This is a genomic window from Flavivirga amylovorans (assembly GCF_030540875.1).
GTDB lineage: Bacteria > Bacteroidota > Bacteroidia > Flavobacteriales > Flavobacteriaceae > Flavivirga > Flavivirga amylovorans.
In genome coordinates, this window is the sequence record NZ_JAUOEM010000001.1 from 691410 (window position 1) to 749080 (window position 57671).

The 57671-nt window shown below is 33.0% G+C and carries 49 protein-coding genes (2 of these 49 cut by a window edge); 25 read left to right on the forward strand and 24 right to left on the reverse strand.

The features are described from left to right. The 3 genes from ccoN to Q4Q39_RS02760 form a co-directional block, all read right to left on the reverse strand. A protein-coding gene (ccoN, locus tag Q4Q39_RS02750) for a cytochrome-c oxidase, cbb3-type subunit I (RefSeq protein WP_303280834.1) crosses the window boundary here: on the reverse strand, positions 1-774 show its beginning. 1419 nt of this gene lie to the left of the window's left edge; only the first 774 of its 2193 coding nucleotides appear in the window; its start codon is at positions 772-774; the stop codon falls past the left edge of the window. A 9-nt stretch (positions 775-783) separates the two neighbouring features. Then, the gene (gene ccoS, locus Q4Q39_RS02755) at positions 784-969 is read right to left on the reverse strand and encodes a cbb3-type cytochrome oxidase assembly protein CcoS (RefSeq protein WP_303280835.1); all 186 of its coding nucleotides are present in this window, start codon (positions 967-969) and stop codon (positions 784-786) included. Positions 970-1046: 77 nt separating this feature from the next. Continuing rightward, positions 1047-3422 (reverse strand): heavy metal translocating P-type ATPase, encoded by a 2376-nt coding sequence (locus Q4Q39_RS02760; RefSeq protein WP_303280836.1) that lies wholly within the window; start codon positions 3420-3422, stop codon positions 1047-1049. A gap of 107 nt (positions 3423-3529) precedes the next feature. On the opposite strand from Q4Q39_RS02760, the gene Q4Q39_RS02765 reads away from it, so the two are divergent. Continuing rightward, positions 3530-4207: a Crp/Fnr family transcriptional regulator gene (locus Q4Q39_RS02765; protein ID WP_303280837.1), complete on the forward strand. Its 678-nt coding sequence runs from the start codon at positions 3530-3532 to the stop codon at positions 4205-4207. Between the two features lie 64 nt (positions 4208-4271). Here the strand turns inward: Q4Q39_RS02765 and Q4Q39_RS02770 are convergent, their stop codons facing one another. Both Q4Q39_RS02770 and Q4Q39_RS02775 read right to left on the reverse strand, forming a co-directional pair. After that, positions 4272-6218 (reverse strand): S9 family peptidase, encoded by a 1947-nt coding sequence (locus Q4Q39_RS02770; RefSeq protein WP_303280838.1) that lies wholly within the window; start codon positions 6216-6218, stop codon positions 4272-4274. Positions 6219-6220: 2 nt separating this feature from the next. Continuing rightward, positions 6221-9436, reverse strand: a complete 3216-nt coding sequence (locus Q4Q39_RS02775) for a VPS10 domain-containing protein (RefSeq protein ID WP_303280839.1) — start codon at positions 9434-9436, stop codon at positions 6221-6223. A gap of 107 nt (positions 9437-9543) precedes the next feature. On the opposite strand from Q4Q39_RS02775, the gene Q4Q39_RS02780 reads away from it, so the two are divergent. From Q4Q39_RS02780 to Q4Q39_RS02795, 4 genes are all read left to right on the forward strand, one after another. Beyond that, positions 9544-10674: a vWA domain-containing protein gene (locus Q4Q39_RS02780; RefSeq protein WP_303280840.1), complete on the forward strand. Its 1131-nt coding sequence runs from the start codon at positions 9544-9546 to the stop codon at positions 10672-10674. A gap of 83 nt (positions 10675-10757) precedes the next feature. Next, positions 10758-11120, forward strand: a complete 363-nt coding sequence (locus Q4Q39_RS02785; protein WP_425555742.1) for an endonuclease domain-containing protein — start codon at positions 10758-10760, stop codon at positions 11118-11120. A gap of 358 nt (positions 11121-11478) precedes the next feature. After that, positions 11479-12945: a magnesium chelatase gene (locus tag Q4Q39_RS02790; protein ID WP_303280842.1), complete on the forward strand. Its 1467-nt coding sequence runs from the start codon at positions 11479-11481 to the stop codon at positions 12943-12945. Between the two features lie 390 nt (positions 12946-13335). Further along, complete coding sequence (locus Q4Q39_RS02795; protein ID WP_303280843.1) at positions 13336-13773, forward strand: T9SS type A sorting domain-containing protein; 438 nt, start codon at positions 13336-13338, stop codon at positions 13771-13773. Positions 13774-13776: 3 nt separating this feature from the next. Here the strand turns inward: Q4Q39_RS02795 and Q4Q39_RS02800 are convergent, their stop codons facing one another. The 9 genes from Q4Q39_RS02800 to Q4Q39_RS02840 form a co-directional block, all read right to left on the reverse strand. Further along, complete coding sequence (locus Q4Q39_RS02800) at positions 13777-14349, reverse strand: YdeI/OmpD-associated family protein (protein ID WP_303280844.1); 573 nt, start codon at positions 14347-14349, stop codon at positions 13777-13779. Between the two features lie 2 nt (positions 14350-14351). Next, positions 14352-15998 (reverse strand): M1 family metallopeptidase, encoded by a 1647-nt coding sequence (locus Q4Q39_RS02805; RefSeq protein WP_303280845.1) that lies wholly within the window; start codon positions 15996-15998, stop codon positions 14352-14354. Positions 15999-16123: 125 nt separating this feature from the next. Next, positions 16124-16606, reverse strand: a complete 483-nt coding sequence (locus tag Q4Q39_RS02810) for a DUF6265 family protein (protein ID WP_303280846.1) — start codon at positions 16604-16606, stop codon at positions 16124-16126. A gap of 174 nt (positions 16607-16780) precedes the next feature. Further along, positions 16781-18592, reverse strand: a complete 1812-nt coding sequence (locus tag Q4Q39_RS02815) for an acyl-CoA dehydrogenase FadE (protein ID WP_303280847.1) — start codon at positions 18590-18592, stop codon at positions 16781-16783. 54 nt (positions 18593-18646) lie between these two features. Further along, positions 18647-19009: a four helix bundle protein gene (locus Q4Q39_RS02820; protein WP_135876959.1), complete on the reverse strand. Its 363-nt coding sequence runs from the start codon at positions 19007-19009 to the stop codon at positions 18647-18649. Positions 19010-19062: 53 nt separating this feature from the next. After that, positions 19063-20253 (reverse strand): acetyl-CoA C-acyltransferase, encoded by a 1191-nt coding sequence (locus Q4Q39_RS02825; protein ID WP_303280848.1) that lies wholly within the window; start codon positions 20251-20253, stop codon positions 19063-19065. Between the two features lie 113 nt (positions 20254-20366). After that, entirely contained in the window at positions 20367-22775 is a 2409-nt protein-coding gene (locus Q4Q39_RS02830; RefSeq protein WP_303280849.1) for a 3-hydroxyacyl-CoA dehydrogenase/enoyl-CoA hydratase family protein, read from the reverse strand. Between the two features lie 9 nt (positions 22776-22784). After that, complete coding sequence (locus Q4Q39_RS02835; RefSeq protein ID WP_303280850.1) at positions 22785-23228, reverse strand: MarR family winged helix-turn-helix transcriptional regulator; 444 nt, start codon at positions 23226-23228, stop codon at positions 22785-22787. A gap of 118 nt (positions 23229-23346) precedes the next feature. Next, a complete protein-coding gene (locus Q4Q39_RS02840; protein ID WP_303280851.1) occupies positions 23347-25116 on the reverse strand; it encodes an AMP-dependent synthetase/ligase in 1770 nt (589 codons plus the stop codon). Positions 25117-25563: 447 nt separating this feature from the next. Here Q4Q39_RS02840 and pflB point away from each other — a divergent pair, with 447 nt between their 5' ends. From pflB to Q4Q39_RS02855, 3 genes are read left to right on the forward strand one after another with little or no spacing between them, the layout of a single operon-like run. Next, positions 25564-27789, forward strand: coding sequence for a formate C-acetyltransferase (gene pflB / locus Q4Q39_RS02845; RefSeq protein WP_303280852.1), 2226 nt, complete (start codon positions 25564-25566; stop codon positions 27787-27789). Between the two features lie 47 nt (positions 27790-27836). After that, positions 27837-28616, forward strand: coding sequence for a pyruvate formate-lyase-activating protein (gene pflA / locus Q4Q39_RS02850; protein WP_303280853.1), 780 nt, complete (start codon positions 27837-27839; stop codon positions 28614-28616). 37 nt (positions 28617-28653) lie between these two features. Next, positions 28654-29910 (forward strand): L-lactate MFS transporter, encoded by a 1257-nt coding sequence (locus Q4Q39_RS02855; protein ID WP_303280854.1) that lies wholly within the window; start codon positions 28654-28656, stop codon positions 29908-29910. 93 nt (positions 29911-30003) lie between these two features. Here Q4Q39_RS02855 and Q4Q39_RS02860 read toward each other — a convergent pair whose 3' ends face one another. Continuing rightward, entirely contained in the window at positions 30004-30660 is a 657-nt protein-coding gene (locus Q4Q39_RS02860) for a DinB family protein (RefSeq protein ID WP_303280855.1), read from the reverse strand. Between the two features lie 296 nt (positions 30661-30956). Here Q4Q39_RS02860 and ppdK point away from each other — a divergent pair, with 296 nt between their 5' ends. After that, the gene (ppdK, locus tag Q4Q39_RS02865; protein WP_303280856.1) at positions 30957-33686 is read left to right on the forward strand and encodes a pyruvate, phosphate dikinase; all 2730 of its coding nucleotides are present in this window, start codon (positions 30957-30959) and stop codon (positions 33684-33686) included. 73 nt (positions 33687-33759) lie between these two features. Here ppdK and purL read toward each other — a convergent pair whose 3' ends face one another. From purL to Q4Q39_RS02885, 4 genes are all read right to left on the reverse strand, one after another. After that, positions 33760-37488, reverse strand: coding sequence for a phosphoribosylformylglycinamidine synthase (gene purL, locus Q4Q39_RS02870; protein WP_303280857.1), 3729 nt, complete (start codon positions 37486-37488; stop codon positions 33760-33762). Positions 37489-37685: 197 nt separating this feature from the next. Continuing rightward, the gene (locus Q4Q39_RS02875; protein ID WP_303280858.1) at positions 37686-37856 is read right to left on the reverse strand and encodes a hypothetical protein; all 171 of its coding nucleotides are present in this window, start codon (positions 37854-37856) and stop codon (positions 37686-37688) included. Positions 37857-37882: 26 nt separating this feature from the next. Continuing rightward, on the reverse strand, positions 37883-38425 hold the full coding sequence (locus Q4Q39_RS02880) for a DUF6934 family protein (protein ID WP_303280859.1): 543 nt from the start codon (positions 38423-38425) through the stop codon (positions 37883-37885). Between the two features lie 322 nt (positions 38426-38747). Then, complete coding sequence (locus Q4Q39_RS02885) at positions 38748-41228, reverse strand: TonB-dependent receptor (RefSeq protein ID WP_303280860.1); 2481 nt, start codon at positions 41226-41228, stop codon at positions 38748-38750. A gap of 100 nt (positions 41229-41328) precedes the next feature. Between Q4Q39_RS02885 and Q4Q39_RS02890 the strand changes: the two genes are divergently transcribed. Further along, positions 41329-41691, forward strand: coding sequence for a CoA-binding protein (locus tag Q4Q39_RS02890; protein WP_303280861.1), 363 nt, complete (start codon positions 41329-41331; stop codon positions 41689-41691). Here Q4Q39_RS02890 and Q4Q39_RS02895 read toward each other — a convergent pair. After that, positions 41668-43125, reverse strand: coding sequence for a sodium:solute symporter (locus Q4Q39_RS02895; RefSeq protein WP_303280862.1), 1458 nt, complete (start codon positions 43123-43125; stop codon positions 41668-41670). The genes Q4Q39_RS02890 and Q4Q39_RS02895 overlap by 24 nt on opposite strands. 122 nt (positions 43126-43247) lie before the next feature. On the opposite strand from Q4Q39_RS02895, the gene recR reads away from it, so the two are divergent. The 13 genes from recR (at position 43248) to Q4Q39_RS02960 (ending at position 51809) form a co-directional block, all read left to right on the forward strand. Further along, a complete protein-coding gene (gene recR, locus Q4Q39_RS02900; protein WP_303280863.1) occupies positions 43248-43865 on the forward strand; it encodes a recombination mediator RecR in 618 nt (205 codons plus the stop codon). After that, positions 43866-44471, forward strand: coding sequence for a phosphoribosyltransferase (locus Q4Q39_RS02905; protein ID WP_303280864.1), 606 nt, complete (start codon positions 43866-43868; stop codon positions 44469-44471). Continuing rightward, complete coding sequence (locus tag Q4Q39_RS02910) at positions 44446-45054, forward strand: haloacid dehalogenase-like hydrolase (protein ID WP_303280865.1); 609 nt, start codon at positions 44446-44448, stop codon at positions 45052-45054. The genes Q4Q39_RS02905 and Q4Q39_RS02910 overlap by 26 nt, the downstream gene beginning before the upstream one ends. Before the next feature lie 134 nt (positions 45055-45188). Beyond that, positions 45189-46514, forward strand: coding sequence for a dihydrolipoamide acetyltransferase family protein (locus tag Q4Q39_RS02915; RefSeq protein WP_303280866.1), 1326 nt, complete (start codon positions 45189-45191; stop codon positions 46512-46514). 104 nt (positions 46515-46618) lie between these two features. Beyond that, on the forward strand, positions 46619-47392 hold the full coding sequence (locus Q4Q39_RS02920) for a 3'-5' exonuclease (RefSeq protein WP_303280867.1): 774 nt from the start codon (positions 46619-46621) through the stop codon (positions 47390-47392). Between the two features lie 93 nt (positions 47393-47485). Continuing rightward, complete coding sequence (locus Q4Q39_RS02925; protein WP_303281300.1) at positions 47486-48097, forward strand: fumarylacetoacetate hydrolase family protein; 612 nt, start codon at positions 47486-47488, stop codon at positions 48095-48097. Further along, the gene (locus Q4Q39_RS02930; protein WP_303280868.1) at positions 48098-48439 is read left to right on the forward strand and encodes an Hpt domain-containing protein; all 342 of its coding nucleotides are present in this window, start codon (positions 48098-48100) and stop codon (positions 48437-48439) included. Continuing rightward, positions 48439-49689 (forward strand): competence/damage-inducible protein A, encoded by a 1251-nt coding sequence (locus Q4Q39_RS02935; protein WP_303280869.1) that lies wholly within the window; start codon positions 48439-48441, stop codon positions 49687-49689. The genes Q4Q39_RS02930 and Q4Q39_RS02935 overlap by 1 nt, the downstream gene beginning before the upstream one ends. 82 nt (positions 49690-49771) lie before the next feature. Further along, positions 49772-50008: a 50S ribosomal protein L28 gene (gene rpmB, locus Q4Q39_RS02940; protein ID WP_303280870.1), complete on the forward strand. Its 237-nt coding sequence runs from the start codon at positions 49772-49774 to the stop codon at positions 50006-50008. Positions 50009-50032: 24 nt separating this feature from the next. Continuing rightward, entirely contained in the window at positions 50033-50215 is a 183-nt protein-coding gene (rpmG, locus tag Q4Q39_RS02945; protein WP_033959164.1) for a 50S ribosomal protein L33, read from the forward strand. A 6-nt stretch (positions 50216-50221) separates the two neighbouring features. After that, a complete protein-coding gene (locus Q4Q39_RS02950; RefSeq protein WP_303280871.1) occupies positions 50222-50374 on the forward strand; it encodes a DUF4295 domain-containing protein in 153 nt (50 codons plus the stop codon). 194 nt (positions 50375-50568) lie between these two features. Then, complete coding sequence (gene ftsY / locus Q4Q39_RS02955; protein ID WP_303280872.1) at positions 50569-51522, forward strand: signal recognition particle-docking protein FtsY; 954 nt, start codon at positions 50569-50571, stop codon at positions 51520-51522. A gap of 47 nt (positions 51523-51569) precedes the next feature. Next, positions 51570-51809 carry a hypothetical protein gene (locus Q4Q39_RS02960; protein WP_303280873.1) on the forward strand — a complete coding sequence of 80 codons (240 nt, stop codon included), beginning with the start codon at positions 51570-51572 and terminating at the stop codon, positions 51807-51809. On the opposite strand, the gene Q4Q39_RS02965 is transcribed toward Q4Q39_RS02960, so the two are convergent. Beyond that, on the reverse strand, positions 51802-52866 hold the full coding sequence (locus Q4Q39_RS02965) for a serine hydrolase domain-containing protein (protein WP_425555741.1): 1065 nt from the start codon (positions 52864-52866) through the stop codon (positions 51802-51804). The genes Q4Q39_RS02960 and Q4Q39_RS02965 overlap by 8 nt on opposite strands. A 132-nt stretch (positions 52867-52998) precedes the next feature. Here Q4Q39_RS02965 and rimO point away from each other — a divergent pair, with 132 nt between their 5' ends. Further along, positions 52999-54303 carry a 30S ribosomal protein S12 methylthiotransferase RimO gene (gene rimO, locus Q4Q39_RS02970; protein ID WP_303280875.1) on the forward strand — a complete coding sequence of 435 codons (1305 nt, stop codon included), beginning with the start codon at positions 52999-53001 and terminating at the stop codon, positions 54301-54303. 142 nt (positions 54304-54445) lie between these two features. Next, on the forward strand, positions 54446-55135 hold the full coding sequence (locus Q4Q39_RS02975) for a peptidoglycan DD-metalloendopeptidase family protein (protein ID WP_303280876.1): 690 nt from the start codon (positions 54446-54448) through the stop codon (positions 55133-55135). A gap of 307 nt (positions 55136-55442) precedes the next feature. On the opposite strand, the gene Q4Q39_RS02980 is transcribed toward Q4Q39_RS02975, so the two are convergent. The 3 genes from Q4Q39_RS02980 to secA form a co-directional block, all read right to left on the reverse strand. Beyond that, positions 55443-55784, reverse strand: coding sequence for a P-II family nitrogen regulator (locus tag Q4Q39_RS02980; RefSeq protein WP_303280877.1), 342 nt, complete (start codon positions 55782-55784; stop codon positions 55443-55445). Positions 55785-55817: 33 nt separating this feature from the next. Then, a complete protein-coding gene (locus tag Q4Q39_RS02985) occupies positions 55818-57071 on the reverse strand; it encodes an ammonium transporter (RefSeq protein WP_303280878.1) in 1254 nt (417 codons plus the stop codon). A gap of 257 nt (positions 57072-57328) precedes the next feature. Then, on the reverse strand, positions 57329-57671 hold the 3' end of the coding sequence (gene secA / locus Q4Q39_RS02990; protein WP_303280879.1) for a preprotein translocase subunit SecA. It continues 3008 nt past the right edge of the window; only the last 343 of its 3351 coding nucleotides appear in the window; the start codon falls outside the window, past its right edge; the stop codon is at positions 57329-57331.

The window sequence follows — 57671 nt, forward strand, 5'->3', positions numbered from 1 at the left end:
TAGGTGATGCGGTCCTGCCCAGATGTATATAAAGATTAATGACCAGAAGTGAACAATAGATAATCTATATGAGTATACAGGTCGGTTAGCCGCTTTAGGTATAAAGTAATACATTAAACCTAAAAAAGGTGTGGTTAAAAAGAATGCCACTGCATTATGTCCATACCACCATTGTACCAGAGCATCTTGTACACCTGCATATACCGAGTAGCTTTTTAAAGCACTCACGGGTAATTCTAAACTGTTAAAAATATGAAGTACAGCAACAGTCACAAAAGTTGCTATGTAAAACCAGATAGCAACATACAAGTGGCGTTGTCTTCTTTTTAGAATGGTACCAATTAAATTCCATCCAAAAACAACCCAAATAACAGCAATAGCAATATCAAACGGCCACTCTAACTCGGCATATTCTTTAGATGTTGTATAACCTAAAGGTAATGTGATTGCTGCACCTACTATAATAAGTTGCCAGCCCCAGAAATTTATTTTACTTAAGGTATCATTAAACATTCTGGCTTTTAATAGACGTTGCGTAGAGTAATAAACGCCCGCGAAAATAGCATTACCAACAAAAGCAAAAATTACGGCATTGGTGTGCAATGGTCTTAATCGACCAAAACTAAGCCATGAAATACCATCGGTAAGATTAGGGAATAAAAACATAAATGCTAGTAGCAAGCCTACCAACATACCCACTACGCCCCAAAGCATGGTGGCGTATATGAAATTTTTAACGATCTTATTATCGTAATGAAATTGCTGCATTTCCATAATTATAGTTTAATCTTTTTTGGTTAGTATTGTTTTATCGGAATTGTCTTTAACGAGTTCGTCTTCAAATAGCATTCTTACTGAAGGCGTATAACTATCGTCATACTGTCCTTTTTTTACAGCTACAATAAAGGCTATAAAGAAACCAACAGCTACAATGATGCTTATAGCTAATAAAATATAAATAACACTCATACCTACTTGAAGTTATGGTTCAAAATTACTGTCATACCTATTGTTAAAAAATGACTTTTGTCATGTTCTATATCTTATTAATTTAGTTTCCTTCCTGAAATATTTGTTGCTATGGTTGTAAAAGCGACTATACTAATAGAACTAAGCGGCATTAATATCGCTGCTACAACTGGAGCCAACTGACCCGTTACCGCAAAATAGAGTCCGATACTATTATATATGAATGATAGTAAAAAGCTCCATTTTATAATTTTTATAGCTGATTTAGATAGTTTTATATAATTAAATAATTGGTTGAATTTTGAAGCGTCTAAAATGGCATCGCAGGCAGGGGAAAACACGTTTACATTTTCTGAAATAGCTATCCCAACATTACTTTGTGCCAAAGCACCAGCATCGTTTAATCCATCACCTATCATTAAGACATTAGCGCCTTCGTTTTGATGGTATTTAATGTATTCTAATTTGTCTTCTGGTTTCTGATTGAAAAGTAACTTTGTTTTAGTAGGGAGTAACTTGGTTAAGTTCTCTTTTTCACCTGCATTATCGCCAGATAGAATGACTAGATCATACTCTTTTTTAAGCGTATTAAACAGTTGTGAGATGCCTTTTCTATAGGCATTGTAGAATGTAAACTTGCCTTTGTATTGATTGTTAGTGCTTACATGCACTGTGGTATTTAATGTTGCTGTATCACTTGTATGACCAACAAAAGAAGCAGATCCTATTTTTATGTTATCATCTTTGTGTTTTGCTTCAATGCCTTTTCCTAAAAATTCTTCATAGGTGTCTAAAGTGAGAATATCATGCTTATTCAAGATATTATATAAGGATCTGCTTAATGGATGATTAGATCCTCGTAATGTACTTTTTAATAAGGTTTCTTCATCTAAAGAAAGCTCAGAACCTTCATAATTTATAGACGTTTCTTTGTTTGCTGTTATTGTGCCAGTTTTATCAAAAATGATGGTGTTTATTTTTGCCAATTGTTCAATGACGCTGGCATTTTTCAAATAGAATTTTTTCTTGCCTAGAATTCGCAATATGTTTCCAAAAGTGAAAGGAGCCGATAGGGCAATGGCACACGGACATGCGATGATTAATACCGAAGTAAATACATTTAGTGCTTTACTAGGGTCTGTTAATAACCAAAATGAAGTGGCGGTTAATGCGATTAGTAAAATAGCAATCGTGAAGCGTTTACTAATACTATTGGTAATGTTTGTAAATGATAGTTCTTTGTCTTTTTTAAATACATCATTACTCCAAAGTTGAGTTAGGTAACTTTGTTCCACCGATTTTAATACATCAACTTCAATACTACCATCTAATTGTTTTCCACCAGCAAACAATTTGTCGCCTGATTGTTTTGAGACTGTTTTAGATTCACCCGTAACAAAGCTATAATCTATACGTGCTGTTCCTTTGATTAAAATACAGTCTACAGGAATAAGTTCCTCATTTCTAATGAGTAATCGATTGCCTTTTTCAATATCGTATACTTGTATGGATTCTTCTGTACCTTCTAATGTTATTTTTGTAATCCCAATAGGAAAATATGATTTGTAATCGCGTTCAAAGGATAAAAAAGTGTATGTTTTTTGTTGGAAAAACTTTCCTAGTAATAAAAAGAAGATAAGCCCAGTTAAGCTATCAAAAAAGCCAGAGCCGGCATCAAAAATAATTTCAGCAGAACTTCTAACAAATAATACTAAAACACCTAGAGCAATGGGGACATCAATATTTAAAATTTTTGACCGAAGTCCTTTAAATGCAGAAATAAAATAATCTTGTGCTGAATAAAAAACAACAGGAAGTGAAAAGAAAAACATCAACCATCTAAAAAGAGGTTTATACTTTTCTATCCAAAATCCATCCACTTGAAAGTACTCTGGAAATGATAAAAACATCACGTTTCCAAAAGCAAATCCAGCAATTCCTAATTTATATATTAAGGATCTATCTACATGTTTTTTACCAACACTATAATCGTCTAAACTTATAAAGGGTTCGTAACCAATGCTACTTAATAATGCTACGAGATTTTTTAATGTAAGTGATTCGCTATTAAAAGTAACTCGCACATTTTTTTTGCCAAAATTTACTACAGATGAGCTAATCGCTGGATTTAGTTTGTTTAAATTCTCCAAAATCCAAATACAAGAACTACAGTGTATATGTGGAATATATAATGTAACGATTTGAGTATCGTCGTTATTAAATTCCAGTAATTGTTCTACAATTTTTGCATTATCTAAAAAATTGTATTTGCCTTCTACATCTTTAGGAGTTGCACCAGGGGCTTGCTGTAAATCGTAGTAACAGGTTAAATCGTTTATAGAGAAGATTTCATAAACCGTCTTACAGCCATTACAACAAAATGACTTATTGTCAAATGTAATTGTAGAGGATGTAGCATCTAACCCACAATGAAAACATGTGTTATTGCTCATTTTTATTTGCTCATTTATACCTAATACAAAGGTTGTGACTTAATGATTGTTTTAATATGATAATTGTCATGTTTTCTTTATTTTTACATACTTAGTTATTAATTATTATGGGCAAGTGCGAACAATGTATTATTAAACAGTTTAATTCTCTTAAGTCTTTGACTAAAGATGAGTTAGTACGTATTTCTAATTGTAAAACCTCTCACATTATAAAAAAGGGGACTGTTATTTTTGAAGAAGGAGATGCTATAAATGGCGTTTATTGCGTTAAAGATGGTATTTGTAAACTTTCTAAATTAAGTGAAAACGGTAAGGATCAAATAGTGAAAATGGTTGTTAAAGGCCAATTACTGGGGCAGCGTTCTCTTATAAGTGACGAGAATTCTAATTTACAAGCAACGGCCTTAAATGATATGGAAGTTTGTTTTATTCCTAAGAGTGAAATCATTGCAGACCTTCAAAAGAATCCGAAGTTTTCATTTGATGTATTGAAAGAAATGGCACATGATTTAAAGGAAGCTGATGATATTATAGTTAATATGGCTCAAAAATCGGTGAGACAACGATTAGCAGAAGCTTTAATATATATACATAATAGTTTTGGAGTGAATCCAGATGGTACACTTAGTGTTTTATTATCTCGTGAAGATTTTGCCAACATTGTTGGTACTGCTACAGAGTCGGCAATACGGGTTTTATCTCAATTTAAAAAGGAAGGACTTATTTCTACTATTGGTAAGCAAATAAAGATTGAAAGTATAGAAGGTTTAAAACGGATAGAATAAAGATGTTCACCATTCTATTAAAATAAAAAAACGCTCTGAAATTTTCAGAGCGTTTTTGCTTTTTTTAGCTTTCAGTTTCTGCTTCTATTTCTTTTACGGGAATTTCACCATCTACAGGAGCATTTTCTTTTTTAAGATACGTGTCTAAAAAGTTGAGTATGCTACTATAAGCTTCAATTTGATTTTCTTTTTTCACAAAACCATGACCTTCATCTTCAAATAAAACGTATTCTACAGGAATACCATTTTTACGAACACCAGCCACAATTTCATCAGATTCTACTTGTAAAACTCTAGGGTCTTTAGCACCTTGTAAAACAATCAAAGGTTTGGTTACTTTATCGGTGTGGAATAGGGGAGATATTTTACGTAATCTTACTGAGTCTGCTGTATGCGGATTACCCAATTCTTTGTAAAGAGCCTCTTTAAAAGATTCCCACCATGGCGGAATGCTTTTAAGTGTGCGTAGCCAGTTTGTAACCCCAAATATATTAACTCCTACAGCAAATTCCTCTGGAGTATAAGTCAATGCAGCCATCGTCATATATCCACCATAAGACCCACCCATAATACCAATTTTACTAGCATCAATTTGTGGCTGTGAGGCTAACCAATTTTTACCTTCTACACAATCTTGTAAATCTTTTTCACCATGATTGAGATCATCCATTTGGAAAAACGTTTTACCGTATCCGCTGCTTCCACGATTATTTACTGCCAAAACTGCATAACCATGATTAACAAGGTATTGTGTTAAAGAATTAAAATTTTGCCTGCTTTGCCCTCCAGGGCCACCATGTACTAGAACTAGAGCAGGAACTTTATCTTCAGCCGAAGCCTGATGTGGTAAATAATAAATCGCAGGAATTTCTACACCATCAAAAGACTTATATCTGATTACTTTAGCTGTTACTAAATGATTGGCATCAATGTCTTTATTGAGTACATCTGTAAGTTGGTGTAATTCTTTAGAGGCAAGGTTGTATATAAACAAATTTGAGGGACTATTGGAACCACCAACATACATACGCATCATGGTTTCGTCTCTAGAAATCCCCACACTGGTTATACTACCATTTTGAAAATCGGGAAGCTCCAAGTTTTTACCAGAAGCCATATCCATTATTTCTATAACGTTTTTAGCATCTTCATTTATAAAACTTACCATGTATTTCTCATTATGAGTAAAATAAATACCGCTTACATCCCAAGATCTTTCTAAAACTTTTTTCCTTTCGCCTGTAGCGATATTATATTTCATAACATATGAAAACTCAGCGCCATCATCTGTAGTATAATAAAGTGTTTTGCTATCTAAAGAGAAATCTTCAGCAGAATTACTACTTTGGTTTTCGTTGACTTTGGTAAGTGATTTATCTGTTCTATTATAGATAAAAATATCACTGTCGTTTGTGTTAATCGTTTTGCTTAAAGCCAAGAGGTTTTTATCACTAGAAATAGCATTAAAGCTATAGCCTTTATCATTTTGATAAATGAGTTTAGAAGACAGATCCTCAACAGTCATTTCATAAACATCCATATAACGCTTGTCTCTTTTATTAGAACCATAAATAAAGCTTTTTCCATCGTGAGACCATCCATAAAAAGAAGCTCTGGCTCCCTCGTCTGGTGTTAGTTCTGTAATAGTGCCGTCAATGTCTCGTAAATAGATATGATAAATTTCATCGCCATTACCATCGGCTCTATATAACATGCGTTCATCATTTGGAAAATAAGAAATACCAAAAACAGATGAAGAATCTGATGTCGTTATAGGCGTAAAGTCACCACCACTAGATGGCACTGTGTACATGTTATAAATTCCAGATCGATTACTGGACACTAATAATTTTGATTTGTCCGGAGAAAAACTTCCTCCACCTACAGCTTCATTATCCATGAACTGTTCAATCGTGTACTCTTTTAAATTAAGAGCGACTTCTTTTGTTTGTTTTTCTTTTTTACAAGAGATAAACAAAACCAAAAGGACTAAAGTTACTAGTTTATTCATATTTAATTGATTTTAAATGATTTTACATCTTTGAAAGGAGAGAGTTTTATGTTTTCAATTGAATTTTTGTAGGATTTCCAGTCTTCATTAAAAAAAGTATTTGTTTTATCAAGCCCAATTTTTAAAGCGTCTTTCGCATGTTTTATAAGTGTAGTTTCAGTTGAGGTTAATCCATTTTGTCTGGATTGAACATAACCATTTGCTGAACTAATACGCTGATTAATATTAACTTCGGGATTACGTGTTATACCTTGCCTTTTATCTTCTTTTCCTAAAAACAAATTAATGATATCGTCAATTTTTTTAACAATATCTTTTGACGCTTTTATTTGATCTTTATATGATTCTGTATCTAATTTTTTTAATTCAGATTGATATTTTTTAGCAATTTGTTTGCTTTCTACTAGTTGTTTTATAGCATCAGTCATAGTTTGTATCATGCTTTCAATATTTTTTGAAGCCTGATAAACCTCGTTGATTGCGTTATCAGATTTATTTAAACGGGGGTCATTCTCGATCGTGATTATTTCTTCGGAAGTTTGATCTCCAAAAGCCAATACTATTTTATAAGTCCCAGGTTTTACTCTAGTGCCTCTTGGTTCATTTTTATTTTTATTAATTTTTCGAGATGGTCTTTGTGGTCCTTTTTCATTCATGTGCCAGATCCATTTATGCAGCCCTGTTTCTTTATGTGCTTTTCGTTTTAATGTTCTTATTAAATGCTCTCCATCATAAATTTTCATAGTTAGGGAATCCCATTTAACCTGAACTTGATTCAGGTGCTCATCCACTGTGTCGTCAGTATCACCAGCATCTTCTTTATTATCTTCATCAGACGATTCTTTTTTATCAATGGTTACATAATAGGAAATTGACGCACCAGATTTTCTGTTTTCTCCATGATACATCGCATCACCTCCAAAACGAGTTCCTGTTGGTTGTTGATAGGCAGCCATGTAAGCCGTGGGTGGCTGAAATAATTCTAATTTCTGATTAAGGATTTGCTGATTCTTAGCAATGGCTCGCAATGGACGTATATCGTCTAAAACCCATGCCGCACGACCAAAAGTTCCAATAATTAAATCGTGTTCGCGAGGGTGAATAATTAAATCTTTTACAGGAACAGTAGGAAAGCCTTGCGTCCATTTTATCCATGTATTCCCGGCATCAAGTGAGATGTATAGACCATCATCTGTTCCTAAAAATAATAGGTTTGGGTTTTCAAGATCTTCTACGATTGATAATGTATAGCTTTTTACATCTTTATCATCTACAATACGTTGCCATGTTTTTCCATAATTCTTTGTCCTATAAGCGTAAGGAGTATAGTTAAAACGCCTATAATCATTGGCTATTAAAAGAGCTTCACCTTTATTTTTATTAGACGCTTTTATTTGAGGAATCCAACTTCCAGAAGGTAAGTCTTTAATATTTTTTGTGACATCTGTATACGTTTGTCCGCCATTTTGAGTAATATGCACGCGACCATCATCTGTACCAATCCAAAGCATATCTTTTTCTAAAGGAGAGGGTTCAATAACTAAAATGGTGCAATGATTCTCTGCCCCAGTGGCATCTAAGGTTAATCCTCCACTTTCGCTTTGCTTTTGTTTTTCGAGATCATTTGTTGTTAAATCTTCAGAAATAACGATCCATGTCAAGCCTTTGTCGGTTGATTTATGAACAAATTGACTTCCAAAATACAAGGTGCTAGAATCAAAAGGATCAATATTAATAGCCGAATTCCAATTAAACCTAAGTTTTACTTTGGCATCAGGATGTGTTGGTTTTACAGTATAATTATTTCCAGTTTCAGAATCGTATCTACTTACATAACCTTGTTGACTCATAGACCAGCCAAAACGTGAATCTTCTTTGTCTGGAACCACATCAAAACCATCACCAAAGCTTATTTCTTGCCAGTAGGAATTTCTAATACCTTGCGAGCGCCACACATATGCAGGGCCTTTCCAAGAACCATTGTCTTGCATACCACCGTATACATTATAAGGAATATCATTATCGACATTTATATGATAAAATTGAGCTACAGGTAAGTTTCCAATGAAACGCCAAGTTTTACCACCGTCTTTAGTGATATTTAATCCGCCATCATTACCATCTATCATAAAATTACCATTGGTAGGGTGTATCCACCAAGCATGATGATCTGGGTGAATACCATTGTCTGTACCATAAGCAGGCATGAGTTGCGAAAAGTTCTTACCACCATCTTGGCTAACATTTACATAGGTATATATACTGAAAATTCGATTTTCATTTTGAGGATCTACATAGATTTCAGAATAATAAAAAGGGCGATTACCAATACCGCTTTTATCATTTACTTTTTTCCATTTAAATCCGCCATCTTCACTTTTATATAACGCATTTTTTTTAGCTTCAACTAGTGCGTAAATAATATTAGGTTTATTTGCAGCAATAGCAATACCTATACGTCCTAAGTTTCCTTTTGGTAAACCATCTTCATCAGTTAGTTTTTTCCAGGTTTCACCACCATCGTGCGTTATATGTAAACCAGAACCTTCACCACCAGAGTTGAAAAACCAAGGATCACGTTTATGTTCCCACATCGCAGCAATGAGTTTATTGGGATTCGTAGGATCCATAACTAAATCTGCAGCTCCAGTTTTATTGTTAACAAATAATATGTTGTTCCAGGTTTTACCACCATCTGTTGTTTTATAAACACCACGTTCTGGATGTATGCCCCAAGGAGAACCAATAGCAGCTACATAAACAATATTTGGATTTGTAGGGTCTATAATAACACGGTGTATATGGCGAGTTTGTTCCAGTCCCATTGATTTCCAATGTTTACCACCGTCTAGCGATTTGTAAATACCATAACCACCATTTAAACTGTTTCTTGGATTACCTTCTCCGGTTCCAGCCCAAATAACACTTGGGTTAGATTGTTGAATGGCAATGGCTCCAATGGAAGCAGTAACTTCTTTATCGAAAATAGGTTCCCATTTAATACCTCCCGAAGTAGATTTCCATATCCCTCCCGAAGCTGTTCCTACATACATGATATCTGGGCTAGTATGTACAACATCAATGGCTGTAACACGACCAGACATACCACCAGGTCCAATATTACGTGGTTGCATGTTTTTTAATAAATCCATTGATAATTCTTGGCTAAATAGAGGTGTCATTACCAGAAAAAGTAACAACAGGGGAAGTTTTTTCATTGTTTAAATTTTACTCGCTCTAAAATAGTGAAAACTTATGACAGCATTAATTAAATAAATGTTAATGCTTTTAACATATAATTTAATTGTAGTATTTTTATAAAGCTATGACAAATGATAAAAATTCAAGAAAAGGATTCATATTTAAACCGTATGAAACACCTTATCAATCTCCTTTTGATAAAATTTTTGAAGTCTTCAAAGAACTCATTACGCATACTTCGGGCGATTTTGATGAAGCTATTGACTGGTTAAGAGAATTAGATAAGGAATATAAACTCACTACTGATGACTATTCTATAGACGATTTTATAGAAGACTTAAAAAAGAAAGGTTACATAAAAGAAGAGATAGAACCTGATGGTAATGGGAGTATGGCGATTACGGCAAAAACAGAACGTGCCATTCGTCAGCAGGCATTAGATCATATTTTCGGGAAGATTAAGCGCAGTGGTCAAGGAAATCATAAAAGCAAAGGGGTAGGCGTTGGAGATGAGCATACAGGAGATTTTAGAAACTATCAATTTGGTGATGCTTTAGATAAAGTATCTATGACCGAAAGTTTAAAAAATGCTCAGATTAATCACGGTATTGGGGACTTTAATTTATCTGAAGAAGATTTAGTAGTTGAAGAAACACTTCATAAATCACAAATGAGTACTGTGTTAATGATTGATATTAGTCACAGTATGATTCTTTATGGAGAAGATCGGATTACGCCTGCTAAAAGAGTCGCTATGGCATTAGCTGAATTGATTACGACCCGCTATCCAAAAGACACTTTAGATATTTTAGTATTTGGAAATGATGCGTGGCAGATTGAAATTAAAGATTTACCTTATTTAAAGGTAGGGCCATATCATACCAATACTGTAGCTGGATTGCAACTTGCAATGGATTTACTCCGAAGAAAAAGAAATACTAATAAACAAATTTTTATGATCACCGATGGAAAACCAAGTTGCTTGCGTTTACCAGATGGTGAGTATTACAAAAATAGTAATGGTTTAGATAAACATATTGTGAATAAGTGTTATGCCATGGCACAACAAGCAAGACGTTTGCATATTCCTATTACAACATTTATGATTGCTCAAGACAATTATTTAATGCAATTTGTAAGAGAGTTTACTTATGCTAACCAAGGGAAAGCATTTTATACAGGATTAAAAGGATTGGGTGAAATGATTTTTGAAGATTATGAAACAAATAGGAAGAAACGTATTAGGGGTAGTTAAAAACACAAATTGAACTTGTTCCTCCCTTATTTTTTAAGGGAGGTGGATTTTCAGAATGAAAATTCGGAGGGTTAAAAAATATTATATTGGAAAACAAAATTCATTCATTAAAATATCTAAAGGAAAAGCGTGCAGAATTAAGGCAGTCTTTAACTCCAGCAGAAGCCTTTTTATGGAAACATTTAAAAGCAAGACAATTTGAGGGGAGAAGGTTTAATAGACAGCATAGCATAAAAAATTATATAGTTGATTTTTATTGTGCAAAAGAAAGATTAATAATAGAACTAGACGGCGAAATTCATAATAATGAAATCGCTCAAGAAAAAGATAGAAAAAGAACAAAAACTTTGGAAGAACTAGGGTATAATGTAATTAGGTTTGAAAATAAAATGGTGTTTGAAAATTTAGCATCTGTTTTTATGGAGATAAAAGCTAATTTTAAATAAAACTCCTCTTTCTTCCGATTTAAAAAAATCGAAATTCATCTCCTCTTTAATTAAAGAGGAGAGTATTATAATTAAACTATAGAGTTAATAAGAAAAGTATATTAGAGGTCGTTAAAAACATAAATTGAACTTGTTCCTACTTTTCAAAAAGAGAGAAGGATTTTTCAAAGAAAATTCGGAAGGTTAATAAACAGGATGCTAAAAATGCACATATAAGTTTTAGTATTAAATAATAAGAATTGGAATAGAAATTAGGCAAAATAATATAAAGGAAGTTAGAATATAGAACATAGAAAGTGGATATAGTAATTTAAGTCTATTTTCTATAATCTAAGATCTCATTTCTAAAAAAATATATATGGAAATAAAAAACATAAAAACACTAGGAGATTTAAAAAAGGCTGAATATCAATCAAAATCTATTAAAGATGAATTGAGAGATAATCTAATTCAGAAAATAAAAAATAAAGAAACAACTTTTGAAGGCGTTCATGGTTATGAAAATACCGTAATTCCTGAGCTAGAACGTGCTATTTTATCACGTCATAATATCAATCTTTTAGGCTTAAGAGGACAGGCAAAAACGCGTTTGGCTCGTTTAATGTTGAATCTATTAGACGAATATATACCTTATGTTACAGGCTCTGAAATTAACGACGATCCGTTGCAACCTATTTCAAGATTTGCAATAGAATTGATAAAAGAAAAAGGAGACGGCACACCAATTTCCTGGTTGCATAGAAGTGAACGTTTTGCAGAAAAATTGGCAACGCCAGATGTTACTGTTGCAGATATTATTGGTGATGTAGACCCTATTAAAGCTGCTAATTTGAAATTAAGTTATGCAGATGATAGAGTGATTCATTATGGGATGATTCCCAGAGCCAATCGTTGCATATTTGTGATTAATGAATTACCTGATTTGCAAGCAAGAATCCAGGTAGCCTTATTTAATATTTTACAAGAAGGAGATATTCAAATTAGAGGCTTTAAATTGCGCTTACCTCTTGATATGCAATTTGTATTCACGGCCAATCCAGAAGATTATACAAATAGAGGAAGTATAGTAACACCTCTAAAAGATAGAATAGGTTCCCAAATTTTGACGCATTATCCTGTAAATATTGAAACAGCCAGATTAATAACGGAACAAGAAGCTAAGTTGGTAGAAGGTCAAAAACATACTGTTTTAGTGCCAGATTTAGCCAGAGATTTATTAGAACAAATTGTTTTTGAAGCTCGGGAAAATGATTTTATTGATGCAAAAAGTGGTGTTAGCGCCCGATTAAGTATTACTGCTTTGGAAAATTTGTTAAGTACTGCCGAACGTAGAGCTTTAATATCGGGAGATAAGATTACCATGTTGCGTTTGAGTGATTTTGTTGGTATTATTCCATCTATTACAGGAAAAGTAGAATTGGTTTATGAAGGTGAGCAGGAAGGAGCAGCAACAGTTGCTTATAATTTGATAGGAGAAGCTGTTAAGAGTTTATTCGATGAATTTTTTCCAAAGATTGAAAAACTAAAAAGACAAGATGACGAAAGCCCTTATGATGATATTATATCTTGGTTTTTTAATCAGAAAGATGGTTTTGAATTGTTAGATGATTTACGTGATAAAGAATATAGAAGTTTGTTGGATTCTATTACGCCTTTAGATGATTTGTTAGGGGAGTATCAACCTAATTTATCGAAACCAGATAGTTATTTCGTAAAGGAGTTTGTACTCTGGGCACTTGCAGAATTTAAGCAATTAAGTAAAAAAAGGTACACCGAAGGAATCCAATTTAAAGATCCTTATGGTAGTTTTATTAGTGGTATTTAGAAACTAGGTTTTATACCAAATAAAAATCTGGTTTGTAGATTCATAACCTATATATTAAGAACTCATTTAGACTTTTTCAATTTGCTACAAAATGGCTGTTTTCAGCTCTGTTTTTGTCTTTTTTTTCTTCCGTAGCTCTGCTATGCAACTCAAAAAAGTCTTCAACATAGGCAAAAACTTCTAATTTTCGCTTAAATCCAAAATTCTAAATGAGTTCTTAATAAAAAAAGGCAGTATCCAAAATTCTGTTTACCCAAAATTTTGGATACTGTCTCATTTAAGTAGTAGTATTTACTTTTAAGGAATCTATTTAAGGATCTTTATTTATTATGAATTAAGATCTGATTAGTAGATCAATAACGTATATAAGATAACGAAAATAGCTCCACCATGAAAAAACGTTATCCTACTACCGTTTGTTTGTTTCTATTACTTGTGAGTTTTTCCAGCGCTCAAATTTCAGAAGTAACCTTTTTAAACAGAGATTCAACATTTACAGGTGCTTATTCGACTATAGGTATGACTTCAAATGCTAAAAATTTTGTAGATAACAGTAATACTTATAATCCAATAAAAAAAACGTCTTTAAGTGTTACTGAATTGGAAGATGTCTCTTTTGATACAGGTATTAATTCAGTTCAATATTACTTGTTTATAAGTTTTAGAGTTAGCGAACATAGAACAATTAATTTATTTTCAATAAACGGTAATAAGGTGTTAAGTAAAACAGTAAATACTTCTGAAATAGAATTAGATATTAGCCACTTAAGTAATGGTCTTTATTTTTTGAATATAGAGAAGGAGAATTTTAAGATTATAAAACTATAAGTTTTACCAAGTCCCTCTATCTTTTATATTAGCTTCACATAGTCTGATAATTTCAACAATACGTTTTTGCTTAGTGTCTTCCCTTTTGGCTTGATTTAACCAATACAAGTAATTTTTTCTGTAAGAAGGTGCAAAGTTATTATAGTTATTAAAGGCTGTGGGGTTTTTATCAAATGCTAATTGAAGGGCTTCTGGTATGATACCTTTTTCAACACTGTCTAAAGCTGTCCATGAACCATTTTTCTTTCCAATTTCAATAATTTTATACCCACTTTTGTGCATTAAATTATTAGCAGTTAGCTCTTTTACATATCTTTTATTTAGAGCACTCCATACACTTTTTGGATTTCTTGGAGTGAAGCGTTGTCTTCTTTTTCCATTACCCAAGCTTTTTACTGTAGAATCGATCCAACCGTAGCAGAGAGCAACTTTTACAGCTTCTTCCCATCGCATGGAAGGCTCTTTACTTTCTACTTTATAAAAAATAAGATAAATAACTTTAGAAGTATCATGATTTTTGTGTAACCAATCTCGCCATTCTGTATCTGTTTTAAAATATAGCTCGATAGTTTCCACTTTTATAATTTTTTTACTTCAACATAAAAATCTTTATCTACTTCAAAAGAAATGATTCTTAAATCGGATGACATCGTTTTCCAATCAGGTTTTGGAAATAACCATTGGTCACTTCCATTAATTTTCACCTGAACAGGCATATCAAATTTATCAACAATATTTGTCCAACGATATTTTAATTTGTTTTTATCAATAGTATACTCAAGTGTTGGAATTTTTGTGGTTCTTAGGTACTGATTAAAAAATTCTGTTAGATCAATTTCAGTTTTTTCACTTAAATAGTTTTCAATTTGTTGCGTAGTGACCGTCTGGTGAAAAAAGTCTTTATTTAATCCGCGTAAAATTTGTCGCCATTTTTCATCATCTTCGATAAGTTGTCTAAGCGTATGTAACATGTTTGCACCTTTAAAATACATATCACTAGAACCTTCTTTATTAACATTGTAATGACCAATTAGAGGTTTGTCATTTAAAATATTTTTACGTGTACCGATCACATATTCAGCTGCAGCTTCTTTACCATAATAGTAATCTAAAAACAGATTTTCCGAATACGTTGTAAAGCTCTCATGTATCCACATGTCAGCAATATCTTTGTTGGTAATGTTATTAGCAAACCATTCATGTCCAGATTCATGTACAATAACAAAATCAAATTTTAACCCCCATCCTGTCCCTGATAAATCACTACCTAAATAACCGTTTTTATATTCATTTCCATAAGTCACAGAGCTTTGATGTTCCATACCTAAATAAGGCACTTCAACCAGTTTAAAACTATCTGCGTAAAACGGGTATTGACCAAACCAATGTTCAAAAGCCTTCATCATTTTGGGAACATCTTTAAAGTGTTCTTTAGCTTTTTCTAAATTATCTTTTAATACATAATAGTTTAAGTCTAAATGACCTCCTTGGCCATTATAAACTTCAGAGAAATTAGCATAATCGCCAATATTTATATTAATTCCGTAATTATTTATAGGGCTTTTAACAAACCAACTATATGTTTTTGAATCGGTATATTGTTCTACACGCCTTAATCTACCATTGGAAACATTCATTAAGTTTTTAGGAACATTCACACTAATAAGCATGCTGTCTACTTCATCGTACATATGATCCTTACAAGGCCACCACACACTAGCACCTAACCCCTGGCAAGACGATGCAATAAAATGGTTTCCGTTTTGGTCTTTTTTCCATGAAATACCACCATCCCAAGGTGCTTTAATTGCTTCCCTTGGATTGCCTTCATAATGAACTTCAATAGTGTTTACGTCTCCTATTTTTTGCTTTTCAATTAGACTAATAAAATGCGCATTACCATCATGCTTTATTTTTAAATCTTTACCGTTCTGTGTTGCTTTAGTAAGATTTAAGGGTGTTTGTAAATCAACTTGCATAATAGAAAAGTCTTCTAAAACAGTATATTGAATCGTATTCTTTCCAGAAATGAATTTTTTATCAGGATCTACTTTAATATCTAAATGATAATAGTTTAAATCCCACCAAGAACGTTCAGGGGTTATAGAACCTCTTAAAGTGTCTTGTCTGGTGAAATTATTTTTCTCTGAAAGTAATGCCTGAGCGTTTAAGGAAACACATGAAATTACTAAGAGAACACATAATACATATAAGCGATGAGCCATTTTTTCAATCATTCTTCAAAACTAAATAAAAAGGTTCTTAATTATTTGTTAATATTTATAATTTAATCTCTTAAGACTTATTAGGAAATACAACAACCCTTTCTTTAGAAAACTAAATTATGAGTTCATTTAGTGTAATTAAACTTAACCGTTTCTATAGAACCATTTTTTTGTTCTATATCAACATATACGTTCATTTCGTTTTCATTTACTTTTTCAAAAGACATACCTTCAAATGTTACCTTATTAACGGTTATTTCTTTAAGAGGAAAATCTACTGTTTCATCTTTTGTTTCCCAGCCTTTTAAATCGTTATCAAAGTGTTTTAATTGAAGTATGAGTGTGTTTTCTACTTCGCGAATTATTTCAATTTCATAAAAAGACACTTTTTCATCATTTATTAGTTTAAAACTAGCCATCATGGAGCCTCCAGAGGGTTCACTCCAATTTTCTTCTGTTCGACCTCCAAATGCTTCTCCTTTCCAATTACCAGCAATCCAAGAAATGTTTTCTAATTTTGGTTCTAATGTTTTCTCAACTTGAGCCTTACAAGGCAAACTAAAAAGAGAGATCATCATAACTAGCATTACTACAATAGATCTTTTCATAATTTTTTAATTTTTAAATGAGTTTATATCATTAAGACGTTTGTAATGATTAAAAAAGGGACATTTTTTGGAATTTTAACAAACACTAAATTATACAAAAAAAAGAAAAACGCCTCAGAAATAAATTTCCGGAGCGTTTTAGAATTGAGTTAGTCACAAATTATATTGTTTATACTAAAAGCAGTATTTATTTTCTTTAATCACTTTTTCAGCAATGATATGTCTTAATTCAATGATGTTTGGCATATTAACATATTTAATATAGCGTTTTAAGCCCATAAGCATCATACGTTGTTCATCGCCTGTAGAGAATGAAATAATAGAATGTTTACCAGCAGTTTCAATAACATCAATAGCATGGAACAAGTTTAATTTTGCCATGGCTATTTGCTCTTTTGTATTATCTTTTCCTTCTTTTTTAACCATTTTTTCAGCACGAAGAATAGCACTTTCAGCTAAATAAATCTGGATTAATATATCTGACGATGCCAACATGAGTTGTTGCTGTTCTTCAATTTTCTCACCATATTTCTGTAAAGCAGCTCCAGCTACCATCAAGAATAGTTTTTTAAGGTTCTTTATGATATTTTTTTCTTCAGAAAATAATTCGGAATAATCAGGTACATCAAATGAAGGAATACCAACCAATTCATCTTTAACTGCCATAGCTGGAGTTAATACATCAACATGACCTTTCATGGCTTTTTTGATAAGCATACCTATTGAAAGCATTCTGTTTATTTCGTTAGTCCCTTCATAAATTCTTGCTATACGAGCATCTCTCCATGCAGATTCAATGGGTGTTTCTTCAGAGAACCCCATACCTCCAAATATTTGAATCCCTTCATCTGTACATCTTTGGGTGTATTCTGAAACAGCTACTTTTAAGATAGAACATTCAATCGCATATTCTTCAACGCCTTTTAATTCGGCTTCCTGATGGGTGTCTTTTCCGTTATGTTTCCTGAGTTCTATGCGATCTTCAATATTTTTTGCAGCTCTATAACTGGCTGCTTCTCCTACCCAGCAATTAGTTGCCATTTCTGCTATTTTTTGGCGAATGGCACCAAAACTAGAGATAGGTGTTTTAAATTGAATACGCTCGTTGGCATATTTCACAGATTCCGTTATAACACGACGTTGTGCATCTAAACATGCAGCAGCGAGTTTTATTCGTCCCACATTAAGAGCGTTCATAGCTATTTTGAACCCATTGCCTCTTGTTGATAACATATTTTCAATAGGAACTACGGTTTCATTAAAGAATACCTGGCGTGTAGAAGAGGCACGAATACCTAGTTTATGCTCTTCTTCACCCATGGTAATACCATTTGGGTTTTCAGGATCGTATTCTATGATAAATCCAGTAATATTTTTATCATCTTCTATGCGCGCAAAAACAATCATTAAACTACAAAAGCCCGCATTTGAAATCCACATTTTTTGCCCAGTAATACGATAACTTTTACCATCGGCAGAGAGTATTGCTTTTGTTTTACCTGAGTTAGCATCACTACCAGCACTTGGTTCGGTTAGGCAATACGAGCCAAACCATTCACCAGAAGCCAATTTTGGTACATATTTTTTCTTTTGTTCTTCGGTTCCGTATAAAGTAATAGGCATGGTTCCAATTCCAGTATGCGCACCAAAAGCTGTACTAAAAGAACCAGTAGCTCCAGAAATATAATCACAAACAAGCATCGTATCTACAAATCCCATACCCATGCCCCCATATTCTTCTGGAACAGAAACACTCAAAAAACCAAGTTCACCAGCTTTTTGCATGCATGATTCTGTTAGGGCATAATCTTTTTTCTCGAATTGTGCTTTATTTGCCCAAATTTCTCTATCAACAAATTCAGTCACAGCTTCTTTCATCATCAATTGATCTTCATTGAAATCTTCTGGAGTAAAAATGTCTTCACAATTAGTGTCTTTTACTAAGAACTGTCCGCCACGTAGTATATCTTTTTCTGATGTTTCCATTTTATTTGAGGTTTATAATAGATTTTTAGATTATAGAAGAAAGAAAAAAGACCTTTAATTTAGGCTGTTTTGAAATCCCATTGTCATTCTTTGGAATTCTTCTATTTTTCCTTCTAGTGTATTTAATATTATTTTGTTTATATATTTTCTATGATGTGCTACTAATAATTGTGTTCCTAATTCAAAAGATGAGCCTAAAGAGATATCTAAAAAATGACTAAAAGATTTGTCTGTTCTGGCTGAACCTTCAGCAATGTTGCTAGGTATTGAAACAGAGCATCTGCTTATTTGAGAACTTAAATCGAATCTTTCATGTTTTGGAAAATCTAACAAGATATCAGATACATTATTTGTAATCTCTAAACCGAGTTTCCAAATTTTTAAATTTTTATAATTATGTCTTTGTTTAGCACACATTTTAAAATCTATTTTCTTTTATCTATAATTCTCTTCTCTCTATAGTTTTATTATTAATTAAGAAATTCAAATATGCCACAAGCTCCTTGACCAGTTCCGACACACATTGTAACGGCTCCATATTTTCCTTTCATGTTACGTTTACGCATTTCATCAAATAGTTGAACTGAAAGTTTTGCTCCAGTACAACCTAAAGGATGGCCTAGTGCAATGGCACCTCCATTTACATTTATAATATCTGGGTTGAGGTTTAATTCTCTAATTACTGCTAAAGATTGTGAAGCGAATGCTTCATTTAATTCGATGAGTTCTAAATCAGATTGTTGTAGACCAGCTTGCTTTAATGCTTTTGGAATGGCTTTTACAGGACCAATTCCCATGATACGAGGTTCTACACCTGCTGCTGCATAGTTGACTAAACGTGCAATAGGTTCTAGATTTAATTCTTTTACCATATCTTCACTCATCACCATAACAAAGGCAGCTCCATCACTCATTTGAGATGAATTTCCCGCAGTTACACTGCCACCAGCAGCAAATACAGCTCGTAATTTTGCTAAAGCTTCTTTGCTAGTCCCGGCACGTGGTCCCTCATCTTTTGTTACAGTATAGGATTTGGTAGCTTTCTTTCCATTAGAATCAATATAAGTTTGTTCTACTTCAATAGGCACAATTTGATCTTGAAAACGGTTTTCAGCTTGTGCTTTTAAAGCTTTCATATGTGAATTGTATGCAAATGCATCTTGATCTTCACGAGATACTTTAAATTGGTTGGCAACAGCTTCGGCTGTATTTCCCATACCCCAATAATAATCTTCATGGCCAGCTTTTACAATGTCATAATTTAATTCAGGTTTAAACCCCGTCATTGGGACTGCGCTCATACTTTCTGCACCTCCTGCTATAATACAATCAGCCATTCCGGATTGTATTTTTGCTGTAGCAATACCAATAGTTTCGATACCTGACGAGCAAAAACGATTTACCGTAACTCCAGGAACATCCACACTATTTAATCCCATTAAAGAGATAAGACGTGCCATATTTAATCCCTGAGCTCCTTCTGGCATGGCATTACCAACAATAACATCATCTATGCGGGTTTTGTCTAATTGTGGCAATTCCTTCATCATATATTGAATGGTTTCTGCAGCCAATTCATCGGTTCTTTTAAAACGAAAGACACCTTTTGGAGCTTTTCCGACTGCTGTTCTGTATGCTTTTACTATATATGCTTGTTTCATTCCTCTCCCTAGCCCTCTCCAAAGGAGAGGGGACTGTTACGGGTTTGTTTTTTAGTTATACATTATATTTATCTTTTAAAGCACCTCCCTTTTGGGGAGGTTGGGTGGGGATTCTAATTTCTCAACGGTTTCCCAGTCGTTAACATATGCTGTATACGTTCTAACGTTTTACGCTCTGTACATAAGCTTAGGAAAGCTTCACGTTCAAGATCTAACAAGTATTGTTCACTAACTAGAGTTGGTTCGGATAAATCACCTCCAGCCATGACGTAAGCTAACTTGTTTGCTATTTTATGGTCATGCTCACTTATATAGTTTGCAGCTTCCATAGAATCTGTTCCCACTAAAAACATACCTAATGCTTGTTTTCCAAGTACTTTCACATCTTTTCGTTTTACCGGTTGTGTGTAACCAGCTTCTGCCATTAATTTAGCATGCGCTTTTGCTGTTGCTATTTGTCTGTCCTTATTGATAACGACTATATCTTTTCCTTTTTGAAGTACACCCATATCGAAAGCTTCATAAGCAGATGTTGCAACTTTGGCCATACCAATAGTTAGGAAGTATTCTTGCAGCGTATTTAATTCCACATCTCCTTTTCTAAACGTATCAGAAGCCCTTAGAGCCATTTCTTTAGAACCAGCTCCTCCAGGAATAACACCAACACCAAACTCTACCAGTCCAATATAAGTTTCTGCAGCAGCTACTACTTTATCGGCATGCATAGATAATTCACAAGCACCTCCTAAAGACATACCATGTGGCACTGAAATAGTTGGAATAGATGAGTAGCGCATGCGCATCATCGTATCTTGAAAATACTTAATAGCGGCATTAAGTTCATCATATTCTTGCTCAACTGCCATCATAAATATCATACCAATATTGGCACCAACTGAGAAGTTGGCACTTTGATTGCCAATAATTAACCCCTGATAATCTTTTTCTGCTAAATCAATAGCTTTATTCAGTCCAGCTAAAACGTCACCACCTATGGTGTTCATTTTAGATTGGAATTCACAGTTTAATATGCCATCTCCTAAATCTTCGATAACAACACCTGAGTTTTTAAAGACTTCATTAGATTTTCTAATATTGTCTAAAATGATAAATGCGTCCTGACCTGGGATTTTTTCTTGTGTTTTCTTCGGTATGTCGTAAGCATAACTAGCACCTTCTTTAATAGAATAAAATGATTTACTGCCAGATGCAAGCATATCGTTTACCCAAGAAGCAGGAGCTAAACCTTCAGCTTCCATTATTTCTATACCTTTTTCTACACCAATAGCATCCCAAATTTGAAAGGGACCATGTTCCCAGCCAAAACCAGCTTTCATGGCGTCATCAATCTTATATAATTCGTCTGTTATCTCTGGAATACGATTTGAAACGTATGCAAATAAGGCAGCAAAACTTCTTCTGTAAAATTCGCCAGCTTTATCCTTACCAGAAACCAGGACTTTAAACCGGTCTACAACTTTATCAATGGTTTTAGTTAGTTCTAAAGTGGCAAATTTGGCTTTTATGGCAGAACGATATTCTAAAGTGTTTAAATCCAATGATAGGATTTCTTTTTTACCTTCAGCCGATACGGTTTTTTTATAAAAGCCTTGTTTTGTTTTACTTCCTAACCATTTATTTTCCATCATATTGTTGATGAAATCTGGTAATTTAAAAAGCTCTAAGCGTTCATCTTCTTTGCAGTTTTCTGCAATGCCATTTGCTACGTGTACTAAAGTATCTAAGCCAACAACATCAACAGTTCTAAATGTTGCAGATTTTGGTCTGCCTATAACAGGACCTGATAATTTATCAACTTCTTCAATGGTTAACCCTATGTCTTTAACAGCATGGAATAAACTCATGATACTAAAGATACCGATACGATTTCCTATAAAAGCAGGAGTATCTTTGGCAACCACAGAAGTTTTTCCAAGGAATTGCTCCCCATAACTATTAAGGAATTCTAAAACTGAAGTATCCGTTTTAGGACCAGGAATTATTTCGAATAATTTTAAGTAACGGGCAGGGTTAAAAAAGTGTGTTCCGCAGAAATGTTTCTGAAAGTCTTCACTACGGCCTTTACTCATAAACTTAATAGGAATGCCAGATGTATTACTGGTAATTAAAGTACCTGGGGTTCTATGTTTTTCAAGTGACTCAAAAACTTGTTGCTTTATGTCTAATCGTTCAACGACTACTTCCATAATCCAATCAACATCGGCCACTTTTGCAATATCGTCTTCCAGATTACCAGTTGTAATACGATTTGCAAATTTGGAATGGTATATTGGTGAAGGCTTCGATTTTAATGAGGCAGTTAGGGCATCATTAACCAATCTATTTCTTACTACTTTGTCTTCAAGAGTATAACCTTTAGATTTCTCTTTGTCATTCAATTCTCTTGGTACGATGTCTAGTAATAAAACATCTACGCCAATATTAGCGAAATGACATGCAATACCACTTCCCATAATACCAGAACCTATAATGGCTACTTTTTTTATTCTACGTTTACTCATTTTATACTACTAATCGTTTTGATTATATATTTTTTTATTTGAAACCATATCATTAATAACTTCAGCGACTTCATAAAAACTGTTTAATTTTTCTTCTGAAACCTTACTTTTTATAGCTTCATTAAATGTTAAAACCTTTTCTCTTGAATAAGCTCTTTTTTCAAGACCAAAATCTGTGAGAGAAATGATAACACCTCGACCATCTTTGGGATTAGGTTTGCGTTCAATAAGTCCTTTAGATTCCATAGTCTTTAATATTCTTGATAGACTGGTAGCTTCCATTCCCATTTTTGGTCCTAAAGCTGTAGAAGGTGTCCCTTCTTCTCGATCTATACTTAATAAAGTAAAGCCTGTTGCCATTGTACTTTCAAATTTAGCAGCCTCTTCATTGTACATTTTTTGCACCGCAAGCCACGTCGTTCTTAATATATAGTCAATAGTTTTGTCTTTCATATTATTTAGTTGTTGACCAAATATATGAAAAATTTATTATGCACGCATAATAAATTGTGTAAAAATTAACACAAACTTGTTGAGAGAGTTATTAAAAATGTGTTTTGTGATTTTTAAGCTATGGTCTGTAGATTTTTTCTATTAAATCGACATACTTAGCTTTAATCACTTTTCTTTTCATTTTTAAGGTAGGTGTTAAATGGCCAGCATCAATTGACCAAACATCTGGGGTTATTTCGAATTTTTTTATTTGTTCCCACTTACCAAAATTTTCATTAGCACTATCAATTTCTTCTTGAATACGGGCTAATAATTGGGGGTTAGTGATAATGTCATTTTTAGATTGAAAAGTAATATTGTGTCTCCTTGCCCATTCTTCAACAAATTCAAAATTAAGTTGAATTAATGCAGCAGGCATTTTTTCGCCTTCACCAATAATCATAATCTGTTCAATAAATCTTGATTGTTTAAATTCATTTTCTAATAACGTAGGTGCTACATATTTTCCTCCAGATGTTTTGAACATTTCTTTTTTACGATCGGTAATTTTTAAGAAATTGTCGTTATCAACTTCTCCAATATCACCTGTATGGAAATAATTTCCAGTCATGACTTCATTCGTTTTTTCTGGATCTTTAAAATAGCCAAGCATCACGTTGGGACCTTTAACTAGAATTTCTCCATCGTCTGCTATTTTAACTTCAACGTTTTCTATAATGCGTCCAACGGTTCCAATCTTAATACCTCCATTAAATGGACAGTTTACAGAAACAACAGGAGATGTTTCTGTTAATCCATAACCTTCAAGTATAGGCATTCCCGCAGCAGAAAATACTCTAATTAATCGCTGTTGTAATGCTGCACTACCAGATACTAAGGTGTTAATATTTCCTCCTAAAGCATCTCGCCATTTATTAAAAATAAGTTTATTCGCTATTTTTAATTGAAATTCATACCACCATCCATTTTTACCATAAGGTTCAAACTTTAAGCCTAAATTAACAGCCCAGAAAAATAAAGCTTTTTTAATACCTTTTAATTCAGCACCTTTTGCGATAATTTTATCATACATTTTTTCATAAAGCCTAGGGACAGCTGTCATGATATGTGGTTTAACATCTTTTAAGTTATCACTTATCGTTTCAATACTTTCAGCAAAATATATTTCTGTACCACAATATTGATATAGATATAATATGATTCTTTCAAAAACATGACATATGGGTAAAAAACTTAAGGCTTTAGATTTACCCATTTCTAAAGGAACTCGAGAGATACTATCCAATACGTTAGATACTAGATTGTTATGAGATAACATAACACCTTTTGGTTTGCCAGTGGTACCTGAGGTATAAATTAAAGTAGCTAGATCATTTGGTTTAACAGCATCTTTTCTTAAGTCAACTTCGTTTTGATTACCTGAGTCTTCGCCTAATTTTAAGACTTCTTTCCAGCTTTTTTCACCTTTAACATCATTAAAAGTGTAAACACCTTTAAGTTTCGTATTGCCTTTAATAGTATTTAGTTTTTCCAAAACCTCAACATCAGAAACGAAACAATAAATTGCCTCAGAATGGTTTAAAATGTATTCGTAATCTTCTGCAGCTATCGTTGGATAAATAGGTACATTCTGTGCACCAGTTTGCAGTACTCCAATATCTAAAACATTCCATTCCGTTCTATTTGTTGAAGAAATAACAGCTATTTTATCATTTGGTTGGATACCTAAACGTAATAAACCTCTACTAATAGCATTTGCCTGGTTAACGTATTCTTGAGTTGAGATAGAAAGCCATTCACCGTTCTGTTTAGAAGTGAGTGCTTTATCTAAATTATAAGTCTCTAATTGATAGTAAGGAAAATCAAAAATTCTTGTAACGTCTGCCATTTGCTATTTAAAGGTTTCTTGTATTGCAAAATATGAAATTAAAAATGATTTTCAAATTGAGTTAGTAAAATAGAATTTAATATAGCACTTTCTAAATATCTTGATGATTTTAAAATTTCTAATTTCAGTAGGTTATTTTTTGTCGTTAAATAACTCAAGTAAATCAATTTCTTTTGAATTATTATGAAAATCACATCTAATTTAGGGTAAAAAATATCAAAATATCATAAAAAATGTGTCGTTATTGAATATTTAACATATTTAGAAGTGAAAAGTTTGAAAATTTTATTATTAGACTCTTGCAACTCAAACGTTTTCGTGAAAACCCTAATGAAAAATACTTGGGTTTACTGACAATTGTCAGTTTTATTATTAGGTCCAGTATATACCTTTGATATAGTAAAACAAGCATGATTATTCTAAAAATATTAATAAAAAATAAATACCATGGAAGTAAAACAATTTAACTACGGAATTTGGACTGAGAAAGTCAATGTAAGGGATTTTGTTATTAATAACATTACTCCTTATCACGGAACTTCAGAATTTTTGGTTGGACCAAGTGAAAAAACTCAAAAATTATGGGATGTATGTAAAGATGCTACTAAAGAGGAACGACAAAATAATGGTGTGCGTTCGGTAGATACCGAAACAGTTTCTACAGTTAGTGCTTTTGATGCAGGATATATTGATAGAGATAATGAAGTCATTGTAGGACTGCAAACAGACGAATTATTAAAACGAACTATGAAACCTTTTGGAGGTTTTAAAGTTGTTCAAAAAGCATTAGAGGAACAAGGTGTAAAACCTAATGAAAACTTAACAGAATTATTTTCTAAATATGTTAAAACGCATAATGATGGTGTGTTTGATGCCTATAATGCCGAAATTAAAAAATACCGTTCATTAGGTTTCTTAACAGGATTACCAGACAACTATGCTCGTGGTAGGATAATTGGTGATTATCGTCGTGTTGCTTTATACGGAATAGACTTCTTGATTAAATCTAAACAAGAAGATTTATCAAACATAGAAGGACCAATGAGTGATGCTGTTATTCGTTTGCGAGAAGAAGTTTCTGAGCAAATAAAAGCATTGAAAGAAATAATTGAATTGGGAGCTAAATATGATTTAGACTTAACGCGTCCTGCAGAAAACGCAAAAGAAGCGGTACAATGGACCTATATGGCATACTTAGCTGCCGTGAAAGAGCAAGATGGTGCGGCTATGTCTTTAGGTAATGTATCTACATTTTTAGATATCTATATTGAGAATGATTTACAGGAAGGTCTTATTACTGAGGAAGAAGCTCAGGAATATATAGATCAGTTTGTTATGAAACTACGTATGGTACGTCATTTAAGAATGAGTGCTTATGATGAAATTTTTGCGGGAGATCCAACTTGGGTAACTGAAGCTATTGGTGGTATGTTTGAAGATGGAAGGACTAAGGTTACTAAAACCTCTTTCCGTTTCTTGAACACCTTATATAACTTAGGACCTTCACCAGAACCAAATATGACCATTCTTTGGTCTGAAGATCTACCACAAAACTTTAAAGATTTTTGTGCCAAAGTATCTATTGATACATCATCAATTCAATTTGAAAATGATGCTCTAATGAGAGCGAGTAGAGGATCTGATGATTACGGAATAGCATGTTGTGTATCTCACCAAGCGTTAGGAAAATCAATTCAGTTCTTTGGAGCACGTACAAACTTAGCTAAAACATTATTGTTAGCTATTAATGGAGGACGTTGTGAAATAACAGGAACTCAAATGGTAGATGGTATTGAGCCATGCGATTGTGAGTACTTAGATTTCGACAAAGTTATGGCTAATTTTAAAATAGCTATGAAAGAAGTAGCACGTGTTTATAATGATTCTATGAATATTATTCACTACATGCACGATAAATATTATTATGAAAAAGCTCAAATGGCATTAATTGATACAAACCCAAGTATTAATATTGCTTACGGTATAGCAGGTTTATCAATTGTAGCAGATTCATTGTCTGCCATTAAATATGCTAAGGTTAAACCTATTAGAAATGAAGAAGGGCTAACTGTTGATTTTAAAATAGAAGGGGAGTTCCCATGCTATGGTAATGATGACGATAGAGTGGATGTATTGGCTGCTAAAGCTGTTGCAGATTTTAATGATGAATTAAAAGAGCTAGCAGTTTACAAAAATGCGGAACCAACCATGTCAGTGTTAACTATCACATCTAATGTGGTATATGGAAAGAAAACAGGAGCAACACCAGATGGTAGATCTAAAGGCGTTCCATTTGCACCAGGTGCTAACCCAATGCATGGTCGTGATTCTCAAGGAGCCATCGCATCGTTGAACTCAGTTGCTAAAATAGATTATAAAGATTCTCTAGATGGTATTTCAAATACATTCTCAATAGTACCAAAATCTTTAGGAGCTAATGATGAAGATAGAATTGAAAATTTAGCAACCATTTTAGATGGCTATTTCTCTAAAAATGCACAACATATTAATATTAATGTGCTGAACAAAGAGACGTTAATTGATGCTATGGATCATCCGGAAGAATATCCACAATTAACAATTCGTGTGTCTGGTTATGCTGTTAATTTCGTAAGATTAACTAAAGAACAGCAACTGGAAGTTATTACACGTTCTTTCCACGAATCCATGTAGTTTTATTAATATTTTTAAGTATCTGCAAAAGAAGTTCCATACTTCTTTTGCGGATACTAAATTTAAAAAGTGGTCTTATCAAAACAGAAGAAAACATATTAAGAGTACACTCTATTGAATCCTTTGGAACACATGATGGTCCTGGAATTCGTATGGTTATATTTTTACAAGGGTGTAAATTAAAATGTCTGTATTGTCATAATCCAGATACTATTGAAACGTCTGGAGGTACCTTATACCATATAGAAGAATTGGTTAAGATGGCGGTAAAGGAAAAAGCCTATTTTGGCAAAAAAGGAGGCGTTACAGTATCTGGTGGAGAACCTTTATTACAATCTAAAGAATTAGTGCCTTTTTTTAAAAGATTAAAGGAAGAAGGTATTCATACGAATATCGATACGAATGGTAGAATACTGAATCATTTCACAGAAGATTTATTAGATAGTTACGCAGATTTAGTCATGTTGGATATTAAGCATATGACAGAGGAAGGTTATGAAGCCATAACGGGGATGCGTAATAAAGAAACTGCTTTTAATTTTGCCAAGCATAGAGAAGCATCAGGAAAAAAAATGTGGTTAAGGTATGTGTTGATACCAGAAATTACTAATAAGCCTGAGCTTTTACATCAAATGGGAGCGTATTTTAAAGATTATAAAACTATTGAAAAGATTGAGTTGCAACCCTATCACAAACTAGGGATTCATAAATGGGACGCTTTAGGTTGGGATTATAAACTGAAAGATGCACGCGAAAATACAGAAGAAGAGGTAGATGCAGCAGTCGAGATTTTAAAAAATTATTTCAAAGAAGTTAAAGTAAATTAAAAAGTGTTGCTAGAGTCAACACTCAAATATAAATATTATGCAAACACAAAAACTTAAAAACCGTTGGTTGATAGCTGCGTCTGCAGTAGGGATTCATATTTCGATTGGGTCTGTTTATGCGTATTCGGTTATGACCAATCCGGTTAAAGATATTTTTGATGTTGATGGAAGTGTTATAAAATGGGCTTTTAAAATAGCTATTTTACTATTAGGACTATCGGCAGCGTTTTTAGGAAGATGGGTAGAAAAAGTAGGACCTAAAGTAAGTGGTACAACAGCAGGGCTGTTTTATGGAGTAGGTATTTTGGGTTCCGGATTAGCCGTACAATTTGAATCATTAATCCTCTTTTATTTATGCTATGGCGTTATTGGAGGGATTGGTTTAGGCTTAGGATACATTACACCAGTGAGTACCTTGGTAAAGTGGTTTCCAGACAGGCGTGGTTTAGCTACGGGAATGGCTATTATGGGATTTGGTTTTGCAGCCTTAATTTTTGGACCAGTGATGCAATCTCTTTTTGATGCTGTAGGCGTATCCAATGCCTTTTACATTTTAGGAATTATATATATGGTATTAATATTGTCTTCTGCAAGATATATTGAAAGACCACCAGAAGGCTATATGCCAGATGGGTTTAAGCCAGGAGAAGGTAAAACTATAAAAGCAGATATGGCAAATATTGATGCAAATGCTTCTCTAAAAACGCCACGCTTTTATTATATCTGGATTATGATGTTTATTAATATTGCTTGTGGTATTGCTATTATATCGGCAGCAAGTCCGATGATGCAGGAAAAATTAAATTATACGCCTATGGAAGCAGCAGCAATAGTAGGTTTAATAGGTGTATTTAATGGCTTAGGTAGAATTATGTGGTCTAGCCTTTCAGATTATTTAGGGCGTGCCAATACATACATTATATTCTTTGCTTTTCAAATTCTGGCTTTCTTTTTCCTACCGAAAATTTCTATGGAATTAGCCTTCTTGGTTGTCTTATTTACAGTTATTACCATGTATGGTGGTGGATTTGCAACCTTACCAGCATTCTTAGGAGATTTATTTGGAACCAAACAATTAGGAGCTATTCACGGTATGGTATTAGCTGCCTGGGGATTAGCAGGTGTTGTAGGGCCTACAATTTACGATGTTGTTAAAAATGCCACAGGATCGTTAGATGCCACCTTAGAAGTTTTTGCAGGCTTATTCGTTATTGCATTAATCGTATCATTATTGATGAAGCGTACGGTAAATAAAGCGTATAAAAAAATAGATAAAAAATTGAATTTTGCCTAAACAGCATCATTTTATTATGTCTTAGTCGAGAGAAGCACTTTCATTTATTTGAAGGTGCTTTTTTCATTTATTTGAGTGTGCCTTTAAAGCGTATTATTTTATTCGCGACTTTATAAATTTGAATTGTCCATTATGGTTAGATTCATGTTCGCATACATGAAACCATTTACAGTAGTTGTTTGTGGGACCCCATGGAAAATCATTATCAACAGACATCAACCATGTATCATCGCGATTTGCAAACTCTTTCATTGTGTTTTCTCTTACTTCAGAAAGATGATTTAAATAATAATCGAAGTTATTTCCTTTAATTTCTTTTCTTGCTTTTTCACCCAAACCAGAAGCTACATTCCATTTATCGGCATCTTCTTTAGACCAATCTCCCCATTTTTTATTTTCAAATGTATGAATTTGATAAAAGCGTTCTGTAGCAGCTAAGTGCATAAGCATGGCTCCAATAGTATTCGCATTTTCGTCAATTAAAAAATCCAAATCGGATATACTCATATCTTTTACTGGATTAAGAATAACCATTCGCATCCAGTTCATCATAGAAACTAGTGTTCCTAATTGAGGTGTAAAGCCTTCTTTAGGACCAACAATATTAATATCATTTTCCTGAGAGACATTACCAAGAGGCTTTAGGTGTGGTGCCGCAAATAGGCTAGTGGTTCCAAGAGTTCCGATAGTTAATAAAGAAGATGTTTTAATGAAATTTCTTCTGTTTACTGATTTTAGTTCGTTTTCCATGATGACGATATTTATGTATCTCATAAATTTACTTATTTATTTCCAGAATCCATTTTTTGCATTTTTAAAAACTCTTGATCAAAGAGAAACTTCACCTTGTCTTCCGTAAAGGGAACAATCACTAATAAACTAAGTTGTGTTGAGTTTAGGTGTTTAATGAAATGAATTTTAATACTAAAAACATGTAATTTTTAAAGTATAAAGTGCTTATAACATGACTTTTATCATGGTAATTCCCTCTTTAAATTTTTACTTTTAAAAGACTTTTTAGAATAAGAAATTTAATAACAATAATTATGGAAATACTTGAAAATGTAAAGGCTCGAGTTTTCAAATTTGGAAACAAAACTGCCGATGGAAACAGTACAATGAAAAATCTTTTAGGAGGTAAAGGTGCAAATTTGGCAGAAATGAGTTCAATAGGAATACCAGTTCCACCAGGATTTACAATTACAACAGAAGTTTGTACAGAATATAATTTATTAGGAAAGGAAGCTGTTGTGGCATTGATTAAAGAAGAGGTAGAAGCATCTATAGCCAACATAGAAACTCAAATGGAAACTTCTTTCGGAGATAAGGATAATCCATTATTAGTATCTGTACGTTCTGGAGCTAGAGTATCTATGCCAGGCATGATGGATACCGTTCTTAACTTAGGTATGAATGATGAGGTGGTACTTGGATTGGCTCAGAAAACAAATAACGAGCAATTTGCTTGGGATTCTTACCGTCGTTTTATTCAAATGTATGGAGGAGTGGTTTTAGGCATGAAACCAGCGTCAAAGGAAGATATAGATCCTTTCGAGGAAATTATGGAAGACCTTAAAGAAAAAAGAGGCATTCAATTAGATACCGAATTTACTGTACAGGATTTAAAAGATCTTGTTTACGATTTTAAGCGTAAAGTTAAAAAGAGAACAGGATTAGACTTTCCAACAGATCCATGGGAGCAGCTTTGGGGCGCAATTATCGCTGTGTTTAATAGTTGGAATGGAGATAGAGCGGTTTACTATAGAAATATGAATGGTTATCCTGCAGATTGGGGTACGGCTGTAAATGTGCAGGCTATGGTTTATGGAAATATGGGAGATAATTCAGGAACTGGTGTATGTTTTACACGTGATGCGGGAACAGGAGAAAATGTATTTAATGGTGAATATTTAATTAATGCTCAAGGAGAAGATGTAGTTGCTGGTGTTAGAACGCCTCAACAAATTACAAAATTGGGGTCACAACGTTGGGCGGAATTAGCTAAAATTGATGAAGCAGATAGAAGAGAAAATTACCCTTCGTTGGAAGAGCTAATGCCATCTATTTTTAATGAGTTGAACACCTACCAAGATATTCTGGAATTGCATTACCGAGATATGCAGGATATGGAATTTACAATGCAGAATGGTAAACTTTGGATTCTTCAGACAAGAAATGGAAAACGTACAGGTGCCGCTATGGTAAAAATAGCTATGGACTTACTAAAAGAAGGCATGATTGATGAAAAAGAAGCCTTACTCTTAATAGAACCAAATAAGTTAGATGAACTCTTGCATCCAATTTTCGACCCAAGAGCGCTTAAAAGAGCAAATGTTATTGCTCAAGGCTTACCTGCTTCACCTGGTGCTGCTACCGGTAAAATTGTCTTTTTTGCTGATGAAGCAAATAAGTACAAAAGCAGCATTTTAGTTAGAATAGAAACATCTCCTGAAGATTTAGAAGGAATGAACATAGCCAAGGGCATATTAACTGCCCGAGGCGGGATGACTTCACATGCTGCAGTTGTTGCAAGAGGTATGGGGAAATGCTGTATTTCTGGAGCAGGAGCTTTGAAGATTAATTATAAAAAGAGAACCCTTACTGTAGATGGCCATGAATATCATGAAGGCGATTGGATTTCATTAAATGGTTCTACGGGTAATATTATAGAAGGAAAAGTAGCAACGAGAGAACCAGAGTTGGGAGGTGAGTTTGCTGAAATTATGAAACTAGCAGATAAGTATGGTGTTATTAAAATTAGAACAAATGCCGATAGCCCAAAAGATGCTAAAGTGGCTCGTAGTTTTGGTGCTCAGGGTATTGGTTTAACAAGAACAGAACATATGTTCTTTGAACTTGACAGAATCAAAGCGATGCGGGAAATGATTTTAGCAGATACCGTAAAAGGGAGAAAACAAGCTTTAGAAGATCTATTGCCAATGCAGCGTGCAGATTTTGAAGGTATTTTTGAGGCCATGGAAGGATACGCAGTAACGATTCGATTATTAGACCCACCATTACACGAGTTTGTACCTCACCAATTGGCAACCCAAAAAGAGCTTGCCGAAGACATGCATATTTCTTTACAGGCTGTTAAAAATAAAGTAGCAGAATTGGAAGAGTTCAATCCGATGTTAGGACATAGAGGATGCCGATTGGGGAATACCTATCCGGAAATTACCGAAATGCAAACCCGAGCTATTATTGAAGCTGCACTTAACCTAAAAGAACGTGGTATTATTTGTAAACCAGAAATTATGGTACCATTAGTAGGAACTGTTAAAGAGTTTGAAGCTCAAGAACAGATTATTAGAACGACAGCTACTACTATTTTTGAAGAACGCAATGATACTGTTGAATATTTAGTAGGTACTATGATAGAGATCCCCAGAGCAGCATTAATGGCAGATTTAATTGCAGAAAAAGCCGATTTCTTCTCTTTCGGAACGAATGATTTAACACAAATGACCTTCGGTTACTCTCGTGATGATGCTAGTAAGTTTTTACCAATTTATATTGAAAAAGGCATCTTAAAAGTAGATCCTTTTGAGGTCATAGATCAAGAAGGTGTAGGGCAGTTAGTTAAAATGGGAACAGAAAAAGGTAGAGTGTCCAAACCAAATTTAAAGGTTGGTATTTGTGGAGAACACGGTGGTGAACCAAATTCTATTGAGTTTTTCTATAATACAGGAATGGACTATGTGAGTTGTTCGCCTTATAGAGTGCCAATTGCCAGATTAGTTTCAGCACAGGCAGCTATAAAAGCAACTTTATGACACTTCCTTTTGACTTATAAAAGCCCGAAGTAGCATATTTACTTAGGGCTTTTATTTTTAGATTTTTATAAAACTAGTTATTTTCAATCCACTTTCTGGCATTAACGAAAGCTTCCAGCCATGGGGACACCTCGTCTTTACGTCCATCAGGGTAATTTGCCCAATTCCATTGGAATGTAGAACGCTCTATATGTGGCATCGTTACTAAGTGTCTTCCCGTTTTATCACTCATCATAGCCGTGTTAAAATCAGATCCATTTGGATTATGAGGATATCCTTCATAACCATATTTTGCAACAATATGATATTTATCTTCTGTATATGGTAAATTGAACTTTCCTTCACCATGTGAAATCCAAACGCCTAAAGTGCTTCCAGCAAGTGTTGAAAGCATTACAGAATCGTTTTCTTGAATTTTGACTGATGTAAATGAACTTTCGTGCTTATGAGAATCGTTATAAGTCATTTTGCCATGAACGTCATGCTCTGGGTTTATAAGGTCTAATTCCATCCAAAGCTGACACCCATTACAAATACCAACAGATAAAGTATCTTCCCTTGCAAAGAAATCTTTAATAACTTTATTTGCCTTTTCGTTGTATTTAATAGCACCTGCCCAACCTTTAGCCGAACCTAAAACATCGGAGTTGCTAAAACCACCAACAGCACCTAAAAACTGAATATCTTCAAGAGTTTCACGACCAGAAATTAAATCGGTCATATGTACATCTTTTACATCAAAACCAGCTAAATACATGGCATTTGCCATTTCACGCTCCGAATTACTACCTTTTTCACGTAGTATAGCCGCTTTTGGACGTCTTGTCTCCTCGAGCGCAGTCGAGAGGTTGTCAAGAGGTCTCGACTGCGCTCGACCTGACAACATATCTTCTAATTTTCCAGTAAACTGTTTTGGGAATGTGTATTGTAAAGGCTGATTTTTGTAATTATTGAATCTGTCTTCTGCTAAATTATTAGCAGTTTGCTTTTGATCTAATAAGAATGATGTCTTATACCAAACATCTCTCATGTCAGCAATGTCAAAAGAGAAATGATCTTCGTTATTTTTGATATTTAAAGTTGCAGTGTTATTTACCGTTCCTATATTAAAAAACTCAATATTATTTTCAGACAAAATCGTTTCTATTGATGCATCACCTTGAAAAACAATTCCTGAATTTTCAGAGAATAAAACTTTTATAGAATCTTCTTCATTCAAAACAGAGATATCAAAATCTGCGCCTAAATTAATATCGGCAAAACACATCTCTAACAACGTAGTAATTAATCCACCAGAAGCAACATCGTGTCCAGCAGAAATTTTATCAGTTTTAATTAAATTTTGAATGGTATTAAAAGTATCTTTTACAAAAGTTGAGTTTTTTACATCTGGAGCTTCACTTCCAATGGTATTTAAAACTTGATTAAAAGAACTTCCTCCTAATTTAAAAGTATCTTGAGAGATATTAATATAATAGATGTTTTGACCATTTTGTTTTAAAACAGGTTCTACAACTTTAGAGATTTCATTACAATTTGCAGCCGCAGAAATAATAACGGTTCCAGGAGAAATAACATCTCCGTCTTTATATTTCTGTTTCATAGAAAGCGAATCTTTTCCAGTTGGAACATTGATTCCTAAATCAATTGAAAATTCTGAAATAGCTTTAACTGCATTATATAAACGAGCATCTTCACCTTCATTTTTACAAGGCCACATCCAGTTTGCAGAAAGAGAAACTGAAGCTAAGTTATCTTTTAAAGGTGCCCAAATTAGGTTCGTTAAAGCTTCGGTAATTGAATTTCTACTGCCTGCTTCTGGATGAATTAATCCAGAAATAGGTGAGTGACCAATAGAAGTAGCAATACCTTCTTTCCCGTTATAATCTAATGCCATAACGCCAACATTATTTAACGGAATTTGTAAGGGGCCGACACATTGTTGTTTGGCTACTTTACCACCAACACATCTATCTACCTTATTCGTTAACCAATCTTTACAGGCTACAGCTTCTAATTGTAAAACTTGTTCTAAATAGATTTGTAAATTCTTGGTTTTATATCTTGAGTTTTTATAATTTCTTTTAACTGTTTTATCTGTTAAAATAGTTTTAGGAGAACTTCCAAACATGTCTTCCATTGCTAAATCCATCGGTTTATTACCTTTGGTTTTAGATTGGAACGTAAAGCGATCGTCTCCTGTAACATCACCAACAGTATATATTGGAGAGCGTTCACGATCGGCTATTTTATTTAATGTTTCTATATGTTCTTCGGCAATAACAAGTCCCATACGTTCTTGAGATTCATTACCAATAATTTCTTTATCTGAAAGCGTTGGATCTCCAACGGGTAAAGCATCTAAATCTATTTTTCCACCTGTATCTTCAACAAGCTCAGATAGACAATTTAAGTGACCACCAGCACCATGATCGTGAATAGATACAATAAAGTTCTCTTCACTTTCTACCATACCACGAACAGCATTAGCAGCACGTTTTTGCATTTCCGGATTAGAACGTTGTACAGCGTTTAACTCGATACCCGAAGCAAACTCACCAGTATCAGCTGAAGATACCGCAGCACCACCCATACCAATGCGGTAATTTTCACCACCAAGAATAACTATTTTATCACCAGTTTTTGGTGTATCTTTTAAAGCTTGATCTGCTTTGCCATAACCAATCCCGCCTGCTTGCATGATAACTTTATCGAAACCAAGTTTTCTTGCAGCTGATTCACTAGAAGCAGCATTTTCTTCGTGTTCAAAAGTTAATACCGAACCACAGATTAGAGGTTGTCCAAATTTATTACCAAAATCTGATGCTCCATTAGACGCTTTTATCAAAATATCCATTGGCGTTTGGTATAACCAATCTCTTGCTTCAAATTTTTCTTCCCAAGGTCTGTTTTCTTCTAAACGAGAATAAGACGTCATGTAAACCGCAGTTCCCGCTAAAGGAATAGAACCCTTGCCGCCAGCAAGTCTATCTCTAATTTCTCCACCAGAACCCGTTGCTGCACCGTTAAAAGGCTCAACTGTAGTTGGAAAGTTATGTGTTTCTGCTTTAAGCGAAATAACAGATTCGAATGCTTCTGTAGTATAATAATCGGGAATATCGGCACGTTTTGGTGCAAATTGCTCCACTTTCGGCCCTTTTACAAAAGCCACATTATCTTTATAAGCAGACACAATATCGTTAGGATTAGCTTCTGATGTTTGCCTTATCATTTTAAAAAGCGATACAGGCTTTTCTTCTCCATCAATAACAAACGTTCCATTAAATATTTTGTGTCGACAGTGTTCTGAATTTACTTGCGAAAATCCAAAAACCTCAGAATCGGTTAATGGTCTGCCTATTTTTTTAGAAACACCTTCTAAATATTCAACTTCTTCATTACTTAATGATAAGCCTTCTTGTTTATTGTAAGCTGAAATATCTTCAATGTCAAGAATTGTTTCTGGTTGAATATCAATCGTAAAGGAATTTTGATTTAATCCATTGAATTTCTCTGAAATCATTGGATCAAATGCTTTAAAGTCTTCAGAAACCCTTTCGAATTCTTCAATTCTAATGATGTCAGAAATCCCCATGTTCTGAGTGATTTCTACAGCATTTGTACTCCAAGGTGTTATCATGGCTGCACGCGGACCAACAAAAAAAGCATCGAGTGATGCTTGTTCTATTTTTGGCTGGTTGCCAAATAACCACGTTAATTTTGAAGTGGTTTCAGTTGATAATTCTTTTGTTGTTTGAACAGCAAATACTTTGCTGGTTACGTTTCCAAAGAAATGAATCATTATGTCTTGATTTGTGTGTGTTTAAAGAAAGTGCAAATTTACTTCTTTTTAGTCGAATTTCTTGCAAAAATATGAAAGGGAAAACAAGAGTTATTCACGAGGTTTTAAACATAGGAAATTACCTTGTTTTTCAAGCAAAAAAATGCAAACCATTTGGTTTGCTGTTATCTCAATATTTCATGTTGTAAGTAGCTGTTTTAAATCGGGAGTGATTTAATATTGCTTAATGTCTTTTTAGCTAATTCTATTTTTTCTGGAAACAATTCTTTGCCTTTAATATCTTTGGCAATACTAGATAGCCTCTCTTTTGTCGTTTTTGACATAGAAAGTACTTTTGTAGCTTTTAGTATATGTTTTTTTTGTCCCATTTTTCTAAATGTTATACAAATTTACTTCATTTTTTCTTAAAAACCAAAATGCCAATATATTCATTTTCAGATGTATATTGGGCTAGCGTCGCTTTTTTTTCGTTTTTCAACCCTAAAAAGACATACTCTTTACTTAATTCAACGAAATTTCTATCTAGGTAGTATCTGTAAGTTTTAATTCTTCTGTTAAAATTTTTACAGACATCATCACAGTGCTTTTTGCAATTGGTCTTGCAAAGTTCTTTGAATTTATGAGCACTATCGCTGCCTTGTACCCAAATTGCAGCATCTTCATTTTCTTTAAAGAATTGAGGAATCGTATTTAATACGGTACTAAATACTTTTCTCATGTCTCCATTATTACTATTTGAGTCATCAAAAATATTACCATTTTCTTCATTGTAATCTCCAAACCCTAAATTATAGATAACTTTTCCATTTCTTTTAGCCACTGGCGTATATTCAATCGCTTTAATGATTGATTTGTGCCCTTTACTTTCAAATAGATACTGGATTTTTCTTGTTCTTGACTTAAGAAGCTCGGTTTTATAGGCAGGTATGTTGTTCAATATCTGAGGCTTTTACATTCAAAGGTAATACTTTTCATATAATTTGTTGATTTGAGTATGTTGCTCAAAATTATACTATTTTAAGAGTCTATGTGGAAAAATGTTATTTTTTTGATTGATATCAATGATATAATTTCTGTTTTAAAACATTTTAAATGTATGATTATCAATTTTTAATTTAATGAAAAAGACAAAGTAGTAAACGATAAAAGGTGAAGGTAAGTTCTTAAAAAAATAACCCCCAAAGCTAATGCTTTGGGGGCTCATTTAATTGTCTTGCATTATATTAACCATCAACTATTGTGCAAGACATTAAATACTTTTAAAGGAAACCTCCGCTTCCAGATTTAGTGTTTTTATCTCTTTGTTTTCTACTTAAAGCACGGTATTTACCACCTCCAAATCGGTATGATAATGCAATATTCCATGTGTTGCTTTCCCAATTAAAATCTCCAAATGAAGGGAATGGTGTATCAGCTTCGAATTCAAATTGCATCGTATTAAAAATATCATTGTAGTTAAAGCTAAAAGTAGCTCGATTGTTTTCCAAGAAACTGTAGCGTAAACCTGTGTTAACCATAAACATGGGTTTCCTGGTAAACTGAATGCCTTTTTCTTCTCCACGGTACATAGAAAACAAGGATACACTTAATTTTTTCGAAACCTTAAAATTATTAAACAGTCTAAGGTTCCATATAACATTAGTTACCTCGGTTTTTGTGCTTTCAATATCGGCTTCTGTAGCATTCTCTATATCGGTGGTATTTATAAACTCTGTTATACCATTTTGAGTTTGCGAATATAAATCAAAGCTTCCGTTTAGACTCCACCATTTTGCAGGACGATAATTAGAAGATAATTCAATACCAAAGGCAGAAGTATTGTCAAAATTATCAAAAGATAAAATAGCATTAGCAGCAGGTATATTAGTTCTATCTATTCTTACAGATCTACTAATGTTGTCTTCAATAATTCTGTAAAAAACGCCAGCAGTTATACTACCATTTTTTAATTGTCTGGTATAATTTGTTTCTATAGAATTAGTGAATTGTGGTAATAGCTCTGGGTTTCCAAAAGAAGAAATACGTGGTGTGCTCCATTCTCTTATAGGGTTTATTTGTTGTAAACCTGGTCTGTCAACACGGCGACTAAAACTTAATTGATACGAGTTTTTATCAGAAGCAGTATAGGTTAAAAAAGCAGATGGATATACTTGAAAATAATCATTTTTAAAAGGGATTAATTCTGTGGTATTGTTATTAAAAATGCTTAAAGCATCTGCAGTCTCATCAACATGTTCAATACGTGCCCCAACTTGATAATTCCATTTTTCTAATTTTTTAGAAAACGTAAAGTATGCAGAATAAATATCTCTACGGTATTCAAAATCGGTACTAGGGGTTGGTATGATATCGCCTTCACTAGAAAACGTTTGGCCTGTCGACATATAATTGATGTCAGAATCAAATAAAAGTGCTTGTAAACCAGCTTCAATTTTTGTTTTTTCGTTTACAGGTTTAACGTAGTCTATATTAACTGTTGTTTGATTACGTTCTGTATCGACATTATCAACATAGTTTGGTGGAAAGCTAAAATTGACAAAGTTGAAATTGGCAATTTCGTTCTGCTCAAAATCATTATAGTCTATTTCAATTTCTAATGTCTCATCTTCATCATTAAATTTGTGTTTATATGCGAGGTTGTATTGTCCAGAATTATTGTCAGAGTTATTGTTAAACAACTGGCTTTGTGAAGTATTGCTAGGGAAATTTATTAAAGTATTACCAAAACCGCGGCCATCAAAGATATTTTGATTAGTGAATAATGAAAGGGTGTTTTTGTCATTCATATAAAAATCAACACCAACTTTATATAAGTGTGATTTATTGTTGTTTCCAAATTTAAAATCCTGTCTTGAATTATCATCTAAACGCTCAATATTTCCGAAGTTATCAAAGTTGCCAATATTATTTCCATAGTTACCGTAAAAGTTGAATTTCCCATTTCGATAATTCATATCGATTGAACTGTTGAATTTTGCAAAAATTTCTTTTGTCAATCCAATATTAAAATTGCCATTAAAACCTTGCTGCGTATTTTTATGCAATTTAATATTGATGATGCCGCTCATTCCTTCAGGATTGTATTTAGCAGAAGGATTTGTTATTAATTCAATTTGTTTAATAGACGTTGATGGTATTTGTTTTAATAATTGAGCAATTGGAACGTTACTTAATTTACCATCAATCATAACGCGTACATTTTCATTGCCTCGAAGACTAATATTCCCAGTTTGCTGGTCTACATTTACAGATGGAATATTATTCATAATATCACTTGCAGATGCACCAGCAGTTGTTAGGTCTTTGCCAATTGTAATTATTTTTCTGTCTACTTTTTGCTGAATAGTTGATACTTCTGCAACTACAGTTACAGCATCCAAACCTTCGGTTTCTTCTTCAAGCAAAATATTCCCCAGATTAATAATATAGTTTCCTTTGCCAAGAATAACTTCTTTGTTTACTGTTTTATAGCCAATATATTGTATACTGACTATGAGTTTTCCCTCTGCTACTTTTTCAATCTTAAAAGTACCATCATCTTGAGAAATACCTCCTGTTGAGATAGCTCCTTTCGCATTTTTAATTACGATGTTTACATAAGGTAAGGGTTGATTAAGTTTTGCGTCTAATACTTTTCCGAATATAGTACCCGTTTTATCGGCTTTTTTTTCGGGATCTGTTGCAGATGCATTTGTAGGTATTGAAAATAATAAAATGCATACTAAAAATAGTTTGTACATTGTCGATTCGATTTTTTTGATTGATGAGTTCATTAATAAATAGACGTCTTAGCATTATTTATGTTACTATAATTTTTTTGCCTTAACATTTTTTTAACACATGAAAAAGAAAACACTAGTGCTGGGTGCATCATTAAAACCAAATAGATATTCCAATTATGCTATACAAAGATTGGTAGCAAATAAGTTTGAGACCGTCGCTTTTGGCTTGAAAAAAGGAGACATTTCGGGAATATTGATTGATACTGAGTTATTACCCTACAAAGATGTACATACGGTAACATTGTATCTAAATTCTAAGAGACAGAAAGATTACTACAACTATGTTGTATCGTTAAAACCAGAACGTGTTATTTTCAATCCAGGAACAGAAAATCCAGAATTTTATAAAATTTTAAAAGAAAATAATATTCTTTTTGAAGCAGCTTGTACGTTAGTTTTACTTTCTACGAATCAATATTAGTCCCAGAAATGTAATGAGTCCATTAATTATTAAAAGCTCGTAGCCAATAACATAACCTCCAATTTGTTCGGCTGGAATTTTCCCAATTAAATAAGAAAGTATTACAGATATTAGTGTAACGATCCAAACGTATTTATCGGTCACTTTAAATTTGGTGAAAATTCCAAAAGCAAATAATCCAAGTAAAGGTCCGTAGGTATAACCGGCAACTTTTAAAAGATTGTCAATAACATTACTATCTAAAATGTATTTAAAAGCGACAATAACAAAAATAAGTACAATACTCATTAAAACATGAACTTGTTTTCGTAGCCCTTTTTGTTTAGACTCATCAATTTTTTCGATTCCTAAAAAGTCAACACAAAAAGAAGTTGTTAGTGATGTTAAAGCACTATCAGCACTGCTATAAGCAGCCGCTATTAAACCTAATAAAAACACCACCGATAAAGAAACACTTAAACCTCCATTTAATGCTATTTCTGGGAAGAGTAAATCTGTTTTTAACTTGCCGTCTAGCATAGGAGTTGCAATATTAAATTTATCAGCATAAATAAAAAGGAGTGCTCCAAGCAGTAAGAAGATAAAATTGACAACAACTAGAACTAAGCTAAAGGAAACCATATTCTTTTGTGCATCCCTAAGGGTTTTGCAGGTTAGGTTTTTTTGCATCATATCTTGATCTAATCCTGTCATGCAAATGGCAATAAACATACCGCCTAGAAAGGATTTTACAAGATGATTTTTTGCTAAAAAAGATTCAGTAAAAAAAGTTTTATTGTATGTCGCTAATTCATCGGAAGCTAAAAATTCTGAAAAACTCCATCCCAATTTATCGGTAATTAATATAATAGCTATAATAACAGCAACAAGCATAAATAAGGTTTGTAAAGTATCTGTCCAGACAATCGTTTTAATACCTCCTTTATAAGTGTACAGCCATATTAATAAGATTGAAATTGTTACAGTACCCCAAAATGGAAAACCATAAGCATCAAAAACAAATTTTTGTAAAACAATGGCAACCAGATATAATCGAAAAGAAGCACCTAATACTCTTGATATAAAAAAGAAAAAAGCACCCGTTTTATAACTAACTATTCCAAAACGAGTTTCCAAATATTGATATATTGAAATGACATTAAGTTTATAATATATAGGAAGCAATATATAAGCTATGACAAAGTACCCAGCTAAATATCCAAAAACGACTTGCATGTAGCTAAATTGTGAGGCTTCAACCCAGCCTGGGACAGAAATAAATGTGACTCCAGAAAGTGATGCCCCTATCATTCCAAAAGCTACAACAAACCAAGGAGATTGTCTTTTAGCTTTAAAGAAGTTTTCATTTGAATCCTCTTTACCAGTTATGTATGATATAAGAATAAGTACTCCAAAATAAGCTGCTATAAGTAGCATGATTTGTGTTGCAGACATTGAATAAATTTTAAATGTTGAAATTACAAATATTAAATTTCAAATTCCAAATGAAGTATGTGAATTTAAAAGAGTTGATGAAAATTAGTGAATTTCGGGTCTAAATGTTAAATTCGCAGCAAATGGAATTTTCATCTAGACTATTAGAGCGTGCAGTAAACGAAATGTCTCAATTACCAGGAATTGGTAAGCGAACAGCGTTGCGTTTGGTATTACATATACTAAGGCAGCCAAAAGAGCAAACTGTGGCTCTATCGGAGGCCTTACAAGCTATGCGTAATGAAGTTAAATTTTGTAGCTCATGCCATAATATAAGTGATCAGGATTTATGTGAACTATGTGCTAATCCAAATAGAGACAGTAGTACTATTTGTATTGTCGAGGACATTAAGGATGTAATGGCTATAGAAAATACAAGTTCATTTAAAGGTACATACCATGTTTTAGGAGGTAAAATTTCACCTATGGATGGTATTGGTCCACATGATTTGAATATAGAATCTTTAGTAAAAAAAGTTAAAGAAGGCACAATAAATGAACTTATATTTGCATTGAGCTCGACTATGGAAGGAGATACCACCAATTTTTATATTTATAAACAAATTCAAGAATACCAAATTTTCACATCTACCATAGCAAGAGGTATCTCTGTTGGTGATGAATTGGAATATGCAGATGAAATTACTTTAGGTAGAAGTATTGTAAATAGAATTCCATTTGAAACCTCTTTAAAGCACTAATTGGAAGTTATTACTATAAATAATGAAACTTTTTCTAGAAAAAGTACTGAATTAATTTCTCAAATAGATTTTAATCCAGATATTATTGTAGGTATTCTAAATGGAGGAGGTTATGTGGTTAATGAAATCAAAAATGAAAAAAGGTTTGAGCATGTTCAATTTGAATCAATAAAACTTCAAAGAGATAATAGGTTGAAAAATAATTATTTCACCAGACTTATATTAAAACGGTTACCTTATAGTATTACAAATTGGCTTAGAGTATATGAGTCTAATAAAGCAAAAAAAGCAATTGAAACTTTAAACTTAGAGAACTTATCCAATAGTGGTATTAATTTTAAATTTAATTCAAATTCAAAAAAAACTGTTGATAATATTCTTATAATTGATGATGCTATAGATACAGGCAAAACTATGTTTATTGCCAAAAAATATTTAATCAAAAGATTTCCTGAAGCGAAAATTAAAACAGCAGTAATTTCTTGGACCATAGAAAAATCAATTATAGTGCCAGATTATTATTTGTTTAAAAATAGTTTAGTTCGATATCCGTGGTCTAAAGATTATAAAGAAAAAGATTTTGAAAAAAAAAGCTTTAGTAGTTGATTTAGATGGAACACTATATACAATAAATACGTTTCATTACTTCATAAAATACCTCATTAAATTTTGTGTAAAACATATTAAAATAATCTTGCTTGTTAAGTTATGTGCTGCAATCGGTTCCAGATTATATGTGTCTCATGATAAAATGAAGTATAACATATTAAAACTACTAAAAAATAGAAATGATATCAATTATGGAGCTTTTGTAAATTCTATTTCGTCTAAAAAACGATTTATTCCACATCTTCAAGATACTATTTTTCATGTTAAAATATTAGCAACAGCTGCCCCATCATGTTATGCAAATATTATAGCGAAAAATGAAGGTTTAGTTTGTTTGGGTACAGATTTTCCATATACTAAGTTTGCCCAAAATTTTGAAAATAGTAAAATCAATAAAAAAGAAAATGTTTTAAAATACTTAGAAAACCAAAACATTTACGAAATTGATACATTTGTTACCGATCACATAGATGATTTACCAATTATAAAAATAGCAACAAATAATATTATTATAAACCCTCATAAAGAATTATTAAATATTCTAAAACAAAATTCAATTTCTTTTGAAGTAATAAATTAAAGGTTTTAACTTTACCGAGAAACAAAAAAGGAATAATTGAAAATGATTATTTAATTAGGAATAATTTAAAATAAAATCACTTTTTTTATTAATTTTGCATTCAAAATAAAAAAAACAAGTATTACGTTATTAATATGGCAAAGTTTGAACTTAAATTACCGAAAATGGGTGAGAGTGTTGCAGAAGCAACAATAACATCTTGGTTAAAGGAGATTGGAGATACTATCGAAATGGATGAGCCTGTTTTAGAAATAGCAACAGATAAAGTAGATAGTGAGGTGCCAAGTGAAGTTGATGGTGTTTTAGTTGAGAAGTTTTTTAATGTAGATGATGTTGTTAAAGTAGGTGAGGTCATTGCTGTTATTGAAATAGAAGGCGATAGTGATTTAGTAAATGAAGGAGATGCAGTTGTTGGCGAAGAAGTTGAGTCTAAAGAAGAAGCTGTTGGGCAATTAGAAGAAGCTATTACTATAGCTAAAGAAACAGTTGCACCTATAGCTTCAAATGATGAGCGTTTTTATTCACCGCTTGTTAAAAATATAGCGAAGCAAGAGGGAATTAATCAAGAAGAGTTAGATGCTATTTCTGGTAGTGGAAAAGATGGACGTGTTACTAAGAATGATATTCTCGGTTATATGGAAAATAGAGAAAGTGCTAAAAAAGAACAAGTTGTACAAAATAATGCATCTGTTGTTCAATCTATACCTGTAGAGAAATCAAAGACTGCTATAGCTCCAGTAGTTTCTAGTGGAGAGGATGACATAATAGAAATGACTAGAATGGGCAAAATTATTGCGCATCATATGGTTGAGTCTATACAAAAATCGGCACATGTACAAAGTTTTATTGAAGCTGATGTTACCAAAATATGGAACTGGAGGAAGAAGGTAAAGGATGGGTTTATGAAACGTGAAGGTGAGAATTTAACCTTTACACCAATTTTTATGGAAGCCATAGCTAAAGCACTTCGTGATTTCCCAATGATGAATATTTCATTACAAGGGGATACCATTGTGAAAAAGAAAAATATTAATCTAGGTATGGCAGCTGCATTGCCAGATGGTAATTTAATAGTACCAGTTATAAAAAATGCTGATCAACTTAATTTAGTTGGTATGACTAAACAAGTTAACGATTTAGCAAACAGAGCACGATTAAATAAGTTAAAACCAGATGATATTCAGGGAGGTACTTACACTGTAACTAATGTAGGAACATTTGGTAGTATTATGGGAACCCCAATAATAAACCAGCCACAAGTTGGTATATTGGCGCTTGGAGCAATTAGAAAAGTACCAGCTGTAATTGAAACCCCAGAAGGTGATTTTATAGGAATTCGTTATAGAATGTTTTTATCTCACTCATACGATCATCGTGTCGTTAATGGAGCGCTTGGAGGGCAGTTTGTAAAATCAGTAAAAGACTATCTCGAAGCTTGGGATAGTGATAGAGAAATATAATTTTTAAAAATAAATGTATAAAAAACCAACTTTAAAACAGTTGGTTTTTTTGTTTCTACACTTTGCAATTTACTATCTTTACATCTTAATCAATAATTACTTAAATGCAGCTAAGCCTCACTAAACCCATTTGTTTCTTCGATTTAGAGACAACAGGAGTAAACATCTCAAAAGATAGGGTTGTTGAAATTTCTATTCTTAAAGTGTTTCCTAACGGAACGGAAGAAAGCAAAACATGGTTGGTAAACCCAGAAATGAAAATACCAAAGGAGGTTGTAGAAATTCATGGTATTACCGATGAAAAAGTTGCTAACGAACCAACATTTAAAGAATTGGCCAAAGAGATTTATAACATGATTAAAGATTCAGATTTAGGTGGGTTTAATTCTAATAGATTTGATATCCCTTTATTGGCCGAAGAGATGTTGCGTGCAGATATTGATTTTGACATGAAAAACCGTTTAGCTATAGATGTACAAACTATTTTTCATAAAATGGAACAACGTACGTTAAGTGCTGCGTATAAATTTTACTGTGACGAAAATCTGGATGGTGCGCACAGTGCAGAAGCAGACACTAAAGCCACTTACGAGGTCTTAAAAGCACAAATCGAGAAGTATGATGAAGTAGAAAATAACACGAAGTTTTTAGCTGAGTTTAGTTCAAGAAAAAAATTCGCAGATTTTGCTGGCTTTATAGCATATAATAAAGAAGGAGTTGAATGTTTTTCTTTTGGAAAACATAAAGGCAAGTTAGTTACAGACGTATTAGAAAAAGAACCAGGATATTTTGGATGGTTGCTAAATGCTGATTTTCCTTTGTATACTAAAAAAGTACTAACAAGTATAAAACTTAGAAACTTTAATAACAAATTATAACGATTTTGTCATTCCTGCGAAGGTAGGAATCCATTTAATTATCGAATTATGACCAAAAAGTAGATTCTTGCTTTGGCAGGAATGACAGAAGATATGAAACTTATTTGCATAGGTCGGAATTATACCGAACACATTAAAGAATTAGAAAATGAAAAACCGACAGACCCTGTGGTTTTTTTGAAGCCTGATACGGCAATTTTGTTGAAAAAACAGCCCTTTTTTATTCCAGATTTCTCAAACGATGTACATCATGAGGTTGAAATTTTGGTAAAAATTAACAGGGTAGGGAAGTATATTGATAGAAAATTTGCACATAAATATTATAAGGAAATTGGTTTAGGAATTGATTTTACAGCTCGTGATTTGCAAAGTCAATTAAAGGCTAAAGGGTTGCCGTGGGATAAGGCTAAAGCTTTTGATGGTGCTGCAGTGATAGGTAGTTGGTTGGACGTAGGTGACTTTAAAGATATCAATAATATCAATTTTTCCTTGCAAAAAAATGATCATGTTGTCCAAAAAGGTAATACGAGTCTTATGTTATGGAAAATTAACGAATTGATAGAATATGTGTCAAAATATTTTACTTTAAAGATAGGAGATATTATCTTTACGGGCACACCAGCAGGTGTTGGCAAAGTAATAGCTAATGATAAATTAAAAGGTTTTATAGACGATAAAGAAATGTTTTCAATAACAGTAAAATAAATGGAGCAACATTACAAATTAATTAGAGTACGAGAGCTAGCGGATAATGATGAAGATTTTATAAAAACTTTAGCTGAGACTTTTTTAGAAGAAGTCCCAGAAGATGCAGAACGATTAAAAAAAGCAGTAGCTGAAGGAGATTGTTTTAATGCTTATCAAGCAGCCCATAAAATGAAGCCGACAGTAGATTTGTTCGAATTAGGAGTGTTAGATATATTAATTGAAGTTCAAGATTGGGGTAAATTTGAAAAGCGAGATTTAGATATTACGTCTCAGTTAAAAACTGTTTTAGATGCAGTAGATATGGCTGTAGCAGAAATAAGATCAGATTTTAACTTATAATGTTAGCCGAAATAATTACTATTGGAGATGAGCTTCTTATAGGACAAGTTATAGATACCAATTCAGTATTTATTGCAAAACAACTCAACAAAATTGGCGTATCTGTTTACCAAATAACATCTGTTCAAGATGATAAATCACATATCTTAAAAGCTTTAAAAGAAGCTGAAAACAATGTGGATATTGTTATTCTTACTGGAGGTTTAGGGCCAACAAAAGATGATATTACCAAAAAAACAATAGCTGAATATTTTAACGATACTTTAATTAAAGATGATTCAGTTTTGGATAATATTGAATACATCTGGCGAAACTATGTAGGAGGAGCACTTTTGCAAGTAAATAAAGATCAAGCCTTAGTGCCATCAAAAGCACAGGTGCTAATGAACAAACTAGGCACGGCGCCTGGTATGTGGTTGGAAAAAGATGATAAAGTTTTTGTGTCACTTCCCGGTGTACCCTATGAAATGAATGCATTGATTGAGCATCAGGTAGTCCCTAAACTAAAAGAAAAATATAACTGTCCTTTTATTTTGCATAAAACGTTATTAGTATACGGTTTAGGTGAAAGTGCATTAGCAGATAGAATAGAATCTTGGGAAGATGCCCTGCCTGAGCATGTTAAATTGGCATACTTGCCAAGTTTAGGTTTAATGAGGTTACGATTATCAACAAAAGGATTTAATGAAGAACTGGTTAAAGAAGATGTTCAAAAAGAAATAGGCAAAGTATTACCTTTAATCAAAGATGAGTTTTTTGGTTTTGAAGATGAAGAAGGATCGGTTGAAACAGTTATTTCTAAGCGCTTAACCAAAATAGGAAAAACATTAGCAATTGCCGAAAGTTGTACAGGAGGAACAGTTGCAGAACGGTTTACTGTTAATCCGGGGGCTTCAGCTTACTTTAATGGAGGTGTCGTAACATATTCAACAGAATCTAAAATTAATGTTTTAGGTGTTTCAAAAAATGACATTGAAACACATTCTGTAGTTAGTTCTGAAGTAGTAGAATCTATGGCACAAAATGCCTTGCGATTATTTCAATCAGATTTTGCCGTAGCAACAACAGGAAATGCAGGGCCTACTAAAGGGGATTCCGATGCAGAAGTAGGAACTGTTTTTATAGGAATTGCTACAAAAAATGGTGTGTATTCCGAAGGGTTTAACTTTGGAAATCACCGCGTAAAAGTGATAAATAAAGCGGTAAATAAAGCATTGGAAATGTTACTGAAAGAAATTTTTAAAAATTGATTAGATTTAGGTTGCTGTAAATTAAAGAATTTGTATATTTGCACCTCGATTTTAAGCAACAAAAAAATTAAAGTTATATATCATGTCAAGAGTTTGTGAACTTACAGGAAAGAAGGCGATGGTTGGAAACAATGTTTCTCATGCATTAAACAGAACAAAACGTAAATTTAATGCGAATTTGTTAAAGAAACGTTTTTACATTCCAGAAGAAGACAACTGGATAACTTTAAAAGTTTCTGCATCTGCTTTAAAAACTATTAACAAAATAGGTATATCCGCAGCAATTAAGGAAGCAAAATCTAAAGGATTTTTAAAATAATAGCTGTATTTAATAAGTAAAGAAATGGCAAAGAGAGGTAATAGAATACAAGTAATTTTAGAATGTACAGAGCATAAAGAGTCTGGACAACCAGGAACTTCTAGATACATTACTACTAAGAATAAAAAGAATACGCCAGATAGAATGGAAATTAAAAAATTTAATCCTATTCTTAAACGTATGACAGTTCATAAAGAGATAAAATAATAAGTCATGGCAAAGAAATCAGTAGCATCATTACAAACTGGATCTAAAAGATTAACAAAAGCTATCAAGATGGTAAAGTCTCCAAAAACTGGAGCTTACATGTTTGTTGAATCCATTATGAATCCAGAACAAGTTAACGACTTTTTTAAGAAAAACTAAAACAGTACGTTTCAAAATATTATAAGCTGCTTTCTTTTCAGGAAGCAGCTTTTTATGTTTATATTTGGAAGGTTTTTCTGCCGTAATAGCAGTCAAAATTTATGGTGCGAAAATTGCCATTAATAATTTGAGCATAATCATATGGGACAAGGTTTTGCTGTTATCAATAAACAACAATCAAATAAGCTTAAAGAATGAGTTTTTTTAAAAAAATATTTTCTTCAGAAAAAAAAGAAACCTTAGATAAAGGTTTAGAAAAATCTAAATCCACTTTTTTTGGAAAATTAAGTAAAGCCGTAGCAGGAAAATCTAAAGTAGATGATGAGGTTTTAGATGATCTTGAAGAAATATTAGTATCTAGTGATGTTGGCGTAAATACAACACTTAAAATTATAGAACGTATAGAAGAGCGTGTTTCTAAAGATAAATACTTAGGGACAGAAGAACTTAATGTTATTCTTCGTGAAGAAATTGCAGGTTTATTAAATGAAACAAATTTAGGAGAAGAAACAGAATTTGTTGTTCCAAGAGATAAAAAACCATACGTAATAATGGTCGTTGGCGTTAATGGAGTTGGAAAAACAACGACTATAGGTAAGTTGGCCTATCAATTTAAAAAACAAGGTTTAAAGGTTGTATTAGGTGCGGCAGATACGTTTAGAGCTGCTGCCATAGACCAATTACAAGTTTGGGCAGATAGAGTAGGTATACCCATTATTAAACAATCTATGGGTAGTGACCCTGCATCCGTAGCATTCGATACTTTAGAGAGTGCGGTGACACAAGATGCTGATGTTGTTATTATAGATACTGCAGGACGTTTGCATAATAAAGTGAATTTAATGAATGAGCTTACTAAGGTAAAGCGTGTCATGCAAAAAGTGGTAGATAATACACCTAATGATGTATTACTAGTTTTAGATGGATCTACTGGTCAAAATGCATTCGAACAAGCAAAACAGTTTACAGCAGCAACAGAGGTTACATCATTGGCAGTTACAAAACTAGACGGAACAGCAAAAGGAGGTGTCGTCATTGGTATTTCAGACCAGTTTAAAATTCCAGTAAAATATATAGGAGTAGGAGAAGGCATTGAGGATTTACAAGTATTCAACAAATTTGAGTTTGTAGATTCGTTTTTTAAATGATCATTTTGTCATTCCTGTGGAGACAGGAATTTCTTTTTAGATATGAAATGGCTTTAATATTTACTCATAATCTTCTAATCAAAACATCTTCAAAAGCAGTCTTTAATGCCGTTACACTGCCAGAGCGTCTAAATAATTGGTGGATATTAAAAGGCTCAAGAATTCTTAAGTTAGATTCAGGATACAATTTGAATTTTACAGATGTTTATAATTGGTTTGGTAAGGTTTCTGAAGTAAAAAATAATGGAATCCTCCATTTAAAAATTACAGACTCAGAATTCAATTAATCAAAGCATTTATTTTCTCCCATAAATCCTTATCGAAAGATGATAAGGCAAAATTGATATTATCAGCAGCATGTCCCATTCTAATGACTACTAGTTTTTTACTGGGAACGATATAAATTTTTTGATCATTTTTCCCCAAAGCAGCGTACATGTCAGCTGGAGCGTTTGGGACTAATTCACCATTAAATTCTAATTGACTAGCTGGCAAATGATAAGATGATTTTCCATTTAACCACCATAAATAGCCATACGATTGATTAATATTTTGTGATGTATTAGTGGCTTCATTTAAAAAGTTTTCAGGAATTATTGGAATGTTTTCCCATGTGCCATTAGCATAAATTAATAAACCAAAACGAGCCATACTACGCGTATTACTCCAATAAACACTAAAATCATTCGAATTTATCCATGCTCCGGTCATACCAATTTTGTCTCTCAATTTTGTGTTAAAATAGTTAGACCAACTTTGATTACTGGCTTGAGCAACCACATCTTGCATTTTTACATAAACATTATGATAAGCCCATCTTGCACCAGCATCTGCTATATATTTAAGATTTATAGGGGAAACACTATCTCCTAAGCCATCATCCAGACCAGAATTCATAGATAATAAGTTTTTACAAGTAATTAAATTCTCTTTTTCTAAAGTAGCACTCGTCCAACCTGTTCCTAAATAATCGGAAACTCTATTATTTATATTTATTAACCCTTCATTTTGTGCAATTCCAGAAATAGCCGTAGTTAATGTTTTACCTGCACTTGCCCAATACCATGGCGATGTTGCTGTATGATTATTAAAATATTGCTCAACTACAATTTTGCCATCATGCAGGATTATAAAGCTCTTTGTGTTTTTATCTTCTAAATAGTCCAATAGAGGTTGTAAAGCAGAGTCATTCCATTCTAAATCTGCAAAGGATTTGGTTTCCCAGATATCAGAATCTATAGGAGGAAAATAAAGAATATTATTTATAGGTTCTGGAGATGTTGGGGAGTCGTCTTTCGAGCAACTAAATAAAACCATCAAGATAAATAATGGGATGCAGGTCATGTTTTTCATAGCTGTAGGTTTAATAATTAAGACCTCTAAATATATAAAAGGTTTAATTAAGGTTGTATCTTTGCGCCCTGAATTGATTACCGTTATTAATTAAAAAGATTTCCACATGCGTGGAAAAATAGTATGCGCACAAAAACTCTTAAGAAAAACAAGATAAATGTTGTAACTCTTGGTTGTAGTAAAAATGTTTACGACAGTGAAGTGTTGATGGGGCAGCTTAAAGCTAGTGGCAAAGATGTTGTTCATGAAGAAGAAGGAAATATTGTAGTTATTAATACTTGTGGATTTATTAATAATGCAAAAGAAGAAAGTGTGAATACCATTTTAGAATTCATGCAAAAAAAGGAAGCGGGAGATGTTGATAAGGTATTCGTTACAGGCTGTTTAAGTGAACGTTATAAACCAGACCTACAAAAAGAAATTCCAAATGTAGATGCATATTTTGGTACAACAGAATTGCCTCATTTACTTAAAGCTTTAGGAGCAGATTATAAGCATGAATTAATAGGGGAGCGTTTAACAACAACACCTAAGAATTATGCTTACTTAAAGATTGCTGAAGGTTGTGACAGACCATGTAGTTTTTGTGCTATTCCTATCATGAGAGGAAAGCATAGAAGTACGCCCATTGAGGAGATTGTTATTGAAGCTGAAAAATTAGCAGCCAATGGTGTTAAAGAACTTATTTTGATAGCTCAAGATTTAACCTATTACGGATTAGATTTGTATAAAAAAAGAAACTTAGCTGAGCTATTGGAAGCTTTAGTGAAAGTGGATGGTGTAGAATGGATTCGTTTACATTATGCGTTTCCAACAGGTTTCCCGATGGATGTTTTAGATGTTATGAATCGAGAGCCAAAAGTTTGTAATTATTTAGATATTCCATTGCAACATATTTCTGATGCTATTTTAAAAAGCATGCGTCGTGGTACTACTAAAGAGAAAACAACCAAGTTGCTTAAAGACTTTAGAGCAGCTGTTCCAGATATGACCATCAGAACAACACTTATTGTAGGGTATCCTGGAGAAACGGAAGAAGATTTTCAAACATTAAAACAGTGGGTTACCGATATGCGTTTTGAGCGTTTAGGTTGTTTTACATATTCTCATGAAGAAAACACGCATGCGTACAATTTAGAAGATGATGTGCCAGAAGAGGTAAAGATTGATCGTGCTAACCAGATTATGGAGATACAATCACAGATTTCTTGGGAACTCAATCAAGAAAAAATAGGAAAAACCTTTAAAGTGGTTATTGATAGGAAAGAAGGCAACTATTTTATAGGACGTACCGAATATGATTCACCAGATGTCGATAATGAAGTATTAATTGATGCTACTAAAACATATTTAAAGACAGGAGAGTTTGCGACTGTGAAAATTATTGAAGCCGAAGATTTTGATTTATATGGAGAGGTTACTGTCTAACAGTTTAAGTTTCTATACAATGACAATTATAAATATTCTCCCCGAAGTTTAACGGAAAGTCTCGTCATAATTATTTGTATTCTTAGTATTACTTTGTTTTAAGTAAACTAATTAGTTACTATTTTTGAAGAAATACCTCTGTATGTATTCAAATAATTTTTTAGATTTTTTAAATAGTATAAGTTCCAGTCCACTACGAGTACTAGATAGGTCTATCCCTAACTCAAAATATATACCTTTAGATTTATCAGAGTCTAACAAAGCTTTAAATAGTGTAGATGTCTCATCATCTTCAAAATTGAGTGTGTATATTAATAACCATATTAAAGAACATGAAGCTTTAGTAGCGTATGGTGGATATTTAGAAGTTCGAAATATTTATAAGCGAAGCCCGCATTTTAACAATCAAGCTAAAGACGGACGTAATATTCATTTGGGATATGATTTGTGGTGTTATGCTAATACCCCAATCTATACACCTCTTGATGCTACGGTGCATAGTTTTAAGAATAACACGAATTATGGTGATTATGGTCCAACCATTATATTAAAACATACCATCAAAGACATTGCGTTTTACACACTTTATGGGCATTTGAGTTTAGAATCAATAAAAAGTTTAAAGGTAGATCAAGTTTTTAGGCAAGGCGAACAAATCGCGACCCTGGGAGATTCTAATGTAAATGGAGATTACCCACCACATTTACATTTTCAGATTATAAGGGATTTACAAAATTATGCAGGGGATTATCCTGGAGTTTGTAGCGAAAAAGATTTAGAATTTTATATTAAAAATTGCCCAGATCCTAATATTCTACTCATGCATATTTAGTATAAAGACTATTTGATGCTTTAAAATGAACTAAGAATCACTCATTGTGAAATTTTATATTTTTAAATTGGATATTGCATACGCAAAAGCGTTTACTCAGGGTAAATAATATGAAATTATGTTTAGTTTACTATTAGACCAAATTGATTTAAGGGCTATTTGTTGTTTTTGCATGTTCAAAAAACTATTCAGAAGAAATTACAGTTTCAGATATATTTATTGCTATTAAAAAACAAACAGCACGCCAGACCGATTCCCGGAGAATAGTGACCTATGAGTGGCGTGCTTAAATAAACATTGGATTAGATTATATAATAGCTTCTTTACCTCGAGTTCTGGTTCTAATTCTTATAGCATCTTGTACATCGTAAATAAATATCTTTCCATCTCCAACCTGCCCTTCAGAAGAGTTATCCAGTATTGTGTCAATACATTTGTCTAAGTTAGAATCACTAACTATACACATAATCATAATTCGCGTATGCAAAATTATAGATTGTTCTGTCCCGCGATAACGCTCCGAATAACTTTTTTGCAATCCAGATCCTTTTACAGGAATTACAGTTAGACAGGGTATATCGGCCTCTTTCAATCCTTTTTGTACGGCTTTTAATTTTGATGGTCTTATTATGGCTTCTACTTTTTTCATGAGACTATGTTTAATGTTTTTATTAATGTTAGGTTATTCGAATGTTGTGTAAGCTTCTACACCAAATGATACAGCATCTATACCCGCAGTTTCTTCTATACGTGATACTCGAATACCGATGGTTTTTTTCATGATTGTCATAATTATAAAAGTAATTAAAAAAGAAAAAGAACCAATAACTAATACACCTAGAGCTTGTGTTATTAGCAGATCACTTCCTCCACCAAAGAAAAGACCATTTTCTGAAGCAAATAGACCAACAGCTATGGTTCCAAATAATCCATTGACACCATGTACAGCTATAGCTCCTACAGGGTCGTCAATCTTAATTTTATCAAAAAATATAACGGCAACATCAACTATAACACCTGCGATTAATCCAATAATAATAGCTGAATTAGCATCTACAACATTACATCCAGCAGTAATGGCAACAAGACCTGCTAATACACCATTAATTGTCATAGTAATATCAATTTGTCCGTATTTAAAATAGGTGTAAACCATAGTGGAAATACCACCAGCTGCTGATGCTAAAAAGGTGTTAGTTACTACAGTACCTATGAGTTCCCAATTTCCTACAGCAGATAAAGTAGATCCTGGGTTAAAACCAAACCATCCAAACCATAGAATAAAACCTCCTACGGCAGCTAAAGGTAAATTATGTCCAGGAATAGGATTAAGTTCTCCATTTTTCTGATATTTACCAATACGAGGTCCCAATGCAATAGCAGCAGCCAAAGCAGCAAAACCACCCATGGCATGCACCGCTGATGATCCGGCAAAATCATTAAACCCTCTTACAGCTAACCACCCATTTGGATTCCATACCCAATTTGCTACTAAAGGATACATAACTGCACAAAAGATGAATACAAACAAAGCATAACTCCAAACTTTCATACGTTCTGCAACAGCTCCAGAAACAATAGATATGGCAGCAATGGCAAATCCTAGTTGGATAAACCAGAATAATTTATTGGAAACAGTAAGACCTAGCCCTAAATCATTGTTTGTAATACCAGTATCAAAAGCAAACCAACCATTAGAACTTCCATAAGCAATGCCAAATCCAACTAAATAAAAAGCAATACCGCCAAAAGTGATATCAATAATTACTTTTGCGATAATACTCATGGTATTTTTTGCTCTTACAAATCCAGCTTCTAATAACGCAAAACCACCTTCCATTAAGAATATAATAGCGGCACAAATGGCGACCCAAACTGTATCTATGGCATTAATAATTTCTGTTTGCTCAAGAGCAACTGTTGCTACTTCTTCCATTACTTATTTGTTTAGTTAATTTTAAAATTTTTAGTATTTTTCTTTGTTTTTTTAACAAAAAAGGTGAAATATAGTAAATTAAGGTGGTTATTAATTTGGGATATAATAAAATATATTGCTTTTTGAAAAGCATTCATGTATTTGATTAAATCACAATATTTTTTGTTGAATAAGTTCAGTTTTACTGAAATTATTGCATTAAAAAAGACTGCCTTTTTTGGGCAGTCTCTTTTAAATTATATAAAGTTAAACAAGGATTATTCTTCCACCAACACCCATTCACCTTTAGCGATTAATGGTTCGGCTTGTTTATACTTAACAGTTTTGTTTTCGCCATTCATAACATGTTTGATGGTAACGCGATCGTTACGTCCTATTTTTGGCTTGTCTCGAACTACCGTTTCGACAACTTCTTGGCGTTGTGTATTACCAGCTGCTCTATTTTGTGCAGAACGTTCATCCAGATTAGGGATTTCGTCTTTTTGAGTATTTAATCTTTCTCGTTTACGAGTTCGTGCTTCTTGAATTGTGTTTTGAGTTTCTTGTGGCAACTCCCCTTTAAATAAGAATGAAATAACATCTTTATTTACTTGGTCTATC

Excerpts from the sequence above, each read along its gene's own strand:
- Q4Q39_RS02960 (WP_303280873.1), top strand. The coding sequence starts at position 51,570 with ATGGCTTTAATATTTACTCATAATCTTCTAATCAAAACATCTTCAAAA.
- Q4Q39_RS02885 (WP_303280860.1), bottom strand. The coding sequence starts at position 41,228 with ATGTACAAACTATTTTTAGTATGCATTTTATTATTTTCAATACCTACA.
- Q4Q39_RS02810 (WP_303280846.1), bottom strand. The coding sequence starts at position 16,606 with ATGAAAAGATCTATTGTAGTAATGCTAGTTATGATGATCTCTCTTTTT.
- Q4Q39_RS02830 (WP_303280849.1), bottom strand. The coding sequence starts at position 22,775 with ATGAGTAAACGTAGAATAAAAAAAGTAGCCATTATAGGTTCTGGTATT.
- pflB (WP_303280852.1), top strand. The coding sequence starts at position 25,564 with ATGGAAGTAAAACAATTTAACTACGGAATTTGGACTGAGAAAGTCAAT.
- Q4Q39_RS02805 (WP_303280845.1), bottom strand. The coding sequence starts at position 15,998 with ATGGCTCATCGCTTATATGTATTATGTGTTCTCTTAGTAATTTCATGT.
- Q4Q39_RS02965 (WP_425555741.1), bottom strand. The coding sequence starts at position 52,866 with ATGACCTGCATCCCATTATTTATCTTGATGGTTTTATTTAGTTGCTCG.
- Q4Q39_RS02930 (WP_303280868.1), top strand. The coding sequence starts at position 48,098 with ATGGAGCAACATTACAAATTAATTAGAGTACGAGAGCTAGCGGATAAT.
- ftsY (WP_303280872.1), top strand. The coding sequence starts at position 50,569 with ATGAGTTTTTTTAAAAAAATATTTTCTTCAGAAAAAAAAGAAACCTTA.
- Q4Q39_RS02860 (WP_303280855.1), bottom strand. The coding sequence starts at position 30,660 with ATGGAAAACGAACTAAAATCAGTAAACAGAAGAAATTTCATTAAAACA.
- Q4Q39_RS02775 (WP_303280839.1), bottom strand. The coding sequence starts at position 9,436 with ATGAAAAAACTTCCCCTGTTGTTACTTTTTCTGGTAATGACACCTCTA.
- ccoS (WP_303280835.1), bottom strand. The coding sequence starts at position 969 with ATGAGTGTTATTTATATTTTATTAGCTATAAGCATCATTGTAGCTGTT.
- Q4Q39_RS02935 (WP_303280869.1), top strand. The coding sequence starts at position 48,439 with ATGTTAGCCGAAATAATTACTATTGGAGATGAGCTTCTTATAGGACAA.
- Q4Q39_RS02950 (WP_303280871.1), top strand. The coding sequence starts at position 50,222 with ATGGCAAAGAAATCAGTAGCATCATTACAAACTGGATCTAAAAGATTA.
- Q4Q39_RS02985 (WP_303280878.1), bottom strand. The coding sequence starts at position 57,071 with ATGGAAGAAGTAGCAACAGTTGCTCTTGAGCAAACAGAAATTATTAAT.
- rpmG (WP_033959164.1), top strand. The coding sequence starts at position 50,033 with ATGGCAAAGAGAGGTAATAGAATACAAGTAATTTTAGAATGTACAGAG.
- Q4Q39_RS02765 (WP_303280837.1), top strand. The coding sequence starts at position 3,530 with ATGGGCAAGTGCGAACAATGTATTATTAAACAGTTTAATTCTCTTAAG.
- recR (WP_303280863.1), top strand. The coding sequence starts at position 43,248 with ATGGAATTTTCATCTAGACTATTAGAGCGTGCAGTAAACGAAATGTCT.
- Q4Q39_RS02975 (WP_303280876.1), top strand. The coding sequence starts at position 54,446 with ATGTATTCAAATAATTTTTTAGATTTTTTAAATAGTATAAGTTCCAGT.
- Q4Q39_RS02820 (WP_135876959.1), bottom strand. The coding sequence starts at position 19,009 with ATGTGTGCTAAACAAAGACATAATTATAAAAATTTAAAAATTTGGAAA.
- Q4Q39_RS02835 (WP_303280850.1), bottom strand. The coding sequence starts at position 23,228 with ATGAAAGACAAAACTATTGACTATATATTAAGAACGACGTGGCTTGCG.
- Q4Q39_RS02840 (WP_303280851.1), bottom strand. The coding sequence starts at position 25,116 with ATGGCAGACGTTACAAGAATTTTTGATTTTCCTTACTATCAATTAGAG.
- Q4Q39_RS02890 (WP_303280861.1), top strand. The coding sequence starts at position 41,329 with ATGAAAAAGAAAACACTAGTGCTGGGTGCATCATTAAAACCAAATAGA.
- Q4Q39_RS02925 (WP_303281300.1), top strand. The coding sequence starts at position 47,486 with ATGAAACTTATTTGCATAGGTCGGAATTATACCGAACACATTAAAGAA.
- Q4Q39_RS02815 (WP_303280847.1), bottom strand. The coding sequence starts at position 18,592 with ATGGAAACATCAGAAAAAGATATACTACGTGGCGGACAGTTCTTAGTA.
- Q4Q39_RS02795 (WP_303280843.1), top strand. The coding sequence starts at position 13,336 with ATGAAAAAACGTTATCCTACTACCGTTTGTTTGTTTCTATTACTTGTG.
- Q4Q39_RS02825 (WP_303280848.1), bottom strand. The coding sequence starts at position 20,253 with ATGAAACAAGCATATATAGTAAAAGCATACAGAACAGCAGTCGGAAAA.
- ppdK (WP_303280856.1), top strand. The coding sequence starts at position 30,957 with ATGGAAATACTTGAAAATGTAAAGGCTCGAGTTTTCAAATTTGGAAAC.
- Q4Q39_RS02780 (WP_303280840.1), top strand. The coding sequence starts at position 9,544 with ATGACAAATGATAAAAATTCAAGAAAAGGATTCATATTTAAACCGTAT.
- Q4Q39_RS02920 (WP_303280867.1), top strand. The coding sequence starts at position 46,619 with ATGCAGCTAAGCCTCACTAAACCCATTTGTTTCTTCGATTTAGAGACA.
- Q4Q39_RS02760 (WP_303280836.1), bottom strand. The coding sequence starts at position 3,422 with ATGAGCAATAACACATGTTTTCATTGTGGGTTAGATGCTACATCCTCT.
- Q4Q39_RS02770 (WP_303280838.1), bottom strand. The coding sequence starts at position 6,218 with ATGAATAAACTAGTAACTTTAGTCCTTTTGGTTTTGTTTATCTCTTGT.
- rpmB (WP_303280870.1), top strand. The coding sequence starts at position 49,772 with ATGTCAAGAGTTTGTGAACTTACAGGAAAGAAGGCGATGGTTGGAAAC.
- Q4Q39_RS02875 (WP_303280858.1), bottom strand. The coding sequence starts at position 37,856 with ATGGGACAAAAAAAACATATACTAAAAGCTACAAAAGTACTTTCTATG.
- purL (WP_303280857.1), bottom strand. The coding sequence starts at position 37,488 with ATGATTCATTTCTTTGGAAACGTAACCAGCAAAGTATTTGCTGTTCAA.
- Q4Q39_RS02790 (WP_303280842.1), top strand. The coding sequence starts at position 11,479 with ATGGAAATAAAAAACATAAAAACACTAGGAGATTTAAAAAAGGCTGAA.
- rimO (WP_303280875.1), top strand. The coding sequence starts at position 52,999 with ATGCGCACAAAAACTCTTAAGAAAAACAAGATAAATGTTGTAACTCTT.
- Q4Q39_RS02915 (WP_303280866.1), top strand. The coding sequence starts at position 45,189 with ATGGCAAAGTTTGAACTTAAATTACCGAAAATGGGTGAGAGTGTTGCA.
- Q4Q39_RS02980 (WP_303280877.1), bottom strand. The coding sequence starts at position 55,784 with ATGAAAAAAGTAGAAGCCATAATAAGACCATCAAAATTAAAAGCCGTA.
- Q4Q39_RS02895 (WP_303280862.1), bottom strand. The coding sequence starts at position 43,125 with ATGTCTGCAACACAAATCATGCTACTTATAGCAGCTTATTTTGGAGTA.
- Q4Q39_RS02855 (WP_303280854.1), top strand. The coding sequence starts at position 28,654 with ATGCAAACACAAAAACTTAAAAACCGTTGGTTGATAGCTGCGTCTGCA.